This is a genomic window from Polyangium jinanense, assembly GCF_028435365.1.
Genome location: NZ_JAGTJJ010000002.1, coordinates 286,464 through 344,134, shown reverse-complemented (window position 1 = coordinate 344,134; position 57,671 = coordinate 286,464). Strand labels below are relative to the sequence as shown.

Below are 57,671 nucleotides of genomic sequence, written 5' to 3'. Positions count from 1 at the left end.
CCCGACGAACGAGCGCGCCATCAAGCTCCTCGAGACGCTGGCCAAGGACCCCATCGCCGACGTGCGCAAGCCCGCGCAGGAGGCGCTGGCCTCGCGTGGCGAGCTGCACTGGTGGGCAGGCAAGTGGCAACGTGATCCCCTCGCGCACCTGCCCGCGGCGGACGCCGAGGCCCTCCGCGAGCCGATCGAGCGCATCTCGGCGATGCTCGACGAGTCCCGCTGGGCCTTGATGAAGCAGGACCGCGAGTTCACCGAGCTCGTCGCGAAGCTGCCGGACCCGATCGCCGTCGACGTGCTGGAGACGACGCTCGCGTCGGGCGGCAACCACGACACGAGGATGCCCCTGACGGGGGCGCACCTCTTGTCACGCAAAGGCGGCATCGAGGCGTTCCTCCGGGTGCTTTCGGGCTGGGCCAAGGCCCGCGCGTTCCACCTGACGCCCGATCACAAAGCGATGGTCGCGACGCTGCCGCACGATCGGGCCGTGGTGGTGGGCCTCGCGCTCGCGAAGTACGCGCTGTCCGCGCCAGCCTCGGTGCGCGACGAGGTGTCCACGGCTTACTTCCTGGCCGCCGAGCTCGTGGAGGAGGTGATGCCTCCGGGCGCGGACCTCGCGCCGATCGTCGAGCTGGTCCTCGAAGCGCCCGAGACGGCGAGCCGGATGGACTTCATCATGAACAAGATCGCGAACGTGCTCGGCGCGAAGAACGCGAGGCCCGGAGCGCTCTCGGAGCGCCTGCTCGCGGCGCGCCTCGCCGGGTATCCAGGCGCCTGGTCGCGGATGGCCGGGAACATCGACAAGCTCCTGCAAAAGGCGCCGTTCGAGCAGCTCCGCCCCGCCGTGGAGCAGGCCTTGCGGAGCGACGACGACAAGCTCACGCGCTGGGCGTTGCGGTGCATCCTGACGGACGCGCACGCCGCGGAGACGGACGGGAGCCGGCTCGAGCTCGCGGCTCGCCTCTGCGAGGACACGCGTCTGCGGGGCCTGCTCGTCGCCGACTCCTCGTTGACCAAGATGGCCATCACGCCGCTACGCGCCGCGCTCCGGCGTGGAGAGCTCGCGTGCATGGAGGCGCTCAACGTGGTCTCGGCGATCTCCGAGCTCTGGGGCGGCGTCGCGCCCATGTTCTTCTCCAGAGCCTTGACGAGCGCAGGCAAGGAGGAAGCACGCCAGAAGGCACGCGCCGAACATGCGCCGTTCCTCGGGCCGGAGGAGCTCTCGGGCCCCGTCACCGAGGACGAGTGGACCGCGCTGCGCCGCGCCCGGGAAGCGAACACCTCGCACGAGTACGGGGACTGGATGCGCATCCTCAGCGTGCTGCCCGAGGGGCCCTGGCACCCGGAGGATCACGCGCTGCTCGATCGCGCACTCGCGGCCTTCGAGGAGCACCCGGAGCTCGCGATGCCGATCTCGATGTGCCTCACCGCGAAGGCGACGGTCGACGATCTGCCCATCTTCGATCGGCTGATCGAGCGCGCCCCCGACCACCGCGCGCTCGTGCGCTCGAACCTGTACTCGACCCGCGAGAGGCTCGGCTTGCCCAAGAAGCCCGCCGACGACACGGCGAAGGCCGAGGCGACGTCCGGCGGGGACTGGATGGACGAAGACGACGATGCGTGATCCCGGATCGCGTGGTACACCCTTCCCCTCGATGCCCGCCCTGCTCCTCGGAATCCTCGGCGCCCTGCTCTTCGCGCTCATCGCAGGGAACCGCATGAGGCCGCACCCCACCAGCATGAGCCCGCACCCCCGCACGGAGCGCCGCGCGCTGCAAAGGAGCGTCGAGCGCGCGAACGCCGTCGCGAAAGCTCTCGGGTTCGTCGCGGAGCAGGACGCCGAGATTCCCACCACGTTCCGGCTGCATGCGCCCGAAGCGAGCGACGGCGTCACCTTGCGGATGGGCTCGCCCGCAGTTTTCGCGGGCTCGTTCAAAGAGGACAAGCTCGTCGACTGGATGAAGCTCGAAGCCAAAGGCCCGCCCGGTTTCCCCGCAGGGGTGAAGGTGCGGCCGCCCGTGCAGACCTCCCTCGAACGGCGCGAGGGCCTCCCCGGCGAGTCGCCGACGCTGGTCACGCCGGGCGGCGTCAAGCTCGTGATCGAGAACGAAGCGGGCGCGGCGATCGATATCGCGGCCCTCACCGGATGGATCGATTCGTTCCCCAAAGGAACGTGGCTCGTCACGATGAACGCCGAAGCGCTGGAGTTGCGCGCCGACACGCCCGCGGCGGAGGACGCGATCACCTGCGCGCGGATGCTGCTCGAAGAAGCGCGCAAGCCCCGCGTTTAAGCCACCGACGGGATCGCCGGCTCGCTGGGCGCGCGCAGGATGATCCGGCGCACGGCCTCCGGGTCCGTGATGCGGCGGAGCACGGGCTGGAGGCCCTCGGTGTCACGTTCGCCAAACGCGCCGCTCGACGCAAAGGCGCGCGCGCGCGGGCCGTCGAGCACCAGGAAAAGATCGTTGAGCCCGCCAGCCGCCGGGCTGTCGATGACGTCGACGATGCGCGTGCGCTCGAGGTGCAGCTCCTCGTCGCCGCGCTGGATGAGGACACGCCGGTTCGTCACCCAGTAACGCGTGCGCGTTTCGAGCCGCGCAGGCCGGACGATCGAGGCATACACGACGAGCACGCCCGCCGAGACGAGCAGGAGGATCGTGAGCGCGAGCGAGGTGACGAGCGCGAAGAAGGAGAGCGACTCGGGCGAGAGGCCACCACGCACGACGGTACGCGCCGCGTGCACGGCGTGGGTCGACGAGACGATCGCCGCGGCGAAGAGGCCGACGCCGAGCAGGAGGCCAAGCGCCGCGCGTCCGCTCGACGGGAGCCATTTGCGAAAGCCGTCGGGCGGATGGCCCGACCAGAGGACACGCTCGCCATCGTCGAGGCGCTGCGCGAGGAGGCGCTGGCCGTCGCCCGCCGGGGTGGAAGGCGTGACGCCACGGACGATGGCCCAGACGCGGTCGGGCGCGACGAGGCCGTGGAAGACGATCGCGAGGCGGCGGCGCAAGGCGCCCGTGGGCACGGCGCGCACGAGCTCGAGGTCGCCGATGCCAGGACGCTGCGGGTCCCAATGAATGCGGGCGAAGCTGATCGCGGATCGATCCATCATGCGGCGGAGCCGGCCGCGATGGAGGATGACGTGGCGCTCGGTCACGACGAACTCGAGCTCGCTGCGCCACCACTTGGGGCCGAGCGCGAAGGCGACGGCGAGGATGGCCGTCCACGCAGCGAACGCGAGGAGCGTGCCGGGGCTCGATCCGAGCGCGGTGGCGACGACGACGGCCGAGGCGGTGGTGATCGCCGAGACGACGCCCGCGATCGCGGCCGCGATCTGGTAGAGCACCGGGCACGTGACGACCTTGGGGCGCCCCGACCAGACTACCGACTCCTCGAAGAGCGAATCCCGCTTCAACGAACGCCCTCCGCCGTGGTGACAGTGGAGCGTGGAGCGTCCTTGGGTCACCGTAAAGAGGTCTGTGCGATGTCAGCGCCTTCGCGCGGCCTGAAGGACGCGCTCCCGCTCTTTCTTGCAAGCTTCGAGGCGCACGCGGCCGAGCGGGATCCAGCGATCGTCGTCGGGCGCACGTTCGAGGTACGCCTCCCAGGCCTCGATGGCCCGCGTGTACGCCTCGGCACGCACCGCGCCGAGGTCCGTGCTGCGCGCCGCGCTCCACGCGCCGAGCGCCTCGTACCAGGCCTCGTCGTGCGGCGGTGAGAAGAACCAGCTCGGCTCGTGGATCTTGCGATCGTCGCGGTCGTAGGCGCGGGCGAGCGCGATCGAGGCGAGCGCGCCGTCGAGGTCGCCGTCGCGATCGGTGGCGACGGCGAGGCCCCAGAGGGCGGTGACGCCGTACTGGAACATCTCGATCGGCAAGAGCGAGCGGAGCGCCTCGCGGTAGCCCTGAATCGCGTCATCGAGGCGGCCCATGCCCATGTACGACTCGGCGCGGTTGGCGAAGAGGACGGCGCGGTGATGGCCGAGTGGCTCGTGCGCGAGCGCCTGGCCGTACGCGTGGACCTCTTGATCGCGCTTGCCGAGGACGGCGTACGCAATCGCGAGCTCGTTCCACGCGGAGGTCGTGATCGCTTGCGGCGCGCTGCCGTGCGCGACGGTGAGGAGCACGCGGATCGCCTCCTCGATGCGGCCCGGGTTCAGCGGCTTGCGGTCCTGACCGAGCCGGCGCAGCACGTGGCCCATGCGCAAACGCACGCGCGGATCGGGGCTCTCCGCGCCGCCGGCTTGTTCGAGGCGCTTGAGCGCTTCGAGCAGGTAGACGTCCCGCATGCGCAGGAGGTCGACGGCGGGGGTCGCGTCGAAGATGGACTCGCTCTGCGCGAGGTCGTGCTTGAGGAGGAACTGATCGGCCTCTTCGAGGAGCGTGGCACGCGACGCGGCGACAGGATCACGCGCCTTGAGCCACACGGAAGGCTCGGCGAGCGCCTCGCCCGCGAGGGGCACGGAGAGGAGCGCGGCCGCGACGAAAGCGGCAACAAAAAACCTTCGTTTCACGGGCCTCCCTTCGCGCCGGCGGGACGCGGCGCCTTCTTCGCGGCTTCGAGCCGCGCCCGCGCGGAGGCCGCCCACGGGGTCTTTCCGCCAGGGCCGGCGAGGTACGTCTCCCAGAGTTTCACGGCGGCCGCGCCCTCGGCCGCGAGCGCTTCGAGGCAAGACTTGTCCTCGGTCGCCGCGAGGTAACTCGGGCCGCCCGCGCGCAGGCGAACGCCCGAGGCGCGCGCATCGGCGAGCGCCGCGTCGGCCTGCACGCGATCGCCGTTGCGATCGAGGACGAGCACGAGCGAGAGGAGCACGTCCCCGGAGAGCGCGCTCGGCGGGCGTTGCCGCGCTTCACGCAGGTACGCCGCGGCCTCGTCGAGCGGCGCGCGCTTCGGCTCGGCGACCGGCGCTTCGGCAGGCGCGGCGCCGCTCGCCGCGCGCGAGGCCGCGACGGCCATGGAGACGTGCGCGGCTTCGAGCAGCACGGCGACGCGGCGATCGGGCGAGCCGAGCAGGTCGATGCGCGGCACGAGCGCGCGGTAGACGGCGAGCGCGTCCTCGAGTTTGCCCGTGCGGCGAAGGACCTCGGCGAGGTCGTGCATCGTGGGCGGGTCCTCGACGCTGCGCGGATCCTTTCCGCGCGCGGCCTCGAACTCGCGCGCGGCGTCGTCGATCTTGCCGAGCGCGAGGGCCGAGCGAGCGAGGAGCACACGCGGTGCGGCGTACCCGGGCAGCACCTTTTCGGCGTTCTCGGCGGCGCTCTTCGCGGCGGCTGGGTCCGAGCCGAGCAGTGCCTTGGCGCGCGCGACGAGGTCGCAATACCGGCCGAGCTCCGGGGCGCGCGCGAGCTCCCAGACCGTGGGACGTCGGGACAATCCACGCCGGACGGTCGAAGCGCACTCCTGCGGACGCCCCGACGCGGCCGCGGCGGCGACGAGGCTCGCGCCTTGTCCGCTCGATGGAGGCGTCGGAGACGCGAGGACGATCGAGGCGAGGAAGACGCTCGGGATCACGGGCGCAGTATACCGACCCGCCGCGTGGCGCGCATCACGCGGTCCGCGCGAGGGCGAGCACGGACGGAGAGAGCGCACGCATTCGTCGCGTCTTGGCCGTATCTTTCGGGCTTCGCCTCCGGCAGTCTGTAGAAGCAGAAAGAACGACCTCGAAGGGTTCGATGTGATGGAGGGCGACCGCTGGCTCGAGCGAGGGGCACGGGTCGGGGACTACACCATCGAGGATCTCCTCGGCGAAGGTGGGTTCGGAGCCGTGTTCCGCGCGCGAAGCGACGCCGGGGTCCTCGCCGCGCTGAAGGTCTTCAAGACGACGGCGGCCGAGCTCACGGCCGAGCGGCTCATCAGCCAGCAGAACGAGATCGAGGCGCTGCTCAAGCTCGATCATCCCTCGCTGATCCAGCTCTACGGCTACGGGTTCGTCGAGGGCGTGGGGTTTTACCTCGCGATGGAGATCGCGGCCGGCGAGACGCTCGACACCTACCTCGAGCGCGTCGGTGCGCTCGATACGCTCGATGCGGTGCGGCTCATGCGCAAGGTGGCCGAGGCGCTCGCGCACTGCCACGCGCGCGGCGTGCTGCACCTCGACCTCAAGCCGAGCAACATCGTGATCGTCGATCCGCACGAGCCACGGGTCAAAGTGCTCGATTTCGGGCTCGCCACGCTCACGTCGAGCTGGCAGCCGGACGATACACGCGTGACCGCGGGGACCGTGGGCTACATGGCGCCGGAGTGCCTGCGCAGCGGACGCGCGCGGCCCGATCCACGCATGGATCTCTACGCGCTCGGGACGATCCTCTACGAGCTCGTCTCGGGGAAATTGCCGTTCGAAGGCCGCGGGCAGCGGACGATCATGATGAACCGGACCGTCGGCGAGATGGTGCCGCTGCGCGACGTGGCCCCGAGCGTGCCGCCCGCGATCGCGGCGCTGATCGACGAGCTGCTCGCGCAGGATCCATCGCAGCGGCCGGGGAGCGCGGCGCAGCTCTGCGCGCGGCTGAAGGAGGTCTACTACGACACGCTGCGCGGCGAGGAGCCGGACGGAGAGCGCGGGCCGCAGACTCCGCGGGTGCCGCAGAGCGGGCGGATGACGTCGCTACCGCCGCGGCACAACACCGAGGAGGCGCCGTTCGTGGGGCGCGAGAGCGAGCTGTCGCTGCTCGCCTCGCGCGTGCTCGGCACGACGTCCCGCACGGCGTCGCCCGTGGTGATCGTGGGGGACGCGGGGATCGGCAAGAGCCGGCTCGTCTCGGAGCTCTTGAACGTCGTCGAGCAGGACGGCGCGGCGGTAGTGATCTACGCGCGCTGCCGCGAGCTCAGCGCGCTCGTGCCGTACTCGCCGCTGCGCGAGGCGCTGAGCCGCGTCGCCACGGCCACGCGGCGCAAGAGCATGACGGGCGCGCTCGTGCAGGCCGCGATCGACGCGGCGAACGAAGAGGACGCGGAGCTGCTCACGGCGCTCGTCCCCGAGCTCGGCCGCGGCCTCGGCGACGCCGACGCGCGGCGAACGTTGCTCCGGCCGTCATCGGCCAGGCGGGTGGCCGAGCTCGTGCGCAGGCTCGTCACGCGCATCGCGGCCGACCTGCCCGTACTCGTCGCCATCGAGGACATGCACTGGGGCGACGAGGCGACGCTCGCCGTGCTGGAGCTCCTCTCGGGGACGCTCGGCCTCGCGAAGGTGTTTTTGCTGGGCACGACGCGACCCCCGCTGCGCGTGGCCTGGCGCGGCGCGGCGCTCATGGATCTCGGTCCGCTCGATCGCGAGGAGAACGGGCGGCTGCTCGCCGAGCTCGCGCGCGGCGGAGACGAGTCGATCCTGCGCGAGCTCGAACGGCACGTGCCGCTGCTCGCCGCGGGAAACCCGCTCTTCGGGATCCAGGTGATCCGGAACCTCGAAGTCGAGGGGTTCGTCAGTCGAACCACGTTCGGCACGTTGTCCCTCGGCTCGCGCAACCTCGCCGATTACCGCGCCCCGGCCACGATCACCGAAGCGCTCCGCCGCGGCGTCGACAGCCTCTCGCCCGAGGCGCGCGAAGTGCTCGGCGTGGCCGCGCTCCTCGGCCGTCACTTCCTGCGCTCGGACCTGCGCGCGCTCGGGCTCTTCTCGATCGAGCGCATCGATCGCGCCCTCGAGGAGGCCGAAAACCGTTGCCTCCTGGTCGACGAGCGGACGTCCACCACGTTCGTGCACGACGTCGTGCTCGAACAGCTCGAACGACGCGCGGTGCGCGCCGATCTACGCGAGCACCACCTGCGCATCGCCCGCCAGCTCGAACGACGCGGCGCCGATCCCGACACGCTCGCGCGCCACCTCGAGCGTGCCGGCGAGAAGCAGAAGGCGGCGGACGCATACCTCACGGCGGTCCTCGCGAGCCCCGGAAACGATCCCGGCGCCGGCCAGAAGCTCCACCGCGCGATCGAGCTCGTCGCCACGCTCCCCGCCTCCCCGGAGCAGCGTCGCATCCAGCTCGTCGCCACCGCCGAGCTCGTGCGCATGCGCTGGTTGCTCGGTGGCACGGAGGAGCTGCACAAGCTCGTCGAGCGATGCACCGCAGACACGCCCGCGGCCTCGGCCATGCTCGGCGCCGCGCGCGCCCGCGTGCACGAGGTGCGCGGCGAGCTCACGGAGGCGCGCCGCCACGCCGAGCAATCGATCGCCACGGCGGGAAAGGATCCCTCCCTCGAACGGCACAGGACCGCCGCGACGAACGTCCTTGGCCGCGTCGATCTCGCCCGCGGCTTCGTCGAGGAGGCCGCGCGCTCCCTCGCCGCGGGCTCTTCGCTCGCCGAGCGCGAAGGTGACCTCGTCGAGCTCTGCCACGCGCGGAGCCTCTACGGCGTGGCCCTCGGCTCGACCGGCGATCTCGACGGCGCCGAGCGCGAGATCCAGGCCGCCGCCCACCTCGCCGAGCAGCTCGCCGATCCTGCACGTCTGCTCGGCGCGTGGCATGCGTGCGCGCTCCTCGCGGAGGCGCGGTACGACTGGGATCTCGGCGTGAGCTCGACAGCGCAGCTCCTCGCGTACGCCGAGGAGCACAAGCTCGGCGGCCACTACCTCTACCTGGGCACGCTCTACGCGGGCCGTCACCAGTTCCACGTCGGCCACCTGCACCGCGCCCGCATGCTCGTCACGAACGCGCTGAACCTCGCGCGCATCGTGGGCACGAACCTCGGCCGCGCCCTCGGGCAGGCGTTTCTCGGCGACGTGCACCTCGTCGAGGGCCACCTCGCCGACGCGCTCCTCTCGTACGAGCGCGCCATCGAGCAGGGCACGGGCCCGAACGGCGACGAGCGGGCCGCCTGCCTCGGTCTCCTCGGCCGCATGCACGTCACCGCGCTCCGGCGCGGCGATCCGCGGGAGGTTCGTCGGCTCGGCGAAGAGGCCACGTCGCGCCTCATCGTCGCGGGCCAGCGCGCGCTCCTGCTCGGCGCGCTCGAGCGATTCGCGGAGTCACTCGCCGAGGTGCGGCTCGGCGAGGACGCGGCGAACGTGCGGGCCCGGCACGAGGCGCTCGCGCAATCGCTCGGCACGGCGAACGGCGGCTTCTGGCCGCGAATCCCCGACCTCGACGCGCGCGCGGCCGGCATGCGCCCGCGCGATTACTGGCGGAGCAAACAAGCGCGCAGCCGCGCCTCGGGCGAATGGAGTTTGCCGGCGCAGCAGGTCTCGCCGTCGCGGCTCTTGACGACGCGCGGAGGGCAAAACCCGACGTCCGTGTCGTCGACGGCGCAGGTGATGCCGAGTCGAACCGTGCGCGCGCCGCAATCGGTTGGATTGCAAAGCACGGTGCCGCGCACGGGGCTGCTCGAAGCGCTCGCGACGGTGGAAGGGTTCGTCCCCGCTCTTTTGGAGGAGGAAGCGGGGATGTGACCACCTTGCGCTGCGGTTGCCGCGCCTTTGCTTTCCGTGTACGCAGGACGGATGATCAAAGCCCAAGGCTACGCCGCGCAAAATGCACAGTCTGGCCTCGCGCCGTTCGCGTTCGATCGGCGTGATCCCGGCGACCACGACGTCGTCATCCAGATCCTTTACTGCGGGGTCTGCCATTCCGACATTCATCAGGTCCGAGGCGAGTGGGGCAATTCGACCTTTCCCATGGTGCCGGGCCACGAGATCGTCGGCCGCGTGACCCGGAAGGGCAAGGGCGTCACCAAGTTCCGCGAGGGCGATCTGGTCGGCGTCGGCTGCTTCGTCGATTCGTGCCGCGAATGTGGGAGCTGCAAGGAAGGGACCGAGCAGTTCTGCACGGGCGGGATGGTCCTCACGTACAACGGCGTCGAGCGCGACGGCAAAACGCCGACGTTCGGCGGGTACTCCGACGTCATCGTGACGGACGAGAACTACGTGCTGCGCGTGCCGGAAGGCATCGATCCCGCGGCCGCGGCGCCCCTGCTCTGCGCCGGCATCACGACGTATTCGCCGCTGCGCCACTGGAAGGTGAGCCCGGGGCAGCGCGTCGGCGTCGTCGGCCTCGGCGGACTCGGGCACATGGGCGTGAAGTTCGCCGCGTCGTTCGGCGCCGAGGTCACGGTGATCAGCACGTCGGCGCGCAAAGAGGCCGACGCGCGCCGGCTCGGCGCGAGCCAATTCCTGGTGAGCAGCGATCCGAGCGCGATGGCCAAGGCGATGGGGTCGTTCGACTTCATCCTCGACACCGTCTCAGCGATGCACGACGTCAATGCGCTGCTCGGCCTCCTCCGCCGCGACGGCACGATCGTGCTCGTGGGCGCGCCGGAGAAGCCGCTCCCCATCGCGGCGTTTGGCCTCGTCATGGGACGCAAGACGCTCGCGGGCTCGCTCATCGGCGGCATCGCCGAGACGCAGGAGATGCTCGATTATTGCGGCGAGAAGGGGATCACCTCCGACGTCGAGGTGATCCCGATGCAGCAGATCAACGAGGCGTACGACCGGACCGTCAAAGGCGACGTTCGTTATCGCTTCGTGATCGACATGAAGAGCGTGTCCGTTTGACCTTCAACCAAACGCGTCCCTGAGGACGATCGTCTCGTCCCGCCGCGGCCCCACCGACACCAAAAACACCGGCACGCCGATCTCGGCTTCGAGGTACCGCACGTAGTCCTGCGCGGCCTGGGGCAGCTCGGCCATCGTCCGCGCGTGGGAGAGCGACTCCCGCCACCCCGGCCGCTTCTCGTACACGGGCACGACCTTGCCGACGTGCCGGATCGGCAGCTCCTTCGTGCGTCCCTCCGGCGTGTCGTACGCGACGCACACCTCGATCGTGTCGAGCCCCGAGAGCACGTCGAGCTTCGTCACGGCGAGCCCGTCGAGCCCGTTCACCCGCGCCGCATACCGGAGCGCCGGCAGATCGAGCCAGCCCGTTCGCCGCGGCCGCCCCGTCACCGAGCCGAACTCGCCTCCCGCGACCCGCAGCCGCTCGCCGAGCTCGTCCGAGAGCTCCGTCGGGAACGGCCCCTCGCCCACGCGCGTCGCGTAGCCCTTCGTGATCCCGAGGACCCGCTTGATCCGCGTCGGCCCCACGCCCGCGCCCACACACGCGCCGCCCGCCACCGCGGACGACGACGTCACGAACGGGTACGTCCCGTGATCGAGGTCGAGCAGCGTGCCCTGCGCGCCCTCGAACATCACGCGTTCGCCCTTCTGGATCGCGTCGTTCGCGAGCACCGCCGTGTCCGCGATGAGCGGCACGATCCGCGGCGCGAGCGGCCGGAGCTCCGACATCATCGCGGACACGTCCGGCATCTCGCCGCCGAGCTCACGCACCACCGGACCCCACGCGCTCGCCGCGCGCGCGAGCTTCTGCTCGAGGCCGTCGAGATCCGCGAGGTCTCCGACGCGGATCCCGCGCCGCGCCGCTTTGTCCTCGTAACACGGCCCGATCCCGCGCTTCGTCGTCCCGATCTTCTGCCCGTCCGTCGCGGTCGCCTCGCGCAACCCGTCGACGAGCCGGTGGTACGGCAGGATCAGATGCGCGAGGTCCGAGACGAACAGCCGCCCGCGCGTCGCGTGCCCTTTTGCTTCGAGCACGTCGAGCTCCGACACGAGCACGGCCGGATCGACGACCATGCCTTGCGCCATGATGCATCGCGCCTGTGCGCGGAGGATTCCGCTCGGCACGAGCCGGACGACGATCTTGTCGTCGCCCACGACGAGCGTGTGCCCGGCGTTTGGCCCTCCGGCGAAGCGCACGACCACGTCCGCGCTCTCCGTGTACAGGTCGACGATCTTGCCTTTTCCCTCGTCCCCCCACTGGGCGCCGACGATCACGACCGCGGACATCCGGCCTCCTTGCGTGCTGCTCGGTCCGTCACGAGCCGGAACGTTAGTACACTCCCCGCACCCGTCCCACCCATGAGCCGCTCGATCGTCCCGATCCCGCCCGGGCTCCGCCTCCTCGCGCTCCCCACCTTCCGGGACGGCTCGCTCGTGGCCGCGCTCGTCACCTCGGTCTCGCTCCTCGCGGGCCTCGTCCGTTCGATGCCGCTCCTCCTCGCGCCGAGCGTGCCCGTGCGTCTCGGCTTGCCGTTTGCCCGGGCTGCCCTCGCCGTCTCGCTCGAAGTCGCGCTCGTGCTCGCCCCTTCCCTCGGCGCGGCGCTTTCGGCGGCTCGGTTCGTCGATCGTGGCGAGGCGCGCGCCGTATTCGCCCTGGGCGCTTCGCCGCGATCGCTCGTCGCGTCCGCCCTTCCCGTCTGGCTCCTCGCGTTCGTCCTTTCCGCGCTCGCCTCGCTCGCGTGGGGAATCGAAGCCGAAGCGCCCGGCCGCCTTGCATCCCGCCTCCTTGCGGACGCCCGCGCCGCATGTGTCGACGGCGCCGCGCGAGATCCGCGAACCCCGCATGCCGCGACGGTCCCGATTGCCGAGGCCACCTGGATCTGCTTGCCCGGCGAGCCTCCGCGCCTCGTCATGACCCCTTCCCTCCTCGGCGGATCCGCGCTCGCTGCTCGCTCGATCGAGCTCTCCGCCGACACCGCATCCCTCGAGGCCGACGACCTCGTCCTTGCTTTGCCCTCGAACGAAACGACCGGGCCCATGACCGTCCGTGTCGCCCGCGCTTCGGTGCGAGGCCTCCTTCCGCTCGGCCGCCCCTCGAACCTCCGCGCCCCCGTACGCGCCGTGCTCCTCGGCGCGACCTCTGCGGCGAGCGCCCTCCTCGCGAGCCTCGTCGTGCTCGTTTCCTCGATGGGCAGCCGCGCGCTTGCTCTCTTCGTCGGCCTCTCCGGCCCGGCGCTCGCGCTCCTCGTCCTTTCGGCGCTCGAACGCGAGAAAAGCCCCCTCTTCGCTTATGGCCTCGTCCCTGCGCTCGGCTTGCTCGGTCCGCTCCTGGCGGCCCGCTTCGCGCGATTTCTATCGTCGCGCCGCGCCCCGGGCGCATGACGAAAGAAGACGGCGGATCCAGCGCGCCGCGTCCCCGTCACCCGCGATCGTGCGGCCTTGGCGTCCATTGCCGGAGGCGCCCGAGGGTGGTACGGGTGGTGATGTGTGGACGCGGGAGGCTCGGAGCTTCCCCGGGCAGGAGTACGACCATGGGCCGATTGAACATCACCGAACTCCTTCTGATCCTGGGCGTCGCTCTGCTCTTGTTCGGCGCCGGGCGCATCTCCGACATTGGCAAGGGCCTCGGCGAGGGCATCCGGAACTTCAAGAAGGGCCTCAAGGACGAGGACCAACCGCCGCCGAAGCAGCTGCCGAAGAAGGACGAAGAGGGCGGCGAAAAGTCGACGTCCTGAGCGCCGTCGGCCCGCGATCTTTCTTCGCCGGCGGGGGTTCGGGGACGCAGCGCGTGGTCGACGCGGACGCCCCGACGCCTATACTCGAGGAATCGTATGAAGATCCTCGAGCGTCTCGGGAAGATCGGCATCGCGTTTGCTTCGTTCGCCATCGCCGCGTTTTTCGCGGTGCAGTTCGGGGCGGGCGGTCTGTGGCGCGGATTCGAACCCGCGCTCGCCGTCACGGGCAGCGGCCCGACGGCAAAAGCGCCCTACGATCTGACGCGGCTTGAAGCCGTCAACGAGACGCTCAAGCTCATCCGCGACAAGTACGTCGAGCCAGGACGGGTCAAGCCGAAGGAGATGCTCCTCTCGGCCTTGAACTACGTCCAGCGTGACGTCGCCCAGGTGATCGTCGTGAACGACGATCCGAACGAGGTGACCGTCCGCGTCGAGACGGCGGAGAAGAAGTTCCGCATCGACAACGTGCAGGGCCCCTGGGACGTATCGGCGCGCCTGCGCGAGGTCTTCGCGTTCCTCCAGAAAAACCTGCGCGGCACCGAGGTCGATCTGCGCGAGGTCGAGTACGCGGCGTGCAACGGCATGCTGCACACGCTCGACCCGCACTCGGTCTTCCTGAGCCCCGAGGCCTACAAGGAGATGAACCTCTCCACGTCGGGCCATTTCGGCGGCCTCGGCATCGTGATCTCGATCCGCGATCAGGTCCTCACCGTGATCAACCCCATGCCGGAAACGCCGGCGGGGCGCGCGGGCATCAAGCGTCACGATCGGATCGTCAAGATCAACAACGAGTCGACGCTCAACATGCCGCTCGACGACGCCGTGCGCCGCCTGCGCGGCGACCCCGGGACGAAGGTCACGGTGTGGGTCACGCGCGACGGCGAGCAAGGCTGGCAGACGCCGAAGCCCTACGAGCTCGTGCGTGAGGTCATCAAGGTCCGCTCCGTCGAGTCGCGGCCGCTCGAGACCTCGGGCATTGGCTACGTGCGCATCAAGAACTTCCAGGCGACGACGTCGACGGAGCTCGACCTCGCGCTCGACGATCTGCGTAACAAGGGCTCGCTGAAGGGCCTCGTGCTCGACCTGCGCGGTAACCCCGGCGGCCTCCTCGATCAGGCCACGCGCGTCGCCGACAAGTTCCTCGCCGACGGCGTCATCGTCTCCACGGTCGGCGCCTCCGAGGGCCGCGACGAGAAGAAGGCCAAGAGCCCCGGCACCGAGCCTACGTATCCGATCGTCGTCCTCGTGAACGGCAACTCCGCGAGCGCGAGCGAGATCGTCGCGGGCGCGCTGAAGAACCACGATCGCGCCGTCATCGTCGGCTCGACGACGTTCGGCAAGGGCAGCGTGCAGCTCGTCTTCCCCGACGTCACGCCGGAGAAGGCCGCGCTCAAGCTCACGATCGCGCAGTACCTCACGCCCGGCGATGTCTCGATCCAGGGCGTCGGCGTGACGCCCGACATCGAGCTCGATCCGATGACGGTCGACGACCTCGAGATGGATCTCACGATCCAGAAGGACGGCCTGCGCGAGCGTGATCTCTCGGCGCACCTGACGAACGGCAAAGCCCAGGCCGGGTCGAAGCCGCGCGAGGTCGTGCGCTACCAGCTCACGAGCGCCGAGCGCGAGGAGATGCGCGAGCGCGGCGGCGAGACCGACGACGACTTCCGCGTCGACTTCCCGATCCGCTTCGCGCGTGATCTCGCGCAGCGCATCCCCCCCGGCGCCGCGCGCAACGCGCAGATCGACGCCGCGCGCGACCACATCGAGAAGGCGCGCAAGGACGAGCTCGACAAGGTCGCCGCCGAGCTCTCGAAGCTCGGCTACGACTGGTCCGACGCACCGGAAGGCGCACCTGGCCCGGCGAAGAGCGACCTCGAGGTCAAGGTCGAGACCGACCGCGCGAACAACGAGGTCACGGCGGGCGAGCCGATGAACCTCTCGGTCACGGTGAAGAACAACGGCAAGCAGCCGATCTATCGCCTGCGCGCCTCCACCGAGAGCGACAGCGGCTACCTCGACGGCAAGGAGCTCGTCTTCGGCAAGATCGCGCCCGGCCAGAGCAAGACCTCGAAGGCGCCGCTCGGCTGGTGCGAGGTCGAGGGCCGCAAGATCGGCACGACGAAGCCGCGCCTCGCGAACCAGAAGCGCGTTTGCAAGATCCCGATGGACGCGCTGAGCCGCGCCGACGGCGTGAAGGTGAAGTTCGAGGCCGCGGGCGGCTTCGAGCCCCCGACGGCCGAGATTCGCCCGACGATCCGCGCCCTCGAGCGCCCGCTCTTCCAGTACGCCTACCAGATCGTCGACGACCGCAGCGGCAACGGCGACGGCCGCATCCAGCGCGGCGAGGGCGTCTCGATGTACCTGACCGTGAAGAACGTCGGCAAAGGCCGCTCGTTCGAGACGCAGGCGAACGTCGCGAACCTCTCGGGCGAGGGCCTGCTCCTTCGCGCGGGTCGGTTCGACATCTCGAACATGAACCCCGGCGACGTGCGCAAGGTGGTCTTCACGTTCGACGTGCAGCCCGAGCTGCAAGACACGGAGGCCACGCTGAGCCTGTCCGTCGGCGATCGCGACCTGCGCGAGGTCGCCACGGAGAAGGTGAAGATCCCCGTCGGCAACCCGATGACGATCCCGAAGGCCTCGGGCACGGCGAAGGCGGGGCCGCAGGGCGCGACGCTGTTCGCGACGGCGGATGCGAACGGGCTCGTCTTCGGCAAGCTGCGGCCCGGCGAGACCGTGGCGATCACGGGCAAAGCGGGCGACCTCTACAAGGTCGACCTCGGTTCGAGCCGCTTCGCCTTCGTGTCCGTCGGCGAGACGACGCCGGGCAGCGGCGCGCCGTCGGTCACGCCGTCCTTCGAGGACATCTACTCGAAGGCGCCGCCCACGCTCGACGTGAGCGCCGCGGCCATGGCCACGCGCGACGACAAGGTGAAGATCACGGGCGCCGCCTCGGACGCCGAGCGCTTGCTCGACCTCTACGTCTTCGTCGGCTCGCGCAAGCTCTACTACAAGTCGAACCGCGACGGCGCCGACCCCAAGAAGGCGACGTTCGAGTTCGATGCGCCGCTCCGGCCGGGCGTGAACGTCATCACGGTCGTGGCGCGCGAGAACCCGGACACGACGACGCGCCGCACGCTCGTCGTTCGCAAGGACGGGACGGACGGCTCGATCCTGAAGACACCGAAGACGGACGATCCGGTCGCCGAGTGGCTCGGCGAAGCGGCGCTCCCCGAGGATTGACCCCCGAGAATCACCCCGAGTACGTTGGTCTGTCGTGGGACTTCTAGCCTGGCTCGGCCTCAAGCGAGGGGACACGTATCCGAACGTGGATGCGTTGCTCGCGGAGCTGCGCCGCGCCCTGCCTGACGACGAGGCCGTCGTCCTTCGTTACATCGCTGCGGTGGTCGTCCTGCTCGGCAAAGTCGCGGGCGTGGACGGCCGCCTCACCGAGGGGGAAGAGCAGACGCTCCGCAGCTTGCTCGCGCACATCGAGGGCTTGTCCCCCGAGGCGATCGAGGCCGTCACGCACGCCTTGAAGGGCAAGCTGCCGGAGCTCCGCGAGGAGGAGCTCACGCTCTGCGTGCGCGAGCTCAAGAGCCTCTGCGACGGCCGCGAGCGCGTCGAGGTCATTCGTTTGCTCGCCAAGGTCGCGGTGGCGGATGGAAGGCTCTCGGACGTGGAGCGCGCGGAACTGCACCACGTCGCCGCAGACCTCGGCGTGCCCGAGAGCGAGCTCGCCGCCGTCGAGGAAGAGGTCGCTTAACTCTTCGCGCTACGCGCTGCTCGTTGCTTCATCGCCGTAAGGGCGACGAACAGGACGAACGTCACAGCCCCGCCGACCGCGATGAACATCCCCGCGTTGAACACGTAGTGCAGGTCGCGCGCTCCGCCGAGGCCCATCAAGAAGATGCCAAACAGCGCGAGGCCGGCGCCGATCACCGGATCGGGCCCCTCTGCTTTCCTCGTGTCGAGCGCTTCCCCGACCTCTTCCTGGTCGCCGCCGGCTCCGTGCAGCCCGTCTGCGCTCTCGTCCATGCGCACCTTCCTTGCTCGATCCGAGTCTAGCGCAGACTCGGCCCTCGACGAAGCGCTGGCGGCGCGGGACGCGTGGGCGCACGATGGCCCACGTGTCTCCCGGTCCTGCCTCCTTCGGCGGACGCCTGGTCGTCTCCTTCGAGAGCCGGCGCGCGCCCGAGATGGCCTCGCTCGTCGAGCGTCACGGCGGCCTGCCCGTCCGCGCGCCTGCGCTCCGGGAGGTCGGTCTCGACGCGCCCGAGGGCGCGCTCGCGTTTGCCGAGGCCCTCGCCGCGGGCACGATCGACGTCGTCATCTTCATGACCGGGGTCGGCACCCGCGGCCTCCTCGACGCCGTTTCGCCCGTGCTCGATCGCTCCGCGTTCGCCGCTGCGCTCGCCCGTGCGACCGTCGTCGCGCGTGGCCCGAAGCCAGCCGTCGCGCTCCGTGAGCTCGGCGTCCCTGACTTCGTCACGGTCGCCGCGCCGAACAGCCACCGCGAGGTTTTGGACGCGCTCGACGCACGAGGCCCGCTCGTGGGGAAGCGCGTCGCCGTGCAGGAGTATGGCGTCCCGAACGCACCGCTCCACGAGGGCCTCACGGCGCGTGGAGCCCTCGTCCTGCCCGTCTCCGTCTATCGTTACGCCTTGCCCGAGGACACGGCGCCGCTCCGCAGCGCGCTCCACAGACTCGCGGCCGGCGAGATCCCGATCGCCCTCTTCACGAGCCGCGCGCAGGTCGAGCATGCGCTGCTCGTCGCGGCCGAGGAGGGGATCGACGGCCCTGTTCGGGAGGCGCTCGGTCGCGGCCTCCTTGGATCGATCGGCCCTGTCTGCTCGGAGGCGCTCCGACAGGAAGGGCTTTGCCCCGACGTCGAGCCGGAGCATTCCAAGATGGGCCACCTCGTCAAGGAGGCGGCAAACCGCACAGCCGAGATCCTCACGCGAAAGGGCCGCCCGTAACGCCGGGCGCGGCCATTTCGATCACTCGTAATCTTCGTAATCGCTGCGGGCGACCTGGGGCTCCTTGCCCGTCTTCGTCTCGACCACGTGGCCTACGTTCACGACCTCGGCGCGATAAATGACCGAGCCGTCATCGGCCGTGATCTCGCCCGAGAGATCACCCCAGGAGAATTTGTCGCTGACCACCGTGGTCAGCGTGGCCTTCTTTTCGCCGATCTTCACGCGGAAGCTCGTGCGCTTCGCGGGCAAGAGGTCGTTGCCCATCACCGCGACCACGTGCTCCGAGCCGAGGGCCGCCTCGTTCTCGTCGGCGACGACCATCGTCTTCGCCATCAGCGCCTCGTATTCGTCGACGCCGGCCGGCACGAGCTTTCCTTTTTCGATGCGCTGCACCCCGAGCACCTCGCCGCGCGTCTCGGGCGCGTCGCTCAGGCGCACGCGAAGCTCGGTCGCCACCTTGCCTTCTTCGAGGATGAAGTCGATCACGAGCGCATTCTTCTCGCGGGCGACGACGCGCTCCGTGAGCGTCACGGGCGCTTTCTGGAAGCTGCCCGAGAATCGATACACCACGTAATCGCCAACCTCGTGACGCCCCTCCGCGGGCGCCTGCTCCTCGGCGGCCTCGGGCTCGGCCTTTGCGGCCGTCTCTTTTTGCGTGGTGACGGCCGGAGCGGGCTTTTCCGGGGCGAGCGCTTGCGTGCGGACCGCGGCTTTGCCGCAGCCCATGGCGAGGAGCGATACGAGGGCGGGGAGCAGGATCCGATTCATGCGCATCGGGTACATCCGCCGGGCGGATCGGGACCAGTTTTGTGCGATCCAAAAATCGGCGCCGGTTGGTCCCTTGGACCTGGTTCAACACAGATCCACCCTGGGGCATCGCTCACCCACCCCCACGCAGCGAGGACGTCCCAAGGGCCTCGTTCGTACGGCTCGGGTGCAAACACACAGGCTGAGCGGATGGCGCAGGGCGTGCAAGAGCATTTGGGGCTTCTCGCCGGTCTTCGACTCGGCCATTCTCGAACCATGGGCATGCTTGCGACGATGAAACCGAAACAGCAATACTTTCGAGCGATTGCCATCGGCCTCGGGGCGCTCACGGTTGCGGCTTCCGCCGCTTTTGCGGGCTGTGTCGAGGCGCCTTCGGGCCTCGCGCCCCCCCCCACGGGCGGCGGCGGTACGGAGGATGGCGGCGCCGGGGATGGGGGGCCCGTCATCATCAGCGGGCGGGATCTCTTCGAGTCCATGGAGGCGGACCTGATGAGCGCTTGTGGCCTCTGCCACGACGTCGCCGGGCTCGCGGACACGCCTTTCCTCGCCGGCCCGGATCGTTATCAATCCTTCGCGAGCTGGCCGGGCGTCGTGGCCACGGACCCCGAGCACAGCCTCTTGCTCTCGTATGCAATGACGGGCAAGGGGCACAGCGGGACAAACCTCGATTCGCCGGCGCTCAAGAACACGCTCTTGCCGAAGGTCAAGGCGTGGCTTGCGCAGGAGGCGATGAATTTCACCCAGCCGCCGCCGCAGGCGGGCCCGCACATCGATCCGTTCGTGCCCATCATGGGCTTCAATGCGATCTACCTCGGCGCGCTCGGGCCCGAGTTCGAGGGAATGGCCGTCACGTTCCAGGCCGATCTGCTCGCCGAGACCACGCTCGAGCTCACGAACATCGAATTGCACCCGACCTCGAAGACGGGCGTGAAGATCGTCCACCCGCTCTGGGTCGTGCACCCGCTCGGCAAGGATCCGAATCCGGATCCGGTCGACAGCTTCTCGAACGTGGACACGATTTACCAGGCCGGCGAATCCGGCGCGCTTGGCCCCGGCACGCTCGTCCTCGTGAACTATTCGAAGGACGCGAAGCTCTCGCTCGCGTTCGAGCTCATCCAGAAATACGAGCCTGCGTCGCCCGACGCGGGCGACGGCGGGCCCACGGGCGGATGCAAGGACGTCGCATCGTTCGACGCCAATGCGAAGCAGCAGTTCGGGGCCTGCCTGAATTGCCATGGCGGTGGCAATGGTCAGGCCGTCGCGGCGGTCGACATGTCGGGACTCAATAACGACTCGGCGAAGGCCTGCGGGCAGATCAGAAACCGCGTCAACCCCAATGATCCGGCCTCGAGCCAGATCTTCATCACGACGAATCCCGGCGGAAATGCCGCGCATCCGTTCAAGTTCGGCGGGCAGAGCGGCGCGTTCAACAACTTCCGCGACAGCGTATCCATCTGGATCGCGGCGGAGAAATGAAGAGGACGAAAGGTAGGCGGCCCATGAAGCGGACCAGAATGCTCACCTTGCTCGCCGCGCTCGCGGCGGGCGCGTGCTCGAGCTCGGGGCCCAGTAGCCTCGAGCCGCCGACGGGAGGCAATACGACCACCGGCGGGAACAACAACACGTCCGGCGGCGAAAACACGACCGGCGGCGATCCCGAGGCACCCCCGATCCCGGACAAGACCGTGCTCGACGATCGGGTGACGAGCTATACGGAGGCCCTGCGCACGGCGTCGCTGAAGCTCGTGCGAAACCTCCCGACGCTCCAGCAGATCAAAAACGTCGAGACCGCGACCGACCAGCGCGCTGCATACGAAGCCGAGATCGACGCGATGCTCGCCGATCAGCGCTTCACCGCGCGCATGATCAAATGGTGGCGCGATACCATGCGTCAGGGCGGCGGCGCGCAGGACAACAAGCCGAGCCGTGACACCGCGCCCGTGTTCGCGACGCGCGTGATGGTCGAGGAGAAGCCCTACACCGACCTCTTCACGGCCACCACGAACACCTGCCCGACGTACGACGGCGCGACGAACACGTTCACCGACGGCAATTGCGACAACGGCGTCCCCACGCATGCCGGCGTGCTCACGAACCCCGGCGTCATGATGCAGTTCTACGGCAACATGGCGTTCCGGCGCGTGCGCTGGGTTCAGGAGATCTTCGTCTGCACGAAGTTCCCCGCTGAATACGCGGCCGAGCCGAAGCAGGTGAACGGCGCCGATTATACCGGCCCCTGGCCCTTCGAATCGGTGGCGACGGCCCCGATCGATTTCCAGGACACGTCGTCGGTCGTCTGCGCGAACTGCCACGTGACGATCAACCGCGTCGCGCCGCTCTTCGCGAACTTCAACATGAACGGGCAATGGATGAACGACAGCCAGGTCGAGACCCCGACCGTGCCCGATCCGCAAAAGACCGTGCTTTCGCATTGGCTCAAGGACGGCGAGACCACGGCATGGCGCTTCGGCGAGCCCGTCGCGGACCTGCCGGCGCTCGGCCAGGCCATGGCCGCGGACGCGGACGTCCACGATTGCGCCGTCGCGCGCATGTACAATTTTGCGATGTCGAAGGAAGACATCGTCTCCGACCTCGCGACGGTGCCGCCCGAGGTGCTCAAGCCCTACGTCGAGGATTTCCTCGCGAATGGTATGAACCTGAAGAAAACGCTGCGCACGATCCTGCTCAGCGACGACTTCACCAAGTTCTAGGCGCATGCGGAAAGAAAGGAGAGAGACCATGAAGCGCATCATCTCGACGTTCCTCCGCGGCGCACCCCTTGCCCTCGCCGCGGGCCTCTTCGCGACGGCCTGCGTGCAAGAGCCGCCGTCCGGAAACCTTTCGCGCCCGTCCCCGGTCATCGACGATCCGACGACGGATTTCGAGAACCAGCCGGGCGTCTTCGCGGGCGACGAGGACAATACGCACAGCCACATGGGCGACCTCGGTGAGGGCGTGTTCAAGGATCCGTTCGAGGTCCTCGCGCAGCGCCAGGAAGAGGGCCCGCCCGAGGTGCGCACGCGCCTGCATTCGTGCCAGAAGCTGCAAAACAATGCGCTCCAGAACGTGCTCACCTCGCTCGGCGTCAACATCGACGGGACGGCGCAGGTGCCCACCGCGGGCCAGCTCTTCAAGGGCGGCGGCGGCGCGCTCGGCGCGGCGAGTTACGACGCGCGCGTCGGCGAGGCAGTCGTGTGGAGCGCGGCCGGCGCGGCCAAGCTCTTCGACATCTTCGTGCAAGCGGCGCCCGAGATCATCGCGAACCTGCCGAACGTCGACCAATGCAAGGTCGACGGCGTCGGGGTCGAGATGTTCGACGCGAACAACCAGTGCAATCGGGACGCCATCGCCTGCATCACGGGTCGCCCCGCGACCGACTCGCACGTCGCGATCTGCAACAAGGTCGTGACGAGCGCCTCCGATGTGGAAAAAGGCAAGCGAATCGCGGTCGGTACGATGATGGCCGCGGCCCATTCGTGCGAGTGACGGAGGAGACCATGGTCGACGAGAAGCTCAAGTACCTCCAAGGCAATGCCCGGCGCAACTTCCTGCGCTGGACCACCGCAATGGGCGCCGTCCTCGCCCTCGACCGCGCGAAGGTGCTCGACGTCATCGCGGACTCGGCCGGCACGGCCATGGCCGACGACGCGTGCGCCGCGACGAACCGCTCGGTCCACCTCGTGGCCGGCGACGGCGGATTCGCGTGGTTCCAGCTCCTCTGGCCCCACACGCAGATCGCCAAGGCGAACAACGACAATTTCGCGTTCCACGCGTTCGGCCAGACCGAGGACGCGTCGGACACGGACAAACCGTTCGTCTACGCGCCCGAGAGCCCCTGGAAGAAGCGTGACAAGCGCTTCCGCATCTCGGCGTTCATGGCCGGGACGAACCAGACGCACACGCCGACGCCCGGCTCCGCCGCGACGCTCGGCAATGGCGTCAGCATGCTCGCCACGGCGGCCGCCATTCAAAGGCAAACCCCGTCGCTCCTGCCGGTCATTGCGATCAACCCGTTGAACTTCGGCGCCGCCCCGGGCGCGCCGCAGGTCGCGACGGTGAACAACGCGGGCGGCATGGTCGATCTCTTCGACAGCGCGGCGTCCCGCGTGACGCTCGCCGTCGAGGAGGACGCGGCGCTGTTCGAGGCCTATTACAAGGCCTTCGTCGGCCTCAATGCGGCAGCCGGCCGCCCGACCTGGTCGCGCCAGCTCCGCGTGGGCAAGACGAGCGCGAACTTCCTCGGGAAAAATCTCTCCGCGCAGCTCGCGCCGACGGCCGACGACCTCACCCGCTACAACATCGGGCAAGGCACGCCGAACCGCCTCGCCGAGATTGGCCGCGCCTTCATCACGACAGCGCGCGCCTTCAAGCTCGGCCTGACGCAAAGCGTGATGATGCCGGCGATGCGCGACGATCCGCACGGGGCGTTCAATGACATGAACAACCTGCGCAATACGGTCGCTCAGCTCGGCAAGATGTTCGACGAGTTCGTGAACGACCTCGCCGCCATTCCGGACCCGGTCTGCACGTCGCGCACCCTCGCCGACAACATCGTCATGACGGTGCACGGCGACACGCCGAAGAACCCGCGCGACCGCGGCGGCTGGCCGGACGGGACGCCGAACAACTCGAACTGGCTCTACGTGATGGGCAATGGCTTCACGAAGACGGGCTGGTTCGGCGGCGTGCGCGCCGACGGCAGCACGGACGGCTTCGATCCCACGACGGGCGAGAACGTGCCGGGCCAGCAGAGCAACGCGACGAGCGCGGCGGCGGGCGCGGCCGTGGCCTTCGCGGTGGCCAAGGGCGACATGCGCCGGGTGCAGGACTTCTACACCGGCCCGAGCATCAAGGGCATCGTGAACGAGAATCCGGTCTGAGAACGGGTGGGGGTTTTCGGGACAACCCGAAAGCCCCCATGCTCTCGATTGCGTCGCTCATTCCGGAAGTCGAAACGACGATTTCCGATCCTTCGGGCGGCCCGGCGCGCGGTCGCGCTGGCAGACGACCTCGCCCTTCTGCGTGATGATACAAACCGCCGCGTGCGACATGGCCACGCTCGTGGCCTTCGGCAGGTCGAGGCGCACCGGCGTTTGACCGCTCGAAGACGCGGGGATCACGCTCGTTTGCCCCCAGCACCACACGGCATTCTCTTCGTCGAGCGCGCAAGTCGCGCTCGTGCTGGCGGCGACGTCGAGGACCTTTCCGATTCCGACCGGCGCCACGGGCGTCGCGCTCACGCGGCCAGGCTCGTTTGCGGCCGCGCCCTTGGGCAGGCGCGGGCCGCCATTGCCGAGGGCGCCGTAAAGATCCTCCCCCCAGCAGCGCAATTCGCCCGTCTGCAAACGCGCGCAGACGTGCGCCACCGCCGCCGCGACCTGCGCCGCGGGCCCCGGCAATGCGGCCCTGCCCTCGGCCATCACGAACCGCTTCGCCGCGTCGTACGCGCCCTTCGCCACCACCCGACCGTCGCCGAGGATCCCCACCTCGGTGTCGTTCACCCGGCATTGAATGGCGCCCTTGTCGTCGAGGACGCACGCATACGTGCGGTCCATGTCCCAGCCTGCCGCGCGCGCCCGGATCGATTTCACGTCGTACGTCGATACACACGCATTGCCTGAACCAGGACAGCGAGTCTGGACGAGCTGGCCCTCCGGCGTGATCGCGCCGGGGACCCCGGAATCGACGAGGGACGCATAACGACGTTTCGCGAGCGGGCCCTTGAGAGGCGCCGCCGCGCCCGCGACGAGCCTGCTTCCCTCGTGGAGGTCGAGCGGAATCTCGACGACGGTCCCGTCACGACGAAGCGCGACCACGCGTACGAGGTTCACGGTGATGTCGAGGGCGTCCTGGATCGGCAACGCAATGGGCGCCGTTTCCCCGACGACCCAGCAAGAGACCGCGCCGCCGCGGGTCCGCGCACACGCAATCGGGTGGTTCTTGTCGACGTCGGCGCTCAGCCGGACCTGCGCCACGTCGGCGAGGCCGGCGACCGGCGCGGGCGGGCTGGGCTCGCCGAAACGACCATCGCCGAACTGCCCTCGATCGCCGATTCCGTGACACTCGATCCGACCGTCGGGATAACCTCCACAGCCGACATCACTGCCAAAGAAATGAGCCACGGCGAAGAGCGGCGGCCGGGTCTCGAAATGCCGTCGCCATGCCGGGGGCGCGTCGCTGAAACCGTCGAGGTGGAGTTTGTCCTCGACGGGGCACGCGCGCCCTTTCGGGCCGATGAAGCAACCGTCGTCGTCGATCGCGGTCGCGCCCGCGGGCGCGGGGATCGTCTCGATGCTGCTCCGGCAAACCGGCGCCCCCGGGGCCGGGAGGGTTTGTCCACAAACGAAAATGCTCTTGATGGCGCGGGGCCGATTGCCATCACGGAAGGGGACGAGTTTTTCGACTCTGCCCAGCGTGCCGCCGAAAAGCGTGCTGTTTCCGGGGCCCGCCTCGACCTCGACGACGATCGTGTCGCCCCCGAGCGCCACGTCGCGCGCTTTCCCAGGCAGCGGCACCACGCGCGGCGCCCTCCAGAGCCCATTCCCCCAGCAGGTGAGGGACCCGTCGCCGAGGACCGCGCACGTCGCTCGACCGCCCGCGGCAATACGGGTCGCGCCCGCGATCCCCTCGACCAGCCATGGGGTGCCGATCGCCTGATCGTCGACGTCGCCCGCCTGAAAATCCTCGTTATTGCCCCAGCAGAGGACCCGCCCGTCGCCGCGCAGCGCGCAGAAATGCTGCTCGCCGGCCGCCAGCGCGCGCAGGCGCGGGGCCGCCGGAGGGGCGACGATGGGCTCCCCGGCCGCCCCCGCCGCGCGCGCGGGCTTTTGGCTCGCTTGTCCGCAGCCCACCGCGACGAGGGCGATCAGCGCGAACAACGGAAGGCGATACCGCGTCATGAGACGACACGATACACCGCGGAGGATGATGCTGGGACGAATTGCGAGAGCTACAGCTTGCCTTTGCTGGTGCTGAGCAGATCGTCGAACGCGAGATCGAAATCGTCGCCGAGGAGCTCCGCGCCGACGGCCTTTGCCTGCTTGGCCGGCCCCGGGATCGGCTCCAGCCGACGAATACGATCCTGCACGCCGCCGCGCGGATCCCGATAATTCGCATCGATCTGCCCGGCGCGCTTGAAGTAATAGAGCGCCTGTTCCGGGTTTTTCCGGGCCTCGTACGCGTCCGCGAGCTCGTACGCGAGCGCGAGCTCCTGCTCCCGCGTCTTCTGCCGCGCCTCGAGCCCGCGCAGAAACGCGTCGATCGCCGCGTCCACATTGCCGAGCTGCAGGTGGATCATCCCGATCACCGACCGACACACGCATTCGCGCGACGGGTCCCGCGCCGCGACCTCGAATTCGCCGATCGCGTCCGTGTACATGCCCATTTCGCGATAGGCGACGCCGAGATCGTAATGCGTGGCCGCGTCCGCGTCCGAGATCTGCGCCTGCACGCCAGCCTTGAATTGCTGGAAGATCGTGTCGACGTTGACCCCGGGGAATTCGGCCGGCGCCGCCGCCGCCGCCGGCTCGAATTCGATGTTGTTGATCATGTTCTGGATGTCGGCAAAGCCGTCATCCGCGGGATACTCGCTCTTCTTCGTGAGGATCCCGCTGCCGCCGCCCGGCAGCTCCGGCACGTACGACGGCCGGCCCATCTGCTCGAGCTCGGCGCGCTTGTAGAGCAGGAGCGGGTGGTTCGGCAGGAGCGCGAGCTGCTCGTCGAGCATGGCGCGCGCGTCGTCGAGCATGCCCTGGTTCGCGTAGAAATCGATCTGCTCGAGGACGTCCTCGTCGAGGACGTGCCCCGTCTGGCTGCGCGTCGGCGCGGGCTGCTGCGGCGGGTACTGCGGCTGCGGCGGGTACTGCGGCTGCGGCGCGTAGCCGTGGTGCTGCTGCGCCTGAACGCCCGTGAACGGATCGTCGAGCGCGCCGAGCTGCCCGGGCTGCGGCGCATACGGGTAGCCCTGTTGCTGCGGGTAAACCTGCTGCGGCTGCGGCTGCGGCGCCTCGACCTGGTAGCCGAGCGCGCGCAGCATCTGGATCGCCTCGGGCTGCGCGGGATCCATGAGGCGGACCTCGTCGAGCAGCTCCGCCGCCCTCCGCACGTCGCCGTCGACGCTCAGGCGCTGCGCGAAGATCAGCATCTGGCGGATGGCGCCTTCTTCGTCGCCGGCCTCCTTGAGCACGTCGACGAGCCGCGATCGCAGCTCGTGCGAGCTCGGCACCATGGCCACGCCGTCGAGCAGGATCGCGATCGCGTTGGCGTAGTCGTACTGGCTCCGGGCCGCCTCGGCGCGCTGCAGGATGTGCCGCGCGCGCAGGGCGTCGTCGTCGTGATGCGAGGGCTGGAGCGGGATCGGCGGCTCCGAGGACTCGGGCGGCAGGTCCTCGACGTAATCGTACTCCTCCTCCTCGACCTCCTGAACGACGATGACCGAGTCTTCCTCGACCTGCTTGCGCGGCGCCGCGGGCCGCTGCGCCGCGAGCTGCCGGACCGCATCGTCGTGCGGCGCGCGCGCGAGGAGCGCGTCGACGAGCTCGTTGAACTCGTCGTTTTTCTTGGCCTCCTTCGCGAGGCGCGCGGCCTCCTTCAGGACCTCGGTCGCCTTCGGCGCCTGACCGAGTTTGTCGAAGGCCTTCGCGAGCAAGCTCAGCGTCTCGAGGTCCTTCGGGTTTTCCTTGAACGAGATCTGGAGCTTCGCGAGCGCGGTCATCGCGTCGGTCTGCTGCGCGCGCTCCAGGTACATCTTCGCCGCGACCTTGGCGTACCTGCCTTCGGCCTTGATCGTGAGCAGCCGGTCGAGGACCTTCAGCGCGTCGTCGCGCCGGCCCATCTTGACGAGGACCTCCGCCGCTTGTCCGAGCTGCGCGATCGACGCCGGCGTGTCCTTGATGCGGCTGTACGCCTCGGCGAGGCGCAGGCGCGGCACGGGGTTGTGCGGGTCGAGATCAACGACCTTCTTCAGCGGCTCGATCGCCTCGCGATCCTTGTTCGCCTTGTGTAGGCGGTTCGCGATGTCGTCGTACGCCGCGGCCGCGTCACTCGTCAGGCCGAGCTGCGTGTAGAGCTCCGCGAGGCGCGGCAGCACATAACCGAACCGCTCGAGGAGCTTCGGCGCGCGCTTGTCGATGATCTCCAGGATCTGACGGTAGACGCGGATCGACTTGAGCGGCTCGGGCGGCTTCTGCTCGATGTAGAGCCGCGCCACGATCTCGTACGTCTCGATGGCCTCGGCGTACTGCTCGATCCTGAGGTGGCAGTCGCCGATCTTGAGCAGGACCCGGACGTCCTTCGGATCTTCGGCGATGAGCTTCTGGAACTCGGCGATCGCTTTGTCCCAGCGCTTGCCTTCGACGAACTTCTGCGCTGCTCGGAGCACCTTGTCGCGATCGACCGCCACGGCGATGGGATTCTCCTCGAGAGAGCGACCGGGGACGACGCGACGCGACGCTTCGCGCCGCCTCATCCACGATTAACGATCTAACGGAACGACGAGCCGCGCACAAGCGCGGTCACGTGCGAACGGAATATCGAGACGAAAACCGGGCGATCTCAGGCGAGCCGAGATCCCGATTTTTTCAGTTCGGCAGCTTGAAAACCGCGAAGAAGGCGGCGATGACCGCCGACACCGCGAGGATCACTGACATCATAGCAGTCGGCCCGGCGTCCTGCACAGTTCCCCGCGAGAGCTTTTTCGCCCGGCCGCCGATCACGTGGTGGATCCCGATCACCACGAGCGCGAAGAACAGCTTGCCGTGCATCCAGTGGTGCTCGACGAGGTAGTAACGCGTGTCCATCAGGAGACGCGCGACGCCAGTCACGAACGAAAGCACGAACGCAGGCACACTGAGCAGCCGGTAGATCCGCTCCCCGAGCGCACCGCGGACCTTCGGGTCCGCCCCACCCGCCGTGAGAGCGAACGCGACCGCGAGGATCGAGCCGATCCAGACGAGGTTGCCCGACACGTGGAGCCACACGAGGGCGATCTGGGGTCCGTTCATCGTGAAACCGCGTTACCGCGTCGCCCGAGCGACGTCGACTTTTCTGCGCCCGCGGCCGCGAGAAACCACACGCCAAGGCCGGATTTCCGGGCCTTCGGCTCGACCGATCCAGGGGCGCGCTCTACATTGGTGGGCCCATGACAAGAAGCGCTGCCTATCGTGCCCCGTTCGCGCCGGGCGGGGACAACGAGATCGACGCCGACCTGTGCGGCCGGCTCCTCGCCGTCGCGCTCTCCAAGGGCGGCGAGTACGCCGATCTGTTCTTCGAATACCGCGCCGGCGGCGGCTTCTCCTTCGACGAAGGCATCCTCAAGGCCGCCTCGCGCGGCGTCTCCATGGGCGTCGGCGTGCGCGTGCAGCGCGGCGACGCGACAGGCTACGCCTACACCGAGGATCTCTCGTGGGAGTCGATGAAGCGCGCCGCCGAGACCGCCGCGCAGATCGCCACGAGCGCGGGCGGCACGACGCACGTGCTGCCGAGGTTCCGCGACATTCCGAACCGCTACGACGTGCCGCTCGTCACGCTCGACGTGCCCGGCATGGAGAAGCGCGCGCTGCTCGAACGCGCGAGCGCCGCGGCCCTCGCCGAGGGCCCGCACATCGTGAAGGCCGAGGCGAGTTTTTCCGAGGAGATCCGCGAGATCCTGCTCGCGACGAGCGACGGCGTGATGGCGCACGACGTACAGCCGCTCTTCCGCTTCGGCGTGCGCGCGATCGCCGAGCGCGACGGCAAACGCCAGGAAGGATCGAGCGGCGGCGGCGGACGAACCACGCTCACAGCCTACTTCGCCGATCATTCGCCGGAGATGCACGCCCGCGAAGCCGCGCGGCAGGCAGCGACGATGCTCGACGCCGAAGAGGCGCCGGCCGGCGAGATGAACGTGGTGCTCGGCCCCGGCGACAGCGGCATCCTCTTGCACGAGGCCGTGGGCCACGGGCTCGAAGCCGACTTCAACAGGAAGGGCACGTCGAACTACGCGGGCAAGGTCGGCGAGCCGGTCGCGAGCCCGCTCTGCACCGTGGTCGACGACGCGACGCTGCTCTCCTCGCGCGGCGCGATCAACGTCGACGACGAGGGCAACGAGCCCGGAAGGAGCGTGCTCATCGAGAACGGCACGCTCGCCGGCTACATGCACGACAGGCTCTCGGCCAAGCACTACAAGCTCAAGCCCACGGGCAACGGCCGGCGCGAGAGCTTCGGCGCCGCGCCCCTGCCGCGTATGACGAACACGATCCTGCTCGCGGGTCCGCACGATCCGGAGGAGATCGTGCGCACCGTCAAACGCGGCGTGTTCGCCAAGAAGTTTGGCGGCGGCCAGGTCGACATCTCGAACGGCGACTTCGTGTTCTCGTTGACCGAGAGCTACCTGATCGAGGACGGCAAGATCACGCGGCCTTTGAAGGGCGTGAACCTCATCGGCAACGGCCCCGACGTGCTCGGCAAGGTCACGATGCTCGGCACGGATCTCGCGATCTCCGACGGCATCTGGACGTGCGGCAAGGACGGCCAGAGCGTTCCCGTCGGCGTCGGATGCCCGACGATCAAGATCGACAAGATCACCGTGGGCGGCACCAAGATCGGCTGAAGATCCGGCGCGGCAGGCTCACGCTTGCCGCGCCGCAGCATGAGCTTTATAGCGACGCCCGATGTCGCGCCGCTCGTCGTTCATCGTCATCGTCGGGCACGGTCCCGAGCTGGAACGCGAAGAGGGCGCGGCGAGCGTGCTGCGTGGCCTCGGCGCCACGGTGCGCACGCTCGATCTGTGGGACGAACCCGCGCGGTGTTTCCAGCGCGAGGACGACGAGGCGCGGGCGATCCTCGTGGAGACGCCGGAGCGGCCGGACCTCGCGGCCTCCGCGCTCCGGGCGCTCCGGCGCGAGCCGCGGCTCACGGGCGTGCCGGCGATCGCGGCCGTCTCGGTGTCGCAGGTCGCGCGGATGGATCCCGCGAGCGGCTTCGACGATTTCGTCCTCTCGCCGTACGTGCCGGCGGAGCTTTACGCGCGCATCCGCAAGGCCGAGTGGCAGAAGAGCGAGTTCGCCACGGAGGAGCGCGTGAAGGTCGGCGCGCTCGTCGTCGATCGATCGGCGCACGAGGCGTGCATCGACGGGCGCAGCGTGCCACTCACGGCGAAGGAGTTCGCGCTGCTCTCGTACCTCTGCGAGAAGCGCGGCAAGGTCGTGTCGCGTGAGGAGCTGCTCGTGAAGGTCTGGGGGTCGCGGTATGAAGGTGGCCCTCGCACGGTGGACATCCACGTGCGGAGGTTGCGCTCGAAGCTCGGCGTCGCGCTGCCGCTCGTGACGCTGCGAGGCGCGGGCTACAAGCTCGAAGCACCGGACCATCTGAACACGCCCGCGGCCGAGCTGCGGAGGGCGATGCTCGCATGAAGAGGGTAACGATCGCCGTGAGCGTGGGTTGCCCGAGCGGAATCGGGCCCGAGGTCGCGGTGCACGCAGCCGCGAACGCCGAGGCCGAGGCGCGGTGCGTGCTCGTCGGCGACGCCGAGACGCTGAGGCGCGCGGCGCACGACGGGAAGATCGCGGCGGCGAGGTTTCGCGTCGTGAAAAACGCGCCGGAGATCGAGTCGCTCGCGCTCGGGGAAATCGGGGTGTGGGGGCCGAGTACGCAGCTCTCGTCGCTCGCGCGACCCGGCGCGCCCGATCGCGAGGCCGGCGCCGTGCAGCTCGCGTGGGTGAACGAGGCGCTCGCGCTCGTGACGGACGGCACGGCCGCCGCGCTCGTGACGGGGCCGGTGTCGAAGTTCGCGATCGCGACGAGCGGCGCGCGGGGGGCGAAAGGTTTTTCAGGACATACGGAGCATCTCGCGGCGCGGCTCGGGGCGCGCGAGGTGGTGATGGCGTTTCGCGCGGCGAACATCACGACGGCGCTCGTCACGACGCACCTGCCGCTCGCCGAGGTCCCGACGGCCGTGACGCCGGAGGCGGTGTCGACGAGCTGTTACTGGCTCGTGCGGCTGCTGCGATCGCTCGGCATGGAAGCGCCGCGCGTGGCCGTGGCGGCGCTGAACCCGCACGCGGGCGAGGGCGGGATGCTCGGGATCGAAGAGGAGACGTGCATCAAGCCGGGGATCGAGCGCGCGAACGAGCGGCTCTCTGCGGGCGGGTTTTCCGCGACGCTCGCAGGCCCGCTCGGCGCCGAGACCGCGTTCCGCAAACAAGCGGCGGGGGCCTTCGACGGGGTCGTCGCGATGTACCACGATCAGGCGACGATCCCGTGCAAGCTCGTGGGGTTTGGCGAAGCGGTGAACGTGACGCTCGGCCTGCCCGTGATCCGCACGAGCGTCGATCACGGGACGGGCTACGACATCGCGGGCATGGGCAAGGCCGATCCACGCGGGATGGAGAGCGCCCTCGGGCTCGCGCTCAGGCTCGCGAAGGTCGAGGGGCGCGCGTCGCTCACCGCGCGCGCGTCATGACGCGCGGAGCCGCTGCATGAGGTGTTCGAGCTGGGGCATGTCGAGGCCCTGCTCGCGGCCGAGCTCGCGGATGCTGTCGCCCATGGCGAGGTGCTGGGCGTGGAGCTTCGGGCCGAAGTGACGCTCGACGAAGCGTACGGTCTCGGGCGCGAGGCGGCGCGCGAGGGCGACGCCCGGCTTGATGGTGTACGGCCCGACAAACCGCGTGAGCACGTGCGCCCACGGCGCGACCTTGCCGAGCTTTTTCGCGAGGCCCTCGCACTCCTTGGCGGCCGCGAGCGCGGTGTCGAGGAGGTCCTTGTCGTGGAGCACGCCGTCGATGCCGCGGCCCGCGTCGATCGACGCGATGAGCGGGAAAAACGAGACGGTGCTGGCGGCGTCGAGCGAGGCGACGTCGCGCTCGAAGCGCGTGGGCAAGCCGCCGTTCGTGAGGCGCCGAGCGAGGACCTCGAGCGCGTCGCGGGACATCGAGTGCGCAGGGCCCGAGGCGTCGTCGTCGAGGAGCGTCGAGACGATGCCCGTCGACCAGTAGCGAACGACGCCACGATCGTCGACGTCGTCCACGTACCCCGCGACGCCCGGCATCGCGCTGACGGCGCGCCGCCCGATCGCCTTCTCCAGCGCCGAGAGCTGCGGCGGCAGGACGGGCGTAAGCACGACGAGCGGCACGCCGGGGCCCTGGCGGAGCGCCTCGGCGAGCGCGTCGTCCTGGTTCTGGCGCAGGAGGTCGAGCTGGTCGAAACGAACCGCGAGGAGCACGAGCGTCGCGTCGGCGGGGATCGTCTCGATGCGGCGCGGCTCTGCGATGACGTCGCGGCGCTTGTCCCCGTTCACCTGCTCGACGACGAACGAGTACGTCTCGGCGAGGCGCGAGGGCCGGACGACGAACGAGACCTGAACGCCCGCCGCGGCGAGGCGAACACCGTAAATGCGCCCGAGCGCGCCCGCTCCGAACACGATCACGTGCATGGTGAGCCGTTACGTACCGCCGCGGGCCGCACCTGGGAAGTCGGTCAGAACAGGCGACGCGAATCGACGAGGATCGTGACCGGTCCGTCGTTCTCCACGAAGACCCGCATGTCCGCACGGAAGCGCCCGGTCTCGACCGGGACGCCGCTCTTGCGGGCGGCCTCGACGAAGCGGTCGTAGAGCGCCTCGGCGCCCGCGGGCTCCATCGCGCCGTCGAAGCTCGGGCGCAGGCCCCGGCGCACGTCGCCGAAGACCGTGAACTGGCTGATGACGAGCAGGCCCCCGCCGACGTCGGCGAGCGCGCGGGTCATCTTGCCGCGATCGTCGGGAAAAACGCGGAGGCCCAGGACCTTGCTCACGACGTAGTCGAGGTCGGCCTGCGCGTCGCCCTTCTCGGCGCCGACGAACGCGACGAGGCCCAGGCCGATGCGGCCTGTGACCTCGCCATTCACCTCGACGCGTGCGGAAAGGGCGCGCTGCACGACGGCGCGCATCGCCGCTCAGCCGAGGCCGAGCTCGCGCGCGAGGCGGCTCGTGATCGCGAAGTACGTGCTGCGGTCGTAGGGCTTGTTCAGGATGTGGAAGTCTTTCCGGACGAGCCCGACGCAGCCGAAGCAGTACGTGCACTCGGTGCAGTCGACGGAACGGACCACGTAGGAGCACTGGGTGCAGCGCTCGCACGCGACGCAGTGGTTGCAGCGCACGAGGTCGCGCGAGCTCCGGCAGTGCGTGCTGTCCGAGCAGCGCTGCGAGTCGACGCAGTAGTGGCACCGCGCGAGGGCCTTCGAGTTCTTGCAGAACGTACAGTCGACGCAGCGCTCGCAGCCTGTGCACTGCACACAGCGCTCGTTCTCGGTGCGGGTCTCGTGGGCCTGGAAGAGCTTGCGCAGCTCGGCCTCGAACTCGGCTTTGTTCATTGGGCGGACTGGTTCTGCGTATCGGGCCTGCCGCTCACCTGCCTGCGGAGCTGGGCGGCGGCGTCGCGGGTGGACTCGTCCTCGGCGAACTCCTCGATGCGGCGCAGGCGCGACTCGAGCACGGCGCGGCGCTTCGGCAGCTCGCCGACGAGCAGCGAGGCGAGCGAGGAGAGCGCCTCGCGCACGCGCGACTCGTCGCTGTGCTCGAGGAGCTTCAGGTGCACGTCCTGGTCGTCGGGGAAGTTGAAGCCGGCACCGAGAAACTCGTTCGCGGCCTTCGTGATGTGCGGACGCCCTTCGGCGCCGAGGAGCTTGCCGAGGAGCCGCTGGCGCTCGGTGGCGCGCGGATCACTCTGCGGAGGCGGCGCGAGCACGATGCGGCCTGGCTTCGGTGTGGAGTCGCGGCCGTTCTTGCCGTTCTTGCCGCTGCCTTCGGGCTCGGGGTCCCGGCGCGGTGCGAAGAGCGCCTCGAGCGCCGCGCGATGCTCCTTCGCGACGCGACTGTCCTGCTGGGTCGTACTGTTCCGGCTCGTGCTGCCGGTCTTCGGCGCTCGCGCGAACGGCGCGAGCTCGGGGTTGTGCCAGACCTTGGTCTCGTCTTTCCGCATCCGCCGCATAAATTCGTCCTTGCTGCCGCCGGAGGGAGATGGCTTGGCAGTGCTCGCGGTTCTTGGTCCCGGGACTGAGTGCTCCCGGAGGCAACGTTCATGCTCGACGTCCGCGCGTCGTTTCGTGCTCGAGCTTCGCTCGTTCACGCGCGGGCTCGCCGTGCGGCGTTGCGCTTGTCTGGTTCTCCAAGAACGCTCGTCTGCTTCGAGCCGACCTTTCCCCCGGTGCGGGCCAACTGCGCGGGCGCCTCGATTGGATTCTGCCCGCCGCCGTCCGAGCGACGGGACGTGCCAGGAACGAGGGCGACGTCCGCGCCATCGAGGCGCGCATGGCGCCGCGATGGGTGCCCCACCTCTACCACAGGCACCCGTGGAAGCCTCAGAAAATTAGGCCCGCGTACCCACCCCATGACACAACGCGAGACACCGGCGTACCCAGCGTCCCCCGCGTGGACGGATGGGCGTCGGTGGAGAGCACGACACATGGTCAGCGGTCGTTACGGTCGGATCAGGCGTAGGGTTGCGTCCACGCTCGCGGCGCTGCTCACGCTCGCGGCGCCCTTCGCTTTCGGCGAGGCATTCGCGGAAGAGGCGGCGGCGCCGAAGGCGGCAGCGCCCGCGAAGGCAGAAGAGCCCTCGAAAACGGAGAAGGCGCCCGAGGAGGCCCAGAAATCCGCCGCTGCGCCGAAGAAACGCAAGAGCCGCCGCAAGGCCCCGCCGAAGCGGATGGTGCAAGCCGACACGAAGACGGCCGAGGCCCCGAACAAGGCCGCGTCGACGAAGGCGAAGCCCGAGGGCGCCACGAAGCCCGCCACGCACGCGAAGGGCGCAGGGGCGAGCGCGAAGAAGTCCGAGGGCGCGACCACGACGGCCAGCACGAAGACCACGACCGCGAAGAAATCCGAGGCCGCGACGACCACGGCGAGCGCGAAGAAGACCGACGGCGCAACCACGACGGCCAGCACGAAGAGCGCGACCCCGACGAAGACCGAAGGCGCGGCGGGCGTCTCGCGCTCGAAGAAGGCGTCGACGCGTGCGCCGAGCAAGAAGCGCAAGGGCACGAAGAAGGCGGAAGCCGAGACGGATCGCCCACCCTGCTTCGCGCCGGCGATATCGATCGATCGGAACGGCCTCGAAGGGGAGACGTTCTCGCTCGTCGACTGCAAGGGCAAGGTGCTCGACGAGGCCCGCGAGAAGCTCAGCGTGCTCGCGCGGCCCTGGGGCACACCGCGGCCCGAGCTGCCGAAGACGAAAAAGCCCGATCCGCGCACGGCGAAACAAGAGAAGCCGGGCCCGGCGAAGAGTAAGGGAAGCAAGGAGAAGGCGGCGGAGCCGGCGCTCGCGGCGGGTGAGATCGCGCCGAACGTGCGGCTGCTCGATCCAGGGCTCCTTTCGCGGGTCGAGGCGATCGCGAAGCATTTCCCGGGCAAGGGGATCTCGCTCGTGAGCGGCTACCGCCCGAAGAGCCGAGGCAGCTTGCACCAGAGCGCGCGCGCGCTCGACATGCGCGTCGCGGGCGTGTCGAACGAGGAGGTCGTCGCGTTCTGCAAGACGATCGCGGACACGGGCTGCGGCTACTACCCGAACAGCTCGTTCGTCCACGTGGACGTGCGCACGCCGGGCACGGGCTCGGTGAGCTGGATCGACGCATCAGGGCCGGGAGAAGCGCCGCGCTACGTGAGCCAGTGGCCGCCGCCGCCGGAGCCCGCCGACACGCAAGCGACGTCGCCCGTCGCCGCAGCGGACGAGGCGATGGAGGAGCAAACCAAGGAGCAGCCCGCGGCGAAGGAGCAACCGGCCGCGAAGGAACAACCGGCCGCGAAGGAACAACCGGCTCCGAAGGACGCACCCACGGCGCAGGCGCCGGCCCCGACGAATCCAACGGCGCAGCCGCCGGCGGAAAAGGACGAGGAGCTCAAGGAAGCCGACCCGAAGGATCCGGTGCCTCCTCCGAAGAAGGCGCAGCCGACCCCGCCCCCCGCGGCGACGTCACCGACGGCTCGATAACGCCCAGCCGAGAATCCCGACGGGCACGCGCAGCTTGCCATAAGCCGCCCAGACAACCCCGTCGTCCTTGTCCCACCGCACCTGACCTTCGACACCGAAGAGACTCCAGCCGAGCGCGAGCTTCGCGCCGGGGCGCGGCTGCACGTCGACCAGCGCCCCGAGCTGGAGCCACGCGCCCGAGGCGAGCCCGAGCGTCTCGACCTCGATGCCGAAGGTGGCCGGCGAGAAGTCCGAAAGCTCGTAGGTCAGGCCGAGCGCGAGGAAACGAGGCTCCGAGACGGAGCGCTCGTCGACCCGCAGAAACCCTCCACGAACCCGGCCGAAACCCGAGAGATGCGCGCGATCTTCGAAGAGCGCGCCGAGGCCGCCCTCGACATTCGCGTCCCAGGTCCAGAACGGAGCAGCTCGTTTTTCGGCGGGCGCCCTGGGGGATTCGTTCGCGTTTGCCATCGCCGCCGTCGAAAGGAGCGACAGCACGAGCGCGCCAGACGCCCCGACGCGCGATCGCTTCATGGCGTGCTTGTCGGAGCCGTCGGAACGGGCGCGTCGGACGGGAAGCGGATCTCGGCGAGCACGGCGAGTTTGTCCGGCGCGGCGATGGGTTTTCCCCCGATCGCGCCCGTGACACACGTCGCCTGGACGCCCTTCGTCTCGACCTTGCCGATCGCGCCCTGCTCGACGCGGAACCAGACGCCCACGATCTCGCCGCGCTTTCCGGCTTGCACGATCTCCGGGCACAGCTCGACCGCCGCGTGCAAGGCCGCGCCGAGTGCCGGGACGAGCGGCCCGACGTCGGTCCCTTTGGACACGGCGACGGCGATTTCATAGTCCGGCATCCCGCGCTTCGTCGCCATCCGAAGCCCGACCGGCTCGCCATATTCGATCGCGGTCTCCGGCGGCTCCGAGCGACACGCGGAGGCCAGAGCGAACACGAGCGCGAGCCCCACCCACGAATTTCGGTGTTTCATGCGCAGAACGATCAGGGCGTCTCGCCGTCGGCGGCGCACTCGGTCAAGCCCCGGTCCGCCACCTTGCAGACGTACACTTTGCGAAGCGCGCCGAAGAGGAAGAGGTCGTTCCGCGTGATCACGACCTTGTCGCCGACCGTCGCGATGCCGCCGTACGAGCAGCCGCCGAGCATGCCCGCCGCCATCAACAAGCCGAGGGTCTTCTTCATCGCGCTACCTCCTCTCGTGGGGCCCGGAGCGCGCGAGCGGCCGGGCGATCCGCACATATCACAGACCCCGGGTGTTCAGGCCGAGCGATGTTCGAGGGCGGCGCCGGCCGGGGCGGCGAGGACGTCGGCGAAGGCGCGTTCGAACTCGTCGATCAACGCGTGCGGCGGCAGGCGCAGGATGCGCTCGCGCAGCGCACGGAAGCCGGCGATTTGCGTGTCGCGGCCGCGGCGGAACATGGGCCAGGGGTCGCCGTGGGTGCTCGCGCAGACGACGATCGATTGGAAGTTGTCGATCTTGTCCGCAATGGTGATGGCCTGGGCGTCCCAGGGGTTCTTCGCGAATTGCTCGAGATAGCGCTGCTTGCGCTCCTCCCAGGCGAAGGACTTCGCTGGCTCGGTCACGGCGAGGACCAGATCGGCAACGCGGCGCCCGAAGAGCCGCGCGATTTCCTCGGCTGTCGCGCCGGTGTCTTCGATGGCGTCGTGCAGCGCGCCTGCCGCGATGACCTCTTCGTCGAAGCCATGCTTGGCGAGGAGGATCGCGACACCGGCCAGATGGCTGACGTACGGCACGTCGACGCCGGGGTACTTGCGTTTCTGTCCCTGATGCCAAACCGCCGCCTGATCGAGCGCGCGCTTGAGGAGGGGCGTCATGCCTGGAATCTAGTGCCCCCGAGGCGCCTCGGCGAGGGCCGAGCGCGCGCGTCTCGCCAACGCCACGCCGGCGCGCCTGCTTCGGCGCTCCGTACATGTGCTGGATCCGCTGCAATCACGCTGATGCACGGGTTCAGAATCCACCACGACGCCGACTGCGGCGAGCATCCGGCGTCCGAGGAAGACCCCTCAAACCCGTAACAAAATCGCCGCGCACGCCTCCCCGGTCGCCCGGCCGATCGCCGTCGCATAAAGCGAAACCTGCCGTCGATACACGGGCCCCGCGCGGTCGATCTCGCGGTCGGTCTTGAAATCCACCACAGTCCAGCCGCTCGGCTCGCGAAACGCGAGATCGACGATGCCCTCGATCAGCGTCCCGTCCTCGGCCATCAAGCTGAGCGGCGTCTCTCGCCGGCATTCGCCGCGCGTCTCGGCCGCGCGCGCCCTCTCGATCACCGGATGAGCGAGCGCGAGGACCACCGCGCGCACGGCTGCCGCCTCCTCGATCTCGGTCGCGCCGAAGAGCCGCGCCGCGAGCGCCGCCGCTTGCTCCACGACGTCCCGTTTGGCCGAGAGCGGCACTTGCGCGAGCACGGCATGCACGAGCTCGCCGAAGCGAGCTCCCCCCGGTCGGCCCGCCTCCCGACCGACATCGAGGATCGGCACGTCGAGGGCGGGTGCTTCGTTCGAGGTCTCGGCCCGCTCGGTGACCGTCTGGACTTTGTACAGCGGCCGCGCGCCGCGCTCGCGATCGGCCGCGCGCTCCCGGACCCAGCGTCGATACGTCTCGAGGTCCTCTTCCACGCGGCCGACGGGCGCGTCCTTGCGCAGCATGTCCTCGCGGCGCACGCCGAACGCAGGCTCGCGTTCGAGGTCGAGGCGCGTCACGTCCCACCACACGACGTCATGCCCCCCGGGCAAACGATATCCGCCCGGACAAACCGTTGCCGGCCCGCGTGAAAGCCCCTCGGGCCGCGACAAAACCGTATCGTCGCCGAACGGCGGGCAACCCGGCGCCGCTTCGGCAGAAGGCTCGGCGCCCGAAGGAGGCGCGATCGCCGCATGGATCGGCCCGATCCACGATTGCTCGGGGAAACGTGGATCGTCGCCCACGGCCGGCACGATGACGAGGTCACGCGCGCGGGTTGCAGCCACGTACACGAGCCGCGTGCCTTCGGCCTCGTCGCGGCGCATTTCAAGCGCTTCGTGCTCGACGAGATCCCAGGGCGCGACGCTGCCGAGGCGGAGCGCGCAGAGCGAGCGCGAGGCGTCGACGTAGCGGCTCACGGCTTGCGCGCCGAGCCGCGCGGTCACATCGGCGAGCACGACGACCGGGAATTCGAGGCCCTTGGCCCGATGCGCCGTCATGATGCGCACGCCGTCGCCGCCCTCTTCCAGGATCGGCGCCTCGGGCGCGCGACCACGCTCCGCGTCCTCTTCGAGTTGCTCGACGAACGCGCGGAACGACGTACCTCCCGAAGCCTCGTACGCGCGCCCGAGCTCGGCGATGTGCAGCACGTTCGCGAGCGCGCGTTCGCCCGAGGGACGCAGGGCAAACCCCACGCAGGCGCGGGTCGCGTCGCAGAGCTCGGCGACCGTGGTCTCGATCGGCCGCGCGTTCCGCCCCTCGGAGAGCCGCGCGAGCAGCGAAAGCGCCGCGCCGATCGGCGCAAGATGCGGCGGAAGCGGCGTCTCGGGGATTCGCTGGGGGGAAAGCTTCCCGTAGGTGAAGCGGTACTCGAGCAGCGCCTCGTCGCCGACGGCGAAGAGCGATCCGCGCAGCGTCGCGAACACCGCGAGCTCGTCCTCGGGCCGCTCGATCGCGCGCAGCGCCGCGAGCATCGTCTCGACCTCCTCGCGGGCGTAAAACGACTTTCCGCCGACGAGCACGTGCGGGATGCCGCGCGCTTCGAGGGCCTCGACGTAAGCGCGCGTGACGTCCTCGCCGTGGCTCTCGAAGCGCCGGAAGACCAGACAAACGTGCCGCGGCGCGACGGGAACGAATTCTCCTGGTTGATCCCGCTCGGTCACCTTCCAGCCGCTCTCGTGCAGCAGCCAGTCGAGGTACGCGCCCACCGCGGCCGGCACGCTTTGTTCGACCGCGGCCGAGGTGAGCCGCTGCTTGCCGTAGGGCTCGGGCACGGGCACGCACACGATCGACGGCTGCCCCGCGATCGCCTTGCGCGCGGGCCGGAGCGGCACGTAGCGCGCGGAGAGCGCCTCGCGATCCCCCACCATCACCGGCGCGAACGCGGTGTTCACGAGCTTCTGGATGCTGGGGACCGATCGGAAGCTCGTGCTGAGCTCCACGAAGAGCGCGCCGCGCCGGACGAGCAGTTCTTTGACCTCCTCGTAGACCGAAAGATCAGCCCGGCGAAACCGGTAGATCGCCTGCTTCGGATCGCCGACGAGGAAGAGCTTTCCGGGCACGGGCTGCACGTCGCGATACGCGCGGACGCTCGGATCGTCGGCCGCGAGCAGCATGAGGATCTCGGCCTGGAGCGGGTCCGTATCCTGGAACTCGTCGACGAAGATGCAGCGGTAACGCTCCTGAAAACCGCGGCGCACCTCGCCCTGATCACGCACGAGGTCCCGTGTGCAGACGAGCAGATCTTCGAAGTCGAGCGCGCCCACCTCGGCCTTGCGCGCCTGGTACGTCGCGACGAGCGCGCCAAGCTCGTCCTGCAAGAGCGCCGCGAGATCGCCGTCGGCCTCGCGCTGGAATCGTTCGAGCGAGGCCACGAGCGCGCCGTGCGCCGCGAGCAGATCGGCCCGCGTCGTGTGCGCGCCGTAGCGGGATCCGGCGCCGCGGCGCGGGCGCATGAAGTCGCGCTGCCTGCTGAGCGCGCAGAGCTCGGCCTCGATCTCGTCACGATCCCAGTGATGCTCGCCCTCGGCGCGCAGACGCATGACGAGCGCGCGGGCCGGCTCGGTGTCGCGGTGCAGCGGATCGTTCGCGTGGAGCGCGCCCTCGCTCGCCTCGGCGAACGCGGTCATCTCCGCGAGGATCGCGTCGAGGGCGCGATCCCGATCGAACGGAGGCCGCTGCCAGCGCGCGGTGAAATGCCGCCAGGCGATGAGCTCCTGACCGGCGCGGCGCAGCCGCTCGATCGGCCCGGGTCCGTGCTCGCGCCGCCGCAAGAGCCTTCGAACGCCCTCGGGCGGGCGACCGAGGATCTGTTCGAGCCACCTGCTGAACGCCTCGCCGTAGCGTCGATCCGCCTCGGCCTCGGTCATCACGCGGAACGCTGGATCGACGCCCGCCTCCACGGGACGCTCGCGCAGAAGGTCGGCGCAAAACCCATGGATCGTGCTGATCCGCGCCTCCTCCAGATGCGCGAGCGCGCGCTCCAGGTTCGCGCGTTGCGCCTCATCCGGGGCGAGCCTGCGTGCGCGCTCGATTCCGCTGCGGAGCCGCAGCTTCAGCTCGCCGGCCGCTTTTTCGGTGAACGTGACCGCGACGATCTCCTCGATCTCCGCGCGCCCCTCGGCGAGCACGGCGACCATGCGCAGCACGAGCTCGGTCGTCTTGCCCGTGCCGGCCGCGGCCTCGACGATCATCGTGCGCCCGAGCGCGCCGCGGATGAGCGCGCGCGCCTCCGCGTCGGCGAGCCCCTCGCCTTGCGGCGCCTCGAACACGAACGCGCTCTCGGTCACGGCTCACCTCGGAGCATCCGCAGCCGCGTGAACAACGCGCCGCCGTCGAGCGAAGACTCGTCCTTGCGCGCCGCGCGCCTCTCTTCATGCGGCCCGCACACGAGCCTGTAGCCGCACGTGTCACACGCACCCGGCCTCGGCGCGGGCGGGAAAAACCCTTTGTCGATCGCCTCGTCCACGAGCGAGAGCACCTGGACGGCCTTCGCGCGGGCGGCCTCGTCGAGCTCGATCACATGCTCTACATACCCGCCGCGCGTGGTACAGAACGACAAACTCGCGTCCGTCACCGGCTCCTTCCACACCGCCTCGTACGCGAGGCCGTAGAGCACCGGCTGCAGCACCTCGCCGCCGTCGATCACGAGCCCCGGCCGCGCGAAGTTCGCCCCCGTCTTCACGTCGGTCACGCGCGCATGCCCCGTCGCCGCGTGCCGCTCGACCACGTCGATCGCGCCGTGCAGCAAGTACTGTCCTTCGATCACCGCGGCCTCAGCCACGCTGCGTGGATCTTCATGCTCGTGCGGCGGCAACCCGAACGCGAGGTCGTACCGCACCGGCCACACGAGCCAGCTCTGATCGGCCACGCGCGCGAGCCACGCATGAAGCTCCACCCGCGCACGCTCGATCTCGTCGCGGAACACGCTCTCCACGGGCGGCAGCGTGCGCTCCTCGTGCTCGCGCGCCGCCGCGTCGAGCCGCTCGTCGAGCACCGCCTGGGCTCGCGACAAACCTTCCGGGCCGAACGGCAGCGCCCCTTCCCGCTCCAGCGCCGCGAGCGTCTCGGCTTGCACGCGGTGAAAGAGCACGCCACGCGAGATCGGATCGAGCCTGTCCGGCGAGCCACGCCGCTCGCGCGCCGGCAACCGATGGATCGCCGCCAGCAAGAATCGATACGGGCACGCCGCGAACTTCTCGAGCGCCGTCACCGCATACGGCCGCACGCGCAGGCGGTTCGCCGCGAGCACGGCCGCCGTGGCCGCGGTCTTGCGCACGATGCCATCATGATGCGTGACGGGTTTGTCCCACCGCGCCGACCGCGCGCGGAGCGACCGCGCGAGGTGCGGATTCAGGTCGAGCAAGTACTGCGCGCGCCCCGCCGCCTCGGCCTCCTCGCCTCCGTGCAAGAGCCGCCCCAGCATCGCGAGGTCGTGCTCGGCATCGTCGATCGCATCCTCGGGCTCGGCCGGCGCGGGCCACGCGAGCCGCGCGCCCGCAGCGCCCGCCGCGTCTCGCTCGAGCGCGTCGTGATCGGGCAACGTCCCCGTCGTCGCGCGCCGCACGTCGAGCCCATAAAATGAAGGCACGCGCGGCCGTCCCGCCGCCACCTCGACACGTGGATACGAAAGATGCACCCGCTCCCGCGCGGCGCCCACGGACAAACGCAGAAGCAACCTCTCGTTGCGGCTCCGATCCGCCTGCGCCCGCAGCGTCTTCGAGATCGCACGCCGATCCGCGTCGAGCAGGATCGGATCCTCGCGCGGCGCCTCCGGGAACAGCCGCTCCGCAAGGCCGGGGACGAACACGACCGCGAACGAGCGACCGCGTGCAAGCTCGGGCGTCCCGACGAACACCGCGCCGTACCGCCTCCCCGACGGCGGCGTCACGCGTGACCCGAGCCGACCTTCGAGCACGCGCCGCACCTCGTCGAACGACACCGCCGGAAGCTCCGCCATCGGCGCGAGCTCGCTGAGCGCGGACAGCACGTCTTCCGGCTGCTCCAGCGCCATCCGCGCGAGCTGGCCGAGCTCCTCGATCCACACGCCCCAGCTCCCGTGCTCGGGCAACGCCGCGAGCGCATCCACGAGCGGCAGCGCGAACCGCGTGAGCTCGCCGAGCGCCTCGATCTCACGCTCCACCGTCTCGATCCGCGGCGAGCTCGGATCCCGCCGTCGCAAAAGCGCTAGCTCTCGCTCGAACGCCTTTCCGAGCGCCGCGAGCCGCTCGGCCCAGCGCTCCTTGCGCCCGACGATCGAGGCCTTCGTGAGCAGCCGCTCCCATCCGATCGGCGCCGACCGCACGGGCACACGCGCGCCCTCGCTCGCCGCCGCTTGCTCTCTTCGAATGCGCTTCGCCGACGGCTCGCCTTCGAGCAGCGCGCCGAAGAGATCGGCCCGCGGAAGCAAGGCCCGCGGCGCCGCCTCCACCGCGACACTCTCCTTCGGCATCGGCGCGAGCGACAGGTACTCCGCGAAACGCCGAGGAGAAAGGTCCTCCGCGCGGCACGCGAGCAGCGCGAGGAACGCGCGCCCCGAGGGGTCCGGCCGCGCGGCCCCGATCGCGAAATGCGCCGGGATCTTCGCACGACGCAGCGCGCTTTCGAGCAGCGACGCGTACGTGTCCGGCGCCCGCAAGAACACCGCGATGTCGTCGAACGGCACGCCCCTCCGTGCCTCCGCCAGGATCCGTCGCGTGATCTCCACGCACTCGCGCCCCTCGCCCGGCGCCGAGAAAAACGACACGTCGTCGCCTGCCTCCGCGGCCGGAAGCTCCGCCGCGGCGAACAGGTATTGATGCAGCCGCGAGAGCGACGAATGCGACCGCTCGCTCCGATCCGTCACCACCTCCGAAGCAAGCGCCGCGAGCGCCTCGACTGCGCGATCATCGCCCGTCGGCGCCGTCGCGAACGCGCTCTCCGCCGCGGCGACGAGCTCCGCGACGAACCTCTCTTCGAGCCGCGACGTGATCGGCACGTCGAGCAAAAGCAGCCGCGCCCTTCGAATCTCGTCCGCCTCGCGCACGGCCACCGTCGCCGCCGCGAGCACCTCCGCGCGATCGGCGATCCGCGCCCGCTCACGCTGCTCGTCGTAACGACGCGCGAGCTCACGCAGGTCGCGACTCCTCGGATCGTCGCCTCGGATCTCCGCGGGCCCGATGCCCTCGATGCGCAGCTCGCTCAGCGTCGCCGCGAGCGTGCTCGCGAAGCTCGGCGTCCGCGCGACCGGCGCGAAATATCCGAGCGCGCCCGCTTCGAGCGCGCTCGCCACCGCGCGCGCCACCACCGCCTCCACGCCGAGCGGCGTGGCCGGCGCGAGCCTCCGCCGTGCGAGCTCCGGCGCGGCGAGGCGCGCTGCGAGTTGCCCGAGCGTCAGCCGATGCAGCCCGAAGATCGCGCCTCGCGACGATCCCACCCGCGCCGCGAGATCGAGCGCCGCCCCGCGCGACGGACCGACCAGGAGCGCGATCGCGTCGGCTTTCCCCTCCCCGAGGAAAACCTCCGCGGCCCGGAGCCGCTCCTCGCTTCGGGGGGACACGAGCAGACGCAGCACGTGCCCGTCATGCCCGGGGACGGCCGCTTTGTCGAGCGTTCCCTTGCGTGACGAGCCCGAGCGCCTGTCCGCTCGCTCCTACCGCCGCGTGCCTTCCACTTCGATCACACATTCCTCCGCGCTGCGCTCGTCCATCCGCACCTTCGTTCCCAGGAAGGTCCGGATCACCTCGACTTGCGTCCGCGTGTGACCCGACGGCGACAGCGTATGAAACGCCCCGCCCTCGCCGAGCGCCATCGGCAAGAGCAGTTGATCCGCGAGATGCTCGCCCACGGGCACACCCGCTGCGAGGTAGCGCTTCACCTCCTTCGCGAGCTTCGAAGCCACCTCCTCCGCGCGCACCCCACGCTCGCCGAACGCCGTAAAAACCTCGGTCACGTGCTCGCTCTCCACGTCGGCCACGAGCGCGTTTCCTGGACCCGGGCTGTTCTTCACGACCTCGGGCCGCGCGCACGATCGATCCCACGGCACCTCCGCGAGGAACGCGTCGACCTCGCGCACCCCGACCGTGCCCGGGATCTGCGACACGAGCGCGCGCAGTTGCGTTCTTCGCACCTCGCCCCGATCGAGCAGCGAGAGAGCCGCGAGCCGCGGACAGCCCTCCACGGCCACCTCCACACGACCTCCGCCAGCCGGGTAAAACCCGTACGACACGATCCGCGCGGAGACGTTCGCGCCCATGCGCCGCACGATCGGCAAGAACGCGCGCTCCACGAAATCGTAGGGCGGCGCCATGGGGTTGTGCGTCCCGCCCTCGAACACGAGCGACGAGCTGCCGGCCGTCGCGAGCAGCGCCGGCAGCACCGTTTGCAACACGAGCGTCGCGCTCCCCGCGCTCCCGATCGCGAACCGATACGACCCGTGCTTCACCGCGCCCGGCCTGAACACGAGCTCGGTCGAGCCGATCTCGTCCCCCGCGAGCACCGCATCGCTCACCTCGGCGGCCGCGCGCACGGCCACGAGGTGTTGACGCATGAGCCCCGGCTTCGACCGCTTTGCGCGGATCGAGTGCACCCGGAACGCCTGACCCGTCACCATCGACAGGGCGAGGGAGGAGCGCAGGATCTGCCCTCCGCCCTCGCCCGTTGCTCCATCCAGCGTCAGCATCGCCCTCACCCCTTCACGCACACCACTTGTCGCAGCGTGCGCACGACCTCGACGAGGTCGCGCTGCGCATGCATCACATCGTCGATCGACTTGTACGCGCCGGGCGTCTCGTCGATCACGTCCTCGTCCTTGCGGCACTCGATCCCGGCCGTCATGCGCGCGTGGTCCTCGAGCGAGAACGCCCGCTTCGCCGCCGTGCGCGACATCTTCCGACCCGCGCCGTGGCTACACGAGCAGAACGACTCGCGGTTCCCGAGTCCACGAACGATAAAGCTCTTCGCACCCATGCTCCCGGGAATGATCCCGAGCTCGCCCTCGCCTGCGCGCACCGCACCCTTGCGCGTCACCCACACGTCCTTGCCGTAGTGGTGCTCCTTCGACACGTAGTTGTGGTGGCAGTTCACGGCTTCGCGGGCGAGCTCGAACGACGGCAAAAGCCCCGTCTTTCGCACGGCCATGATCGTCGCCTCCATCATCAACGCGCGGTTCGTCCGCGCGAACTCCTGCGCCCAGGCGAGCGCGCGCCAGTACTGGCCGAACGTCTCGCTTCCATCGGGGATGTAGGCGAGATCCGCGTCCGGCAGGTGGATGAACCACCGCTTCATGTCCTTCTTCGCGAGGTCGATGAAGTGGCTCCCGATGCGGTTTCCCACGCCGCGCGAACCCGAGTGCAGCATGAACCACACGTGGTCGCGCTCATCGAGGCAGACCTCGATGAAGTGGTTCCCCGTCCCGAGCGTCCCGAGGTGCCCGATCGCCGTCCCGCGCCCGATCGACGGGTTTTCCTTCACGATCGCCTCGTAGGCCGGCGCGAGCTCCGCCCACGCCTTCTGCACGCGCTCGGGCGCGTCTCCCCACGCGCCGCGATCGCCGGGCCCGCCGTTGTTCGTGCGCCCGTGCGGCACGGCCGCCTCGATCGCGCTGCGGATCTCCTTCAGGTCGTCGGGGAGATGCGACGCCGTGAGCGTCGTCTCCACCGCGATCATCCCGCAGCCGATGTCCACGCCCACCGCTGCCGGGATGATCGCGCCGTTCGTCGCGATCACGCTCCCGACCGTCGCGCCCTTCCCGGCGTGCACGTCGGGCATCACGGCGACCCACTTGTGGAGGAACGGCAGGGTCGCCAGGCGCCGGACCTGCTCTTCGGCCTCGGTCTCGAACGGCACGCCGCGCGTCCAGGCCTTGATCGGCACGCCGTCGGTCTCGAACGTCTGGTGGGTCGTCTCGTTCATGGTCGCCTTGCCTTTCACGTCACGGGTGGACGCGGACCGGTAGAGCACGCCGCGTGCCTGGCTCCCGGGGCCTTTTTCGGGCCCGCTCATAGACGCCTGGATAAATTCCGATACGGGGGACGAAGAACGTGCTATTCCGTCGCCCACCTTACCATGTCCTCTCGACCTCTCGTCGTGTTCGGCATCCTCGGCACCTCGCTCGACGCGGGCAAAGGCCCGGCGCGTTGGGAGCGCTGGCGGCCCACGGTCGCGCTTTGCCAGCACGAGGACCTGCTCGTGAGCCGCCTCGTCTTGCTTGCCGAGCCAAAAAAATTTGGAGAGCTCGCTACGCAGGTCGAGGAGGACGTCCGCCACGCCTCGCCCGACACGATCGTCGAGCGAATCGCGGTCACCTGGAAGGACGCCTGGGATTTCGAGGAGGTTTATGCCGGCCTGCACGACATCGCGCGCGCCTATCCGTGGAAGCCGGAGCGCGAGGAGTACCTCGTCCACCTCACCACGGGCACCCACGTCGCGCAGATCTGCCTCTTCCTCCTGACCGAGGCCCGTTATTTCCCCGGCCGCGTCATTCAGACCTCGCCCCCGCGCAAGGAAACCCGCGGCGGGCCGGGCACGTATTCCATCGTGGACCTCGACCTCTCTCGTTATGACCGCATTGCCTCGCGCTTCTCCCGCGAGCGCCACGAGAGCCAGAGTTTTCTCAAGGCGGGCATCGATACCAAAAACGCCTCGTTCAATCGCCTGATCGAGCGGGTCGAGGAGGTCGCCAAGGCCTCGCGCGCCCCGATGCTCCTCATGGGCCCCACGGGCGCCGGCAAGAGCCAGCTCGCCGCGCGCATTTACGAGCTCAAAAAAGCGCGGCGCCAGATCCAGGGCGAGTTCGTCCCGGTCAACTGCGCCACGCTGCGCGGCGACGCGGCCATGGCCACGCTCTTCGGCCACAAAAAGGGCGCATACACCGGCGCCGTCGCCGATCGCCCGGGCCTTTTGCGCAAAGCCGACGGCGGATTGCTCTTCCTCGACGAGATCGGCGAGCTCGGCCTCGACGAACAGGCCATGCTCCTCCGCGCGATCGAGCAAAAGGCATTTTATCCGGTCGGCGCGGACCAGGAGGTCAAGAGTGACTTCCTCCTCATCGCCGGCACGAACCGCGACCTCGGCACCCGGGCCGCGCGCGGCGATTTTCGCGAGGACCTATACGCCCGTATCAACCTCTGGACGTTCCGCCTCCCGGCCTTGCGCGAGCGCCCCGAGGACATCGAGCCGAACCTCGATTACGAGCTCGAGCTCGCCTCGCGCCTCCTCGGCGTGAACGTCACCATGAACCGGGCCGCACGGGAAGCCTTCCTCGAATTCGCCGTATCCCCGCGTGCGCTCTGGAGCGGCAATTTCCGCGACCTCAACGCCTCCGTCACCCGCATGGCCACGCTCGCGCACGGCGGACGCATCACGAAGGAGATCGTCGCCGAGGAGATCGAGCGATTGGAGCTCTCCTGGACGAGCGGCCGCATTCACCTGCCAAATGGAAGCTCCGTCGGCGGCGGCGACATCCTCGCCGAGGTCCTCGGCTCCGAGGCGGGAGCGAAGCTCGATCGATTCGACCGCGCCCAGCTCGAAGAGGTCTTGTGCGTCTGCCGCGCCTCGCGCACCCTCAGCGAGGCGGGCCGCACGCTCTTCGCCGAATCGCGCAAGGAGCGCACCACGGTCAACGACGCCGATCGATTGCGCAAATACCTCGCCCGCTTCGGACTCGACTGGCAAACCGCGAGCGGACGCGCTTCCTGAATCCGATCCGAGGACCCTTTCATGCCGCTCGTCTCCCAGGACCTCGGTTTTTCCGGCCAGAACCCGCTCGCGCTCGCGGCCCTCTTCGTCTTGGGCTTCGTGGCGTCGTCGATCAACGCCGTCGCCGGCGGCGGCTCCCTCGTCTCCTTTCCGGTCCTCGTCGCGTTCGGCGTCCCCCCGCTCGCCGCGAATGCCACGAACTCGGTCGCCCTCTGGCCCGGCGCGCTCGCCAGCGCCTTTGGCTTCCGCGACCAGCTCGCGCGCACGAAATCCCATTTACGTTACCTCGTGCCCCCCACGATCGCGGGCGCGCTCTTCGGTGCGTGGCTCCTCACGCACACGCCCGAGCGCCTCTTCGATTTCGTCGTCCCGCTCCTCGTCCTCACCGCCACGCTGCTCCTCGCCTTCCAGGCGCGCATTCGCAAGGCCGTGCTCGGCAAGAAGGCCCGCGTCCCCGTGGCGCTCGGGGTCTTTCTGCAATTTTTGGTCGCCGTCTACGGCGGGTATTTCGGGGCCGGAATGGGCATCGTCATGCTCGCCGTTTTTGGCCTCTTCATCGAAGGCACGCTGCACGAGCTCAATGCGATGAAGGCCTGGCTCGGCGTGGCCATCAACCTCGTCGCCTCGATGTTTTTCCTCGGCGAGGGCTTGCTCTGGCTCGTCCCCGGCTTCGCCGTCATGGCCGGCGCCATTGCGGGCGGTTATTTCTCCGCGCGTTTCTCGCAACGCATCGACCCCGACAAACTGCGCCGGGGCATCGTGGTCCTGGGCCTCGCCATGACGGCCTGGTTTTCCCGGGCCGCCTTCTTCCCCTGATCAGGGCGCCTCGGCGGGCCTGCGCACGAGCCTCCGCTGGAGACTCGAACCAGGCCCATACCCCTCGGAACTCACCGAGAGCTCCTCTTGATCGAAGAGCAGGACCACGTCGCCGCCCTCGGCCCACGTGACCGCCAGCGCAAAATCGTTTCCGGATCCGCCAAACGCCTTGGCCGAGCGCACCTCTCCCTCGGGCGACAGCACCGAGAACCACGCGTCGAGGGTGGTCCCGTCGAACGACATTCCATGCTGCCACGTGCGGCGAATCCGCTTCGCCTGGAGGGTCGTCCCGGAAACCTTCATCTCGGCCTCGAACGTCCCGAAAAGCGCGATACGGCCGCTCGAATCCACGTCCAGGGCCGACACTTCGTCATTCCTCGTCCCGCCGAAAGACTTCGCCCACAGGGCTCCGCCATTCCGATCGAGCTTCACGACCATCGCGTCGTTGCCCCCGTTCGACCGAAGCGCCATTCCCGCGAGCTTGATCCCGTCGGCGAATCGACCGGCCGCGACGACCTCGCCGCCCGTCGTCGTCCGGAGCACTTCGACGCGCGCCTTGCCTTCGATCGGCGCCTCCCACGCCTTCTGCCCGAACGGCGCGAACGAGACGATCCGCGCGGCGCCGCAATCCGGCCTTTTGAATTCATCCTCGAGCCCACCCGCGACGTACGCGACATGGACCGCCGACGACCCCTCCGTCGCGATCCGAGGCTCGCGCTCGTCCGTTGGGCCCCCCATCCGGAGCGCTTCGATCGGCTTTCCCTCGGGCGAAATGCGTGCGACGAACACGTCGAGCCCGCCCGCGCTTTCGAGCCTCTGCTTTCCTACCTTCACGACCCCCGCGAACGTCCCCACGACATAAATGTCTCCGGCCGCGTCCACCGCCACGTCCGTCGCCTTCGATCCCCATTCGAAATCGAACACCCAAAGCGGGCCGCCCGATGCCCCGCGCTTCTCGACGCGGGCTCCCCCAACAGCCACGATATCGGACGCCGCGTCGAAGACGACGGCCGTCACGGCCCTGTTGTCCCCGGCCAGGTCCCAGGCCTTTTGCCCCTCGCGATCGAACCGCCCGAGCCAGGCATCCCGGACCCCGACCACGGCCCCGCCCCCGCCCTTGTCGAGCGCAACCGCGCGCGGCGACGAGACGAAGAAACGGCCGTCGCCGAGGGGACGATCGTACCGCGCGGCCGCGTCGCTGAACGAGGCCGCGACCCATCGCTGCCGATCGAACGGCAGGACGCACGGCATTCGCCCGGTGCACGGCCCGGAAAAACCATCGAAGCGCGACCCCGGGTGCGGGTGCCCGATGATCCGCAACGCCGCGCCTTTCCCCATCACGCCCAGGCAATCGACCCCGCATCCCTCTTTCGGCATCGAGACCCGCATCTCGCCGCTCCCGATGCCGTTCGTCACGACGAACAGCGCGGGCGCAGTCGGGACCGTCGGCGCGGCGCATCCCGCCGCGAGCGTGAGGAATCCCCCGAGGGCGGCGACCCGCCTCATTGCAAAGCTCGCACGAGCGCCGCGGCCCGCGCTCGCACGTCTTCGTGCGGATCATCCTCCGCCATCGGCTCAGCGATCCCGGCGAACTCGCGCCACCGCGCCTGCTCCATCGCGTAAATCGCCGCCCGCCTCACGCCGGCATCCCGGTGATTCGCGAGATCCCCGAAGCAGCCGAAGAGCTCCGGATCGAACGTGGGCCCGGCCGTCACCGCGAGCTTGTACGCCGCCCAGATCCCCTCGGCCTCCGTCCGCGCTTCGCTGCAAAGCGTTAGAATCTCGGCGCGCTCGTACACCGGCAGGCTCCGCCGGATGAGCTCGATCGTGGCCTCGCACCGCGGCCCCTCCACGTCGAACCACTTGAGCCCCAGCCGATGATCGTCCACGTATCGGATGCGGCAATCGCTCGCGGGCGTCGCCCACTCGTAGACGAGCGGCTGATGGTCGAGCGGCTCGATCCGGTTCCACAGAAACCAGTTGCCCTGCGCGAATTGCCGGACCGCCTCCGTCTGTACCCCGTCCTTGAGCAGAAGCCGCCTCGCCTGCATCCATCGCCTCCGAGCCGCCGATGGTACAGGCCACACCCGGGACGTCAATCCCGTCGCGAGGAGGAAGAAGGATCCGCCCAGGCGAAACCTCGCCCGCGCCGCCCGATTTGCTGTCGTAATGCGCTTGACGCCCGAGGCCACTCGGTGCCATTGCTATTCTCTCGCCATGGACCGGCCTGGCTTCACGCTGCCCGCCTCGGTCACCGTTCCCGGTGCCGGATCGCTCGTCGTCGAGCGCGTCGCCGCTGCGTCCACGGTCCTCAGCGCGCGTGCCTCGGCGCCGCTCAAGCTCCTCGTCCCGCGCCCGCGCGGCCCCTCCGTCTGGGCCTATGCGTCGACCTTTGGCGGCGGCCTGCTCGAAGGCGACGCCATCACGCTCGATGTCCGCATCGGCCCCGGCGCGACGACGCTCTGCGCCACGCAGGCCTCCACCAAGGTCTACAAGAGCGAACGTGGTGGATGTTCCCGCCAAACCTTGTTGGTCTCGGTCGGAGAGGACGCCCTCTTCGCCTCGCTCCCGGATCCGGTTTGTCCTTTTGCCGGCGCGATCTATCAGCAGCGCCAGCGTATCGAGCTTCTGCCCGGCGCCTCCCTCGTCCTCGTCGATGGTCTCGTCTCGGGCCGCGCGGCGCGGGGCGAGCGGTATCGATTTACCTCGTATCGGACCACCACCGAGGTTGTCCAGGAAAACCGGCTCCTCGTGCTCGACGCGCTCACGCTCGAGGACACGCCCGAATCCTCGATCGCCGAACGCATGGGTCGATTCGACGTGTACACGACGGCCATCCTCGTCGGCCCCCGGGTCGAGGCGGCGGCGACCGCCCTCATTGAAGACACCACACGCGCGCCCGTCCGCCCGCCGGATCACGTACGAAGCCGCCTGCTCGCGACCGCGAGCCCCATCCCCGGAGGCGCCGTGCTCCGCGTGGCCGGCGAGGAGCCTGAGCCAGTCGCCGCGTTCCTCCGCGTTTCCCTCGCGTTCCTCGTCCCGCTGCTCGGCGACGACCCCTGGGCAAGAAAATGGTAGCGCCCCAAAAACAAACTTGACGCGTCGCGTCGTGATGGTGTAACCAGGAGCTTGGGCAGGGGGGCTCCCGGTGAAGCCATGCATCTTTCTCCGCGCGAGCTTGATAAGCTGCTCCTTCACAATGCCGGTTTTCTGGCGCAGAAGCGCCTCGCCCGCGGCGCACGGCTCAACGTGCCGGAGAGCGTCGCGCTCATCGCCACGCAGCTCCTCGAATTCATCCGGGATGGCCGGCGTGTCGAGGAGCTCATGGACCTCGGGCGCAAGCTGCTCGGACGCAATCAGGTCATGGAGGGCGTGCCGGAGCTCGTGACCGAAGTGCAGGTCGAGGGCACGTTCCCCGACGGAACGAAGCTCGTCACGGTTCACCACCCCATTGCCGCCGAGCACGGCGACCTCGGCCTGGCCCTTTACGGGAGCTTCCTCCCCGTGCCCGATCGTTCGCTCTTCACTGCAGCGCCGAGCGGGCCCACGCCGGGGGAAATCCTGCCCGCGGAAGGGACGATCGTGCTCAACGAGGGCCGCTCCTCGATTTCGCTCCGGGTCACGAACCTGGCCGACCGCCCGATCCAGGTCGGCAGCCATTACCATTTCATCGAGGCGAACCCGTACCTGCGCTTCGACCGCGAGAAAGCCTATGGCCGGCGGCTCGACATCCCGGCGGGCACTGCCGTGCGCTTCGAGCCGGGCGAGACGAAAACGGTCGCGCTCGTGGAGATCGCCGGCGAGCGGGTCATTCGGGGTGGAAATGCCCTCGCCGACGGACCGGTGAGCCCCGAAGGCCTCGCCCGCGCGATGGAGCGCGTCCGCGCGCTCGGCTTCGCCCACGAAATCGAAGGCTGACTCGATTCGCTCGGAGGACGCCATGCCCCGCACCATCGACCGACGCACCTACGCCGAGATCTTCGGCCCGACCACCCGAGACCGGGTCCGGCTCGGCGACACCGATCTGATCATCGAGATCGAAAAGGACTTCACCGTCTACGGCGACGAGTGCAAGTTCGGCGGCGGCAAGGTTCTTCGTGACGGAATGGGCCAGCGCGCGGGTGCCGCCCAGCGTGACGCCCTCGATTGCGTCATCACGAACGTCGTCGTCGTCGACTGGACGGGCATTTACAAGGCCGACATCGGCATCAAGGACGGCCTCATCGCGGGGATCGGAAAGGCGGGGAACCCCGATGTCATGGCCGGCGTCACGCCGGGGATGGTGTTTGGCCCGACGACCGAGGCCATCGCGGGCGAGGGACTTATCGTGACGGCGGGCGGGGTCGACACGCACATTCATTTCATCTGCCCGCAGCAATGCGACGAGGCGATCGCCTCGGGGATCACCACGATGATCGGCGGCGGCACCGGCCCGGCCACGGGGACGAACGCGACGACCTGCACCCCGGGCGCGTATCATCTCCGCATGATGCTGGAGGCAACCGACGGGCTGCCGCTGAATTTCGGATTCACCGGAAAAGGCAATTCGTCCAAGCCCGAGGGCCTGCACGAGCAGATCCAGGCCGGCGCGATCGGGCTCAAGCTACACGAGGACTGGGGCACGACGCCCGCGGCCATCGATTCGTGCCTCTCCGTGGCCGAGCAATACGACGTGCAGGTGACGATTCACACCGACACGCTCAACGAGAGCGCGGCCGTCGAGCACTCGATTGCGACGTTCAAGGGTCGCTCGATCCACACGTATCACAGCGAAGGCGCGGGCGGCGGGCACGCCCCGGACATTCTTCGTGTGTGCAGCGAGCCGAACGTGCTCCCCTCGTCGACGAACCCCACGCGTCCTTTCACGGTGAACACGCTCGACGAGCACCTCGACATGCTCATGGTCTGTCACCACCTCGACCGGAGCATCCCCGAGGACGTCGCCTTCGCGGAATCACGTATTCGCGGCGAGACGATCGCCGCGGAGGACATTCTCCACGACATGGGCGCGATCTCGATCGTTTCCTCCGATTCGCAGGCGATGGGCCGGGTCGGCGAGACCATCACGCGCACCTGGCAAACGGCCGACAAGATGCGCAAGGAGCGCGGGCGGCTCGCGGAGGAGCGCGGCGACAACGATAATCTTCGCGTGCGCAGGTACGTCGCCAAATACACCATGAACCCGGCCGTCGCGCACGGGGCCTCGCACCTTCTCGGCTCGGTCGAGGTCGGCAAACTCGCGGACCTTGTCTTGTGGCGATCGGCCTTCTTCGGGGCCAAACCCGAAATCGTGATCAAGGGCGGCGTCATTGCGTGGGCGCAGATGGGCGATCCGAACGCCTCGATCCCCACGCCGCAGCCGGTGCGCATGCGGCCGATGTTCGCGAGCTTCGGCCGCGCGCCGGGCCGCGCCGCGATTGCGTTCGTGAGCGGCGCGTCAATCGAATCCGGCGTCGCGGCCTCGTATGGCCTCGACAAACGTATCGAGGCCGTGCGTGGATGCCGCGCGCTCGGCAAAAAGGACATGCGCCTGAACGACGCCATGCCCCGCATCACCGTGGATCCGGAGACGTACGCGGTGACGGCGGACGGCGTGCGCCTCACGTGCGCGCCCGCGACGGTCTTGCCGCTCGCGCAAAGGTTTTTCCTGTTCTGAGCGTCCGCGCGCATGGCCCTCTCGCTCCTCGTCCTCCAGCTCGCCGACTCGGCCTTTCCGGCGGGCGGATTCGCGCACTCCGGCGGGCTCGAAGCGGCGGCGCAGCTCGGGGAAATCACGGGGCCTTCGAGCCTCGAACGATTCCTCCTGCACAACCTGGAGCAAGCGGGCGCAGGCGCCCTGCCGATCGTCACGGCCGCCCACGCCTCGCCGAAAAGGCTTTCCGATCTCGATCGACGCCACGATGCATTCCTGACGAACCACGTTTCGAACCGGGCGAGCCGCGCGCAAGGGCGGGCGTGGCTCGCGGCGGCGGCGCATTCGTTCGGCATCGCGTCCCTCCGGGAGCTCCGCGTGCGCGCTCGCGAGGACGAATCGTTTTGCGGGCATTTTGCGCCCGTCTTCGGCGCGGTCTCGGCGCTGCTCGGGCTCGAGCGCGACGAAGCCCAGCGACTCTTTCTTTTCTTGCACCTCCGGGGCCTCGTCTCGAGCGCCGTGCGCTTGAGCCTCCTCGGCCCGCTGGAGGCGCAGGCGTTGCAGCATCGCCTCACGGGCTCGGTCCTCGCGGTCCTCTCCCGGCACGCAATGCGGGGGGAAGAAGACCTCACGACGACCGCGCCGCTCGTCGACCTCTTCCAGGGCCACCAGGACCGGCTCTACTCGCGTCTCTTTTCGAGCTGAATTTCCGGAGAGAAGCATGCACGGCCATTCCCACGGACACGGGCACGATCACGGACACACGCACGAACCCATGGCGCACCCGGGGCGCTTCGACGAGCGCGACCGCCCGCTCGTGCGCGACTTCGATGAGCGTGCCTTCACGGTCGGAATCGGCGGGCCGGTCGGCAGCGGCAAGACGGCGCTCGTGCTCGCGCTCTGCCGGGCCCTCTGGGATCGCATGAGCCTGGCCGTCGTCACGAACGACATCTTTACCCGCGAGGACGGCGAATTTCTCATTCGCAACAACGCATTGCCGACGGATCGCATCCGTGCCGTGGAGACGGGCGGATGCCCGCACGCGGCGATCCGCGAGGACATCACCGCGAACCTCCTCGCCCTCGAAGAGCTCTCGACGCGGCACAAGCCGGAGCTTTTGATCATCGAGTCCGGCGGGGACAATCTCGCGGCGAACTTCAGCCGGGAGCTCGCCGATTACATCATTTACGTGATCGACGTCGCTGGCGGCGACAAGGTCCCGCGCAAGGGCGGCCCCGGAATCACGCAGTCGGACCTCCTCGTCATCAACAAGACGGACCTCGCGAGCGCGGTGGGCGCCGATCTCGGGGTCATGGAGCGTGACGCCAAGGCGATCCGGGGCGGCGGGCCCATGGTCTTCACGCAAGCGACGAAGGGCGTCGGGGTCGAGGCGATCGTGAACCACATCGTCCACGCGTACCAGCATGCGCGTGGCATCGAACATTGA

47 protein-coding genes (1 of these 47 only partly in view) are annotated in these 57,671 nt (G+C 69.3%); 24 read left to right on the top strand and 23 right to left on the bottom strand.

The window, feature by feature from the left end; genetic code table 11:
- Together KEG57_RS06425 and KEG57_RS06420 are read left to right on the top strand one after the other, a co-directional pair.
- A protein-coding gene (locus KEG57_RS06425) for a hypothetical protein (protein ID WP_272458274.1) crosses the window boundary here: on the top strand, window positions 1-1,621 show its 3' portion. Its footprint begins 407 nt before the window's first position; only the last 1,621 of its 2,028 coding nucleotides appear in the window; its start codon lies beyond the left edge, outside the window; its stop codon occupies window positions 1,619-1,621.
- Window positions 1,622-1,652: 31 nt separating this feature from the next.
- On the top strand, window positions 1,653-2,288 hold the full coding sequence (locus KEG57_RS06420; RefSeq protein WP_272417147.1) for a hypothetical protein: 636 nt from the start codon (window positions 1,653-1,655) through the stop codon (window positions 2,286-2,288).
- Here KEG57_RS06420 and KEG57_RS06415 read toward each other — a convergent pair.
- The 3 genes from KEG57_RS06415 to KEG57_RS06405 all read right to left on the bottom strand — a co-directional run bounded on the left by KEG57_RS06415 (window position 2,285) and on the right by KEG57_RS06405 (window position 5,508).
- Window positions 2,285-3,412, bottom strand: a complete 1,128-nt coding sequence (locus KEG57_RS06415) for a hypothetical protein (protein ID WP_272417146.1) — start codon at window positions 3,410-3,412, stop codon at window positions 2,285-2,287. The two genes, KEG57_RS06420 and KEG57_RS06415, sit on opposite strands and share 4 nt — an antisense overlap.
- A gap of 72 nt (window positions 3,413-3,484) precedes the next feature.
- Entirely contained in the window at window positions 3,485-4,510 is a 1,026-nt protein-coding gene (locus tag KEG57_RS06410) for a tetratricopeptide repeat protein (protein WP_272417145.1), read from the bottom strand.
- The gene (locus KEG57_RS06405; RefSeq protein WP_272417144.1) at window positions 4,507-5,508 is read right to left on the bottom strand and encodes a tetratricopeptide repeat protein; all 1,002 of its coding nucleotides are present in this window, start codon (window positions 5,506-5,508) and stop codon (window positions 4,507-4,509) included. Before KEG57_RS06405 ends, KEG57_RS06410 begins: the two co-directional genes overlap by 4 nt.
- 166 nt (window positions 5,509-5,674) lie before the next feature.
- On the opposite strand from KEG57_RS06405, the gene KEG57_RS06400 reads away from it, so the two are divergent.
- Together KEG57_RS06400 and KEG57_RS06395 are read left to right on the top strand one after the other, a co-directional pair.
- Complete coding sequence (locus KEG57_RS06400; protein WP_272417718.1) at window positions 5,675-9,376, top strand: serine/threonine-protein kinase; 3,702 nt, start codon at window positions 5,675-5,677, stop codon at window positions 9,374-9,376.
- 51 nt (window positions 9,377-9,427) lie between these two features.
- Entirely contained in the window at window positions 9,428-10,477 is a 1,050-nt protein-coding gene (locus tag KEG57_RS06395) for an NAD(P)-dependent alcohol dehydrogenase (RefSeq protein ID WP_272417143.1), read from the top strand.
- Window positions 10,478-10,480: 3 nt separating this feature from the next.
- Here the strand turns inward: KEG57_RS06395 and KEG57_RS06390 are convergent, their stop codons facing one another.
- Window positions 10,481-11,764 (bottom strand): adenylosuccinate synthase, encoded by a 1,284-nt coding sequence (locus tag KEG57_RS06390; protein ID WP_272458273.1) that lies wholly within the window; start codon window positions 11,762-11,764, stop codon window positions 10,481-10,483.
- A gap of 72 nt (window positions 11,765-11,836) precedes the next feature.
- Here KEG57_RS06390 and KEG57_RS06385 point away from each other — a divergent pair, with 72 nt between their 5' ends.
- The 4 genes from KEG57_RS06385 (at window position 11,837) to KEG57_RS06370 (ending at window position 16,981) form a co-directional block, all read left to right on the top strand.
- On the top strand, window positions 11,837-12,859 hold the full coding sequence (locus KEG57_RS06385) for a hypothetical protein (RefSeq protein WP_272458272.1): 1,023 nt from the start codon (window positions 11,837-11,839) through the stop codon (window positions 12,857-12,859).
- 149 nt (window positions 12,860-13,008) lie between these two features.
- The gene (gene tatA / locus KEG57_RS06380) at window positions 13,009-13,212 is read left to right on the top strand and encodes a twin-arginine translocase TatA/TatE family subunit (RefSeq protein WP_272417140.1); all 204 of its coding nucleotides are present in this window, start codon (window positions 13,009-13,011) and stop codon (window positions 13,210-13,212) included.
- Between the two features lie 96 nt (window positions 13,213-13,308).
- Complete coding sequence (locus KEG57_RS06375; protein ID WP_272458271.1) at window positions 13,309-16,458, top strand: MXAN_5808 family serine peptidase; 3,150 nt, start codon at window positions 13,309-13,311, stop codon at window positions 16,456-16,458.
- A 34-nt stretch (window positions 16,459-16,492) separates the two neighbouring features.
- Window positions 16,493-16,981 carry a tellurite resistance TerB family protein gene (locus KEG57_RS06370; RefSeq protein WP_272417138.1) on the top strand — a complete coding sequence of 163 codons (489 nt, stop codon included), beginning with the start codon at window positions 16,493-16,495 and terminating at the stop codon, window positions 16,979-16,981.
- Here KEG57_RS06370 and KEG57_RS06365 read toward each other — a convergent pair.
- Complete coding sequence (locus KEG57_RS06365; RefSeq protein WP_272417137.1) at window positions 16,978-17,253, bottom strand: hypothetical protein; 276 nt, start codon at window positions 17,251-17,253, stop codon at window positions 16,978-16,980. The two genes, KEG57_RS06370 and KEG57_RS06365, sit on opposite strands and share 4 nt — an antisense overlap.
- Before the next feature lie 83 nt (window positions 17,254-17,336).
- On the opposite strand from KEG57_RS06365, the gene KEG57_RS06360 reads away from it, so the two are divergent.
- Complete coding sequence (locus KEG57_RS06360) at window positions 17,337-18,194, top strand: uroporphyrinogen-III synthase (RefSeq protein ID WP_272458270.1); 858 nt, start codon at window positions 17,337-17,339, stop codon at window positions 18,192-18,194.
- A gap of 21 nt (window positions 18,195-18,215) precedes the next feature.
- Here the strand turns inward: KEG57_RS06360 and KEG57_RS06355 are convergent, their stop codons facing one another.
- Window positions 18,216-18,962, bottom strand: a complete 747-nt coding sequence (locus KEG57_RS06355; RefSeq protein ID WP_272458269.1) for a hypothetical protein — start codon at window positions 18,960-18,962, stop codon at window positions 18,216-18,218.
- A 273-nt stretch (window positions 18,963-19,235) separates the two neighbouring features.
- Between KEG57_RS06355 and KEG57_RS06350 the strand changes: the two genes are divergently transcribed.
- The 4 genes from KEG57_RS06350 to KEG57_RS06335 are packed head-to-tail and all read left to right on the top strand — an operon-like array spanning window position 19,236 to window position 23,842.
- On the top strand, window positions 19,236-20,438 hold the full coding sequence (locus KEG57_RS06350) for a hypothetical protein (RefSeq protein ID WP_272417134.1): 1,203 nt from the start codon (window positions 19,236-19,238) through the stop codon (window positions 20,436-20,438).
- A gap of 23 nt (window positions 20,439-20,461) precedes the next feature.
- Window positions 20,462-21,673, top strand: a complete 1,212-nt coding sequence (locus KEG57_RS06345) for a DUF1549 domain-containing protein (protein ID WP_272417133.1) — start codon at window positions 20,462-20,464, stop codon at window positions 21,671-21,673.
- A 28-nt stretch (window positions 21,674-21,701) separates the two neighbouring features.
- Window positions 21,702-22,448, top strand: a complete 747-nt coding sequence (locus tag KEG57_RS06340; protein WP_272458268.1) for a hypothetical protein — start codon at window positions 21,702-21,704, stop codon at window positions 22,446-22,448.
- A gap of 11 nt (window positions 22,449-22,459) precedes the next feature.
- Window positions 22,460-23,842 (top strand): hypothetical protein, encoded by a 1,383-nt coding sequence (locus KEG57_RS06335; protein WP_272417131.1) that lies wholly within the window; start codon window positions 22,460-22,462, stop codon window positions 23,840-23,842.
- Window positions 23,843-23,899: 57 nt separating this feature from the next.
- Here KEG57_RS06335 and KEG57_RS06330 read toward each other — a convergent pair whose 3' ends face one another.
- The 3 genes from KEG57_RS06330 to KEG57_RS06320 form a co-directional block, all read right to left on the bottom strand.
- Window positions 23,900-25,861: an RCC1 domain-containing protein gene (locus KEG57_RS06330; protein WP_272458267.1), complete on the bottom strand. Its 1,962-nt coding sequence runs from the start codon at window positions 25,859-25,861 to the stop codon at window positions 23,900-23,902.
- A gap of 50 nt (window positions 25,862-25,911) precedes the next feature.
- Complete coding sequence (locus KEG57_RS06325; RefSeq protein WP_272417129.1) at window positions 25,912-28,362, bottom strand: tetratricopeptide repeat protein; 2,451 nt, start codon at window positions 28,360-28,362, stop codon at window positions 25,912-25,914.
- A 178-nt stretch (window positions 28,363-28,540) separates the two neighbouring features.
- Window positions 28,541-28,963, bottom strand: coding sequence for a HemJ family protein (locus KEG57_RS06320; protein WP_272417128.1), 423 nt, complete (start codon window positions 28,961-28,963; stop codon window positions 28,541-28,543).
- 137 nt (window positions 28,964-29,100) lie between these two features.
- Between KEG57_RS06320 and KEG57_RS06315 the strand changes: the two genes are divergently transcribed.
- The 3 genes from KEG57_RS06315 to pdxA all read left to right on the top strand — a co-directional run bounded on the left by KEG57_RS06315 (window position 29,101) and on the right by pdxA (window position 32,400).
- Entirely contained in the window at window positions 29,101-30,549 is a 1,449-nt protein-coding gene (locus tag KEG57_RS06315; protein ID WP_272417127.1) for a TldD/PmbA family protein, read from the top strand.
- A gap of 61 nt (window positions 30,550-30,610) precedes the next feature.
- Window positions 30,611-31,351 carry a winged helix-turn-helix transcriptional regulator gene (locus KEG57_RS06310; RefSeq protein ID WP_272417126.1) on the top strand — a complete coding sequence of 247 codons (741 nt, stop codon included), beginning with the start codon at window positions 30,611-30,613 and terminating at the stop codon, window positions 31,349-31,351.
- Window positions 31,348-32,400, top strand: a complete 1,053-nt coding sequence (gene pdxA / locus KEG57_RS06305; RefSeq protein WP_272417125.1) for a 4-hydroxythreonine-4-phosphate dehydrogenase PdxA — start codon at window positions 31,348-31,350, stop codon at window positions 32,398-32,400. Before KEG57_RS06310 ends, pdxA begins: the two co-directional genes overlap by 4 nt.
- On the opposite strand, the gene KEG57_RS06300 is transcribed toward pdxA, so the two are convergent.
- From KEG57_RS06300 to KEG57_RS06285, 4 genes are read right to left on the bottom strand one after another with little or no spacing between them, the layout of a single operon-like run.
- Complete coding sequence (locus KEG57_RS06300; protein WP_272417124.1) at window positions 32,395-33,369, bottom strand: ketopantoate reductase family protein; 975 nt, start codon at window positions 33,367-33,369, stop codon at window positions 32,395-32,397. The two genes, pdxA and KEG57_RS06300, sit on opposite strands and share 6 nt — an antisense overlap.
- A 44-nt stretch (window positions 33,370-33,413) precedes the next feature.
- A complete protein-coding gene (gene dtd / locus KEG57_RS06295) occupies window positions 33,414-33,863 on the bottom strand; it encodes a D-aminoacyl-tRNA deacylase (protein WP_272417123.1) in 450 nt (149 codons plus the stop codon).
- A 6-nt stretch (window positions 33,864-33,869) separates the two neighbouring features.
- The gene (locus tag KEG57_RS06290; RefSeq protein WP_272417122.1) at window positions 33,870-34,286 is read right to left on the bottom strand and encodes a hypothetical protein; all 417 of its coding nucleotides are present in this window, start codon (window positions 34,284-34,286) and stop codon (window positions 33,870-33,872) included.
- The gene (locus tag KEG57_RS06285; protein WP_272417121.1) at window positions 34,283-34,894 is read right to left on the bottom strand and encodes a hypothetical protein; all 612 of its coding nucleotides are present in this window, start codon (window positions 34,892-34,894) and stop codon (window positions 34,283-34,285) included. The genes KEG57_RS06290 and KEG57_RS06285 overlap by 4 nt, the downstream gene beginning before the upstream one ends.
- 483 nt (window positions 34,895-35,377) lie before the next feature.
- Between KEG57_RS06285 and KEG57_RS06280 the strand changes: the two genes are divergently transcribed.
- On the top strand, window positions 35,378-36,901 hold the full coding sequence (locus KEG57_RS06280; protein WP_272458266.1) for a YcbK family protein: 1,524 nt from the start codon (window positions 35,378-35,380) through the stop codon (window positions 36,899-36,901).
- Here KEG57_RS06280 and KEG57_RS06275 read toward each other — a convergent pair.
- The 8 genes from KEG57_RS06275 to KEG57_RS06240 all read right to left on the bottom strand — a co-directional run bounded on the left by KEG57_RS06275 (window position 36,884) and on the right by KEG57_RS06240 (window position 47,991).
- Window positions 36,884-37,414: a hypothetical protein gene (locus tag KEG57_RS06275; RefSeq protein ID WP_272417119.1), complete on the bottom strand. Its 531-nt coding sequence runs from the start codon at window positions 37,412-37,414 to the stop codon at window positions 36,884-36,886. The two genes, KEG57_RS06280 and KEG57_RS06275, sit on opposite strands and share 18 nt — an antisense overlap.
- On the bottom strand, window positions 37,411-37,869 hold the full coding sequence (locus KEG57_RS06270; RefSeq protein ID WP_272417118.1) for a hypothetical protein: 459 nt from the start codon (window positions 37,867-37,869) through the stop codon (window positions 37,411-37,413). The genes KEG57_RS06275 and KEG57_RS06270 overlap by 4 nt, the downstream gene beginning before the upstream one ends.
- Window positions 37,870-37,880: 11 nt before the next feature.
- Window positions 37,881-38,078, bottom strand: a complete 198-nt coding sequence (locus tag KEG57_RS06265) for a hypothetical protein (protein WP_272417117.1) — start codon at window positions 38,076-38,078, stop codon at window positions 37,881-37,883.
- Between the two features lie 75 nt (window positions 38,079-38,153).
- Window positions 38,154-38,732, bottom strand: coding sequence for an HD domain-containing protein (locus KEG57_RS06260; RefSeq protein ID WP_272417116.1), 579 nt, complete (start codon window positions 38,730-38,732; stop codon window positions 38,154-38,156).
- Between the two features lie 189 nt (window positions 38,733-38,921).
- The gene (locus KEG57_RS06255; protein ID WP_272417115.1) at window positions 38,922-42,389 is read right to left on the bottom strand and encodes a UvrD-helicase domain-containing protein; all 3,468 of its coding nucleotides are present in this window, start codon (window positions 42,387-42,389) and stop codon (window positions 38,922-38,924) included.
- Window positions 42,386-45,637: a PD-(D/E)XK nuclease family protein gene (locus KEG57_RS55475; protein WP_272417114.1), complete on the bottom strand. Its 3,252-nt coding sequence runs from the start codon at window positions 45,635-45,637 to the stop codon at window positions 42,386-42,388. Before KEG57_RS55475 ends, KEG57_RS06255 begins: the two co-directional genes overlap by 4 nt.
- Window positions 45,638-45,730: 93 nt before the next feature.
- The gene (gene rtcA / locus KEG57_RS06245; RefSeq protein ID WP_272417113.1) at window positions 45,731-46,759 is read right to left on the bottom strand and encodes an RNA 3'-terminal phosphate cyclase; all 1,029 of its coding nucleotides are present in this window, start codon (window positions 46,757-46,759) and stop codon (window positions 45,731-45,733) included.
- 5 nt (window positions 46,760-46,764) lie between these two features.
- Window positions 46,765-47,991 (bottom strand): RtcB family protein, encoded by a 1,227-nt coding sequence (locus KEG57_RS06240; RefSeq protein ID WP_272417112.1) that lies wholly within the window; start codon window positions 47,989-47,991, stop codon window positions 46,765-46,767.
- Window positions 47,992-48,144: 153 nt separating this feature from the next.
- Between KEG57_RS06240 and rtcR the strand changes: the two genes are divergently transcribed.
- The gene (gene rtcR, locus KEG57_RS06235) at window positions 48,145-49,776 is read left to right on the top strand and encodes an RNA repair transcriptional activator RtcR (protein WP_272417111.1); all 1,632 of its coding nucleotides are present in this window, start codon (window positions 48,145-48,147) and stop codon (window positions 49,774-49,776) included.
- 21 nt (window positions 49,777-49,797) lie between these two features.
- Window positions 49,798-50,592 (top strand): sulfite exporter TauE/SafE family protein, encoded by a 795-nt coding sequence (locus KEG57_RS06230; protein WP_272417110.1) that lies wholly within the window; start codon window positions 49,798-49,800, stop codon window positions 50,590-50,592.
- Here KEG57_RS06230 and KEG57_RS06225 read toward each other — a convergent pair whose 3' ends face one another.
- The gene (locus tag KEG57_RS06225; RefSeq protein ID WP_272417109.1) at window positions 50,593-52,098 is read right to left on the bottom strand and encodes an NHL repeat-containing protein; all 1,506 of its coding nucleotides are present in this window, start codon (window positions 52,096-52,098) and stop codon (window positions 50,593-50,595) included. It lies immediately after the preceding gene.
- Window positions 52,095-52,643: a hypothetical protein gene (locus KEG57_RS06220; protein WP_272417108.1), complete on the bottom strand. Its 549-nt coding sequence runs from the start codon at window positions 52,641-52,643 to the stop codon at window positions 52,095-52,097. Before KEG57_RS06220 ends, KEG57_RS06225 begins: the two co-directional genes overlap by 4 nt.
- A gap of 166 nt (window positions 52,644-52,809) precedes the next feature.
- On the opposite strand from KEG57_RS06220, the gene KEG57_RS06215 reads away from it, so the two are divergent.
- From KEG57_RS06215 to ureG, 5 genes are all read left to right on the top strand, one after another.
- A complete protein-coding gene (locus KEG57_RS06215) occupies window positions 52,810-53,670 on the top strand; it encodes an urease accessory protein UreD (protein WP_272417107.1) in 861 nt (286 codons plus the stop codon).
- Between the two features lie 78 nt (window positions 53,671-53,748).
- Window positions 53,749-54,510, top strand: a complete 762-nt coding sequence (locus tag KEG57_RS06210) for an urease subunit beta (RefSeq protein ID WP_272417106.1) — start codon at window positions 53,749-53,751, stop codon at window positions 54,508-54,510.
- Window positions 54,511-54,532: 22 nt separating this feature from the next.
- Window positions 54,533-56,248 carry an urease subunit alpha gene (gene ureC / locus KEG57_RS06205; protein WP_272417105.1) on the top strand — a complete coding sequence of 572 codons (1,716 nt, stop codon included), beginning with the start codon at window positions 54,533-54,535 and terminating at the stop codon, window positions 56,246-56,248.
- Window positions 56,249-56,260: 12 nt separating this feature from the next.
- Window positions 56,261-56,929: an urease accessory protein UreF gene (locus KEG57_RS06200; protein ID WP_272417104.1), complete on the top strand. Its 669-nt coding sequence runs from the start codon at window positions 56,261-56,263 to the stop codon at window positions 56,927-56,929.
- 16 nt (window positions 56,930-56,945) lie between these two features.
- Entirely contained in the window at window positions 56,946-57,671 is a 726-nt protein-coding gene (gene ureG, locus KEG57_RS06195) for an urease accessory protein UreG (protein ID WP_272417103.1), read from the top strand.

Coding starts and splice junctions, on each gene's coding strand:
- KEG57_RS06420 (WP_272417147.1), top strand. CDS start 1,653: ATGCCCGCCCTGCTCCTCGGAATCCTCGGCGCCCTGCTCTTCGCGCTC.
- KEG57_RS06400 (WP_272417718.1), top strand. CDS start 5,675: ATGGAGGGCGACCGCTGGCTCGAGCGAGGGGCACGGGTCGGGGACTAC.
- KEG57_RS06395 (WP_272417143.1), top strand. CDS start 9,428: ATGATCAAAGCCCAAGGCTACGCCGCGCAAAATGCACAGTCTGGCCTC.
- KEG57_RS06390 (WP_272458273.1), bottom strand. CDS start 11,764: ATGTCCGCGGTCGTGATCGTCGGCGCCCAGTGGGGGGACGAGGGAAAA.
- KEG57_RS06385 (WP_272458272.1), top strand. CDS start 11,837: ATGAGCCGCTCGATCGTCCCGATCCCGCCCGGGCTCCGCCTCCTCGCG.
- tatA (WP_272417140.1), top strand. CDS start 13,009: ATGGGCCGATTGAACATCACCGAACTCCTTCTGATCCTGGGCGTCGCT.
- KEG57_RS06375 (WP_272458271.1), top strand. CDS start 13,309: ATGAAGATCCTCGAGCGTCTCGGGAAGATCGGCATCGCGTTTGCTTCG.
- KEG57_RS06365 (WP_272417137.1), bottom strand. CDS start 17,253: ATGGACGAGAGCGCAGACGGGCTGCACGGAGCCGGCGGCGACCAGGAA.
- KEG57_RS06360 (WP_272458270.1), top strand. CDS start 17,337: ATGGCCCACGTGTCTCCCGGTCCTGCCTCCTTCGGCGGACGCCTGGTC.
- KEG57_RS06355 (WP_272458269.1), bottom strand. CDS start 18,962: ATGAATCGGATCCTGCTCCCCGCCCTCGTATCGCTCCTCGCCATGGGC.
- KEG57_RS06350 (WP_272417134.1), top strand. CDS start 19,236: ATGAAACCGAAACAGCAATACTTTCGAGCGATTGCCATCGGCCTCGGG.
- KEG57_RS06345 (WP_272417133.1), top strand. CDS start 20,462: ATGAAGCGGACCAGAATGCTCACCTTGCTCGCCGCGCTCGCGGCGGGC.
- KEG57_RS06340 (WP_272458268.1), top strand. CDS start 21,702: ATGAAGCGCATCATCTCGACGTTCCTCCGCGGCGCACCCCTTGCCCTC.
- KEG57_RS06335 (WP_272417131.1), top strand. CDS start 22,460: ATGGTCGACGAGAAGCTCAAGTACCTCCAAGGCAATGCCCGGCGCAAC.
- KEG57_RS06330 (WP_272458267.1), bottom strand. CDS start 25,861: ATGACGCGGTATCGCCTTCCGTTGTTCGCGCTGATCGCCCTCGTCGCG.
- KEG57_RS06320 (WP_272417128.1), bottom strand. CDS start 28,963: ATGAACGGACCCCAGATCGCCCTCGTGTGGCTCCACGTGTCGGGCAAC.
- KEG57_RS06315 (WP_272417127.1), top strand. CDS start 29,101: ATGACAAGAAGCGCTGCCTATCGTGCCCCGTTCGCGCCGGGCGGGGAC.
- KEG57_RS06310 (WP_272417126.1), top strand. CDS start 30,611: ATGTCGCGCCGCTCGTCGTTCATCGTCATCGTCGGGCACGGTCCCGAG.
- pdxA (WP_272417125.1), top strand. CDS start 31,348: ATGAAGAGGGTAACGATCGCCGTGAGCGTGGGTTGCCCGAGCGGAATC.
- KEG57_RS06300 (WP_272417124.1), bottom strand. CDS start 33,369: ATGCACGTGATCGTGTTCGGAGCGGGCGCGCTCGGGCGCATTTACGGT.
- dtd (WP_272417123.1), bottom strand. CDS start 33,863: ATGCGCGCCGTCGTGCAGCGCGCCCTTTCCGCACGCGTCGAGGTGAAT.
- KEG57_RS06290 (WP_272417122.1), bottom strand. CDS start 34,286: ATGAACAAAGCCGAGTTCGAGGCCGAGCTGCGCAAGCTCTTCCAGGCC.
- KEG57_RS06285 (WP_272417121.1), bottom strand. CDS start 34,894: ATGCGGAAAGACGAGACCAAGGTCTGGCACAACCCCGAGCTCGCGCCG.
- KEG57_RS06280 (WP_272458266.1), top strand. CDS start 35,378: ATGGTCAGCGGTCGTTACGGTCGGATCAGGCGTAGGGTTGCGTCCACG.
- KEG57_RS06275 (WP_272417119.1), bottom strand. CDS start 37,414: ATGAAGCGATCGCGCGTCGGGGCGTCTGGCGCGCTCGTGCTGTCGCTC.
- KEG57_RS06270 (WP_272417118.1), bottom strand. CDS start 37,869: ATGAAACACCGAAATTCGTGGGTGGGGCTCGCGCTCGTGTTCGCTCTG.
- KEG57_RS06265 (WP_272417117.1), bottom strand. CDS start 38,078: ATGAAGAAGACCCTCGGCTTGTTGATGGCGGCGGGCATGCTCGGCGGC.
- KEG57_RS06260 (WP_272417116.1), bottom strand. CDS start 38,732: ATGACGCCCCTCCTCAAGCGCGCGCTCGATCAGGCGGCGGTTTGGCAT.
- rtcA (WP_272417113.1), bottom strand. CDS start 46,759: ATGCTGACGCTGGATGGAGCAACGGGCGAGGGCGGAGGGCAGATCCTG.
- KEG57_RS06240 (WP_272417112.1), bottom strand. CDS start 47,991: ATGAACGAGACGACCCACCAGACGTTCGAGACCGACGGCGTGCCGATC.
- rtcR (WP_272417111.1), top strand. CDS start 48,145: ATGTCCTCTCGACCTCTCGTCGTGTTCGGCATCCTCGGCACCTCGCTC.
- KEG57_RS06230 (WP_272417110.1), top strand. CDS start 49,798: ATGCCGCTCGTCTCCCAGGACCTCGGTTTTTCCGGCCAGAACCCGCTC.
- KEG57_RS06225 (WP_272417109.1), bottom strand. CDS start 52,098: ATGAGGCGGGTCGCCGCCCTCGGGGGATTCCTCACGCTCGCGGCGGGA.
- KEG57_RS06220 (WP_272417108.1), bottom strand. CDS start 52,643: ATGCAGGCGAGGCGGCTTCTGCTCAAGGACGGGGTACAGACGGAGGCG.
- KEG57_RS06215 (WP_272417107.1), top strand. CDS start 52,810: ATGGACCGGCCTGGCTTCACGCTGCCCGCCTCGGTCACCGTTCCCGGT.
- KEG57_RS06210 (WP_272417106.1), top strand. CDS start 53,749: ATGCATCTTTCTCCGCGCGAGCTTGATAAGCTGCTCCTTCACAATGCC.
- ureC (WP_272417105.1), top strand. CDS start 54,533: ATGCCCCGCACCATCGACCGACGCACCTACGCCGAGATCTTCGGCCCG.
- KEG57_RS06200 (WP_272417104.1), top strand. CDS start 56,261: ATGGCCCTCTCGCTCCTCGTCCTCCAGCTCGCCGACTCGGCCTTTCCG.
- ureG (WP_272417103.1), top strand. CDS start 56,946: ATGCACGGCCATTCCCACGGACACGGGCACGATCACGGACACACGCAC.